The 56,419-nt window shown below is 71.6% G+C and carries 51 protein-coding genes and 1 pseudogene (1 of these 52 running past the window's edge); 22 read left to right on the top strand and 30 right to left on the bottom strand.

Annotation, left to right across the window (positions count from 1 at the left end):
* The 7 genes from AB0J02_RS00325 to AB0J02_RS00295 form a co-directional block, all read left to right on the top strand.
* Positions 1-76 carry the 3' portion of a hypothetical protein gene (locus tag AB0J02_RS00325; RefSeq protein WP_363191730.1) on the top strand. It extends 179 nt beyond the left edge of the window, so the window shows 76 of its 255 coding nt (coding positions 180-255); its start codon lies off the left edge, out of view; it ends in the stop codon at positions 74-76.
* Positions 77-249: 173 nt separating this feature from the next.
* Positions 250-702, top strand: coding sequence for a hypothetical protein (locus AB0J02_RS00320; protein ID WP_363191265.1), 453 nt, complete (start codon positions 250-252; stop codon positions 700-702).
* Between the two features lie 17 nt (positions 703-719).
* Complete coding sequence (locus AB0J02_RS00315; RefSeq protein ID WP_363191264.1) at positions 720-2,066, top strand: DUF2252 domain-containing protein; 1,347 nt, start codon at positions 720-722, stop codon at positions 2,064-2,066.
* Positions 2,067-2,114: 48 nt separating this feature from the next.
* The gene (locus AB0J02_RS00310) at positions 2,115-2,723 is read left to right on the top strand and encodes a chemotaxis protein CheB (RefSeq protein ID WP_363191263.1); all 609 of its coding nucleotides are present in this window, start codon (positions 2,115-2,117) and stop codon (positions 2,721-2,723) included.
* A gap of 13 nt (positions 2,724-2,736) precedes the next feature.
* Positions 2,737-4,608, top strand: a complete 1,872-nt coding sequence (locus AB0J02_RS00305) for a CheR family methyltransferase (protein ID WP_363191262.1) — start codon at positions 2,737-2,739, stop codon at positions 4,606-4,608.
* A gap of 23 nt (positions 4,609-4,631) precedes the next feature.
* Entirely contained in the window at positions 4,632-5,492 is an 861-nt protein-coding gene (locus AB0J02_RS00300; protein ID WP_363191261.1) for a GAF and ANTAR domain-containing protein, read from the top strand.
* Between the two features lie 13 nt (positions 5,493-5,505).
* Positions 5,506-6,231, top strand: coding sequence for a GAF and ANTAR domain-containing protein (locus AB0J02_RS00295; RefSeq protein ID WP_363191260.1), 726 nt, complete (start codon positions 5,506-5,508; stop codon positions 6,229-6,231).
* A 93-nt stretch (positions 6,232-6,324) separates the two neighbouring features.
* On the opposite strand, the gene glnA is transcribed toward AB0J02_RS00295, so the two are convergent.
* Positions 6,325-7,734: a type I glutamate--ammonia ligase gene (gene glnA, locus AB0J02_RS00290; RefSeq protein ID WP_363191259.1), complete on the bottom strand. Its 1,410-nt coding sequence runs from the start codon at positions 7,732-7,734 to the stop codon at positions 6,325-6,327.
* 189 nt (positions 7,735-7,923) lie between these two features.
* On the opposite strand from glnA, the gene AB0J02_RS00285 reads away from it, so the two are divergent.
* The gene (locus AB0J02_RS00285) at positions 7,924-8,391 is read left to right on the top strand and encodes an RDD family protein (RefSeq protein ID WP_363191258.1); all 468 of its coding nucleotides are present in this window, start codon (positions 7,924-7,926) and stop codon (positions 8,389-8,391) included.
* Between the two features lie 191 nt (positions 8,392-8,582).
* On the opposite strand, the gene AB0J02_RS00280 is transcribed toward AB0J02_RS00285, so the two are convergent.
* From AB0J02_RS00280 to AB0J02_RS00260, 5 genes are all read right to left on the bottom strand, one after another.
* Positions 8,583-9,284 (bottom strand): DUF4191 domain-containing protein, encoded by a 702-nt coding sequence (locus AB0J02_RS00280; protein WP_363191257.1) that lies wholly within the window; start codon positions 9,282-9,284, stop codon positions 8,583-8,585.
* A 59-nt stretch (positions 9,285-9,343) separates the two neighbouring features.
* Complete coding sequence (locus AB0J02_RS00275; RefSeq protein WP_324766486.1) at positions 9,344-9,541, bottom strand: hypothetical protein; 198 nt, start codon at positions 9,539-9,541, stop codon at positions 9,344-9,346.
* A 234-nt stretch (positions 9,542-9,775) separates the two neighbouring features.
* Positions 9,776-10,732 (bottom strand): lipoyl synthase, encoded by a 957-nt coding sequence (lipA, locus tag AB0J02_RS00270; RefSeq protein ID WP_363191256.1) that lies wholly within the window; start codon positions 10,730-10,732, stop codon positions 9,776-9,778.
* A gap of 111 nt (positions 10,733-10,843) precedes the next feature.
* Positions 10,844-11,641: a lipoyl(octanoyl) transferase LipB gene (gene lipB / locus AB0J02_RS00265; protein WP_363191255.1), complete on the bottom strand. Its 798-nt coding sequence runs from the start codon at positions 11,639-11,641 to the stop codon at positions 10,844-10,846.
* A 75-nt stretch (positions 11,642-11,716) separates the two neighbouring features.
* Positions 11,717-12,061 carry a 5-carboxymethyl-2-hydroxymuconate delta isomerase gene (locus tag AB0J02_RS00260; protein ID WP_363191254.1) on the bottom strand — a complete coding sequence of 115 codons (345 nt, stop codon included), beginning with the start codon at positions 12,059-12,061 and terminating at the stop codon, positions 11,717-11,719.
* Positions 12,062-12,317: 256 nt separating this feature from the next.
* On the opposite strand from AB0J02_RS00260, the gene AB0J02_RS00255 reads away from it, so the two are divergent.
* A complete protein-coding gene (locus AB0J02_RS00255; protein WP_363191253.1) occupies positions 12,318-13,754 on the top strand; it encodes a regulator in 1,437 nt (478 codons plus the stop codon).
* An 85-nt stretch (positions 13,755-13,839) separates the two neighbouring features.
* Here the strand turns inward: AB0J02_RS00255 and AB0J02_RS00250 are convergent, their stop codons facing one another.
* Positions 13,840-15,162 (bottom strand): NAD(P)/FAD-dependent oxidoreductase, encoded by a 1,323-nt coding sequence (locus AB0J02_RS00250; RefSeq protein ID WP_363191252.1) that lies wholly within the window; start codon positions 15,160-15,162, stop codon positions 13,840-13,842.
* Between the two features lie 607 nt (positions 15,163-15,769).
* Positions 15,770-16,960: a MarP family serine protease gene (locus AB0J02_RS00245; RefSeq protein WP_363191729.1), complete on the bottom strand. Its 1,191-nt coding sequence runs from the start codon at positions 16,958-16,960 to the stop codon at positions 15,770-15,772.
* Positions 16,961-17,061: 101 nt separating this feature from the next.
* On the opposite strand from AB0J02_RS00245, the gene AB0J02_RS00240 reads away from it, so the two are divergent.
* A complete protein-coding gene (locus AB0J02_RS00240) occupies positions 17,062-17,856 on the top strand; it encodes a peptidoglycan recognition protein (protein WP_363191251.1) in 795 nt (264 codons plus the stop codon).
* 9 nt (positions 17,857-17,865) lie between these two features.
* On the opposite strand, the gene AB0J02_RS00235 is transcribed toward AB0J02_RS00240, so the two are convergent.
* Genes AB0J02_RS00235 through AB0J02_RS00225 form a run of 3 tightly spaced genes read right to left on the bottom strand, consistent with a single transcriptional unit; the run spans position 17,866 to position 20,920 of the window.
* Positions 17,866-19,212, bottom strand: coding sequence for a hypothetical protein (locus AB0J02_RS00235; protein WP_363191250.1), 1,347 nt, complete (start codon positions 19,210-19,212; stop codon positions 17,866-17,868).
* 18 nt (positions 19,213-19,230) lie between these two features.
* On the bottom strand, positions 19,231-20,343 hold the full coding sequence (locus tag AB0J02_RS00230) for a PP2C family protein-serine/threonine phosphatase (RefSeq protein WP_363191249.1): 1,113 nt from the start codon (positions 20,341-20,343) through the stop codon (positions 19,231-19,233).
* Positions 20,344-20,386: 43 nt separating this feature from the next.
* Positions 20,387-20,920 carry a GNAT family N-acetyltransferase gene (locus AB0J02_RS00225; RefSeq protein ID WP_363191248.1) on the bottom strand — a complete coding sequence of 178 codons (534 nt, stop codon included), beginning with the start codon at positions 20,918-20,920 and terminating at the stop codon, positions 20,387-20,389.
* Between the two features lie 32 nt (positions 20,921-20,952).
* Between AB0J02_RS00225 and AB0J02_RS00220 the strand changes: the two genes are divergently transcribed.
* Complete coding sequence (locus AB0J02_RS00220; protein ID WP_363191247.1) at positions 20,953-21,840, top strand: TIGR01777 family oxidoreductase; 888 nt, start codon at positions 20,953-20,955, stop codon at positions 21,838-21,840.
* A 24-nt stretch (positions 21,841-21,864) separates the two neighbouring features.
* Here the strand turns inward: AB0J02_RS00220 and AB0J02_RS00215 are convergent, their stop codons facing one another.
* The 5 genes from AB0J02_RS00215 to AB0J02_RS00195 all read right to left on the bottom strand — a co-directional run bounded on the left by AB0J02_RS00215 (position 21,865) and on the right by AB0J02_RS00195 (position 27,999).
* The gene (locus tag AB0J02_RS00215; RefSeq protein ID WP_363191728.1) at positions 21,865-22,380 is read right to left on the bottom strand and encodes a DUF4240 domain-containing protein; all 516 of its coding nucleotides are present in this window, start codon (positions 22,378-22,380) and stop codon (positions 21,865-21,867) included.
* Positions 22,381-22,501: 121 nt separating this feature from the next.
* Complete coding sequence (locus AB0J02_RS00210; RefSeq protein WP_363191246.1) at positions 22,502-23,497, bottom strand: WYL domain-containing protein; 996 nt, start codon at positions 23,495-23,497, stop codon at positions 22,502-22,504.
* Between the two features lie 34 nt (positions 23,498-23,531).
* Positions 23,532-24,326 carry a VOC family protein gene (locus tag AB0J02_RS00205; RefSeq protein ID WP_363191245.1) on the bottom strand — a complete coding sequence of 265 codons (795 nt, stop codon included), beginning with the start codon at positions 24,324-24,326 and terminating at the stop codon, positions 23,532-23,534.
* Positions 24,327-24,422: 96 nt separating this feature from the next.
* Entirely contained in the window at positions 24,423-27,128 is a 2,706-nt protein-coding gene (gene aceE / locus AB0J02_RS00200) for a pyruvate dehydrogenase (acetyl-transferring), homodimeric type (RefSeq protein ID WP_363191244.1), read from the bottom strand.
* A 211-nt stretch (positions 27,129-27,339) separates the two neighbouring features.
* Positions 27,340-27,999 carry a GntR family transcriptional regulator gene (locus AB0J02_RS00195; RefSeq protein ID WP_363191243.1) on the bottom strand — a complete coding sequence of 220 codons (660 nt, stop codon included), beginning with the start codon at positions 27,997-27,999 and terminating at the stop codon, positions 27,340-27,342.
* A 455-nt stretch (positions 28,000-28,454) separates the two neighbouring features.
* Here AB0J02_RS00195 and AB0J02_RS00190 point away from each other — a divergent pair.
* Positions 28,455-28,733 (top strand): annotated as a pseudogene (locus AB0J02_RS00190) (contact-dependent growth inhibition system immunity protein); the annotation flags it as partial.
* 103 nt (positions 28,734-28,836) lie between these two features.
* Here AB0J02_RS00190 and sucB read toward each other — a convergent pair.
* The 4 genes from sucB to AB0J02_RS00170 form a co-directional block, all read right to left on the bottom strand.
* Positions 28,837-30,627: a 2-oxoglutarate dehydrogenase, E2 component, dihydrolipoamide succinyltransferase gene (gene sucB / locus AB0J02_RS00185; RefSeq protein WP_363191242.1), complete on the bottom strand. Its 1,791-nt coding sequence runs from the start codon at positions 30,625-30,627 to the stop codon at positions 28,837-28,839.
* A 111-nt stretch (positions 30,628-30,738) separates the two neighbouring features.
* The gene (gene lpdA, locus AB0J02_RS00180) at positions 30,739-32,127 is read right to left on the bottom strand and encodes a dihydrolipoyl dehydrogenase (RefSeq protein ID WP_363191241.1); all 1,389 of its coding nucleotides are present in this window, start codon (positions 32,125-32,127) and stop codon (positions 30,739-30,741) included.
* A 276-nt stretch (positions 32,128-32,403) separates the two neighbouring features.
* The gene (locus AB0J02_RS00175; RefSeq protein WP_363191240.1) at positions 32,404-33,933 is read right to left on the bottom strand and encodes a leucyl aminopeptidase; all 1,530 of its coding nucleotides are present in this window, start codon (positions 33,931-33,933) and stop codon (positions 32,404-32,406) included.
* Between the two features lie 141 nt (positions 33,934-34,074).
* Entirely contained in the window at positions 34,075-34,803 is a 729-nt protein-coding gene (locus AB0J02_RS00170) for an adenosylcobinamide-GDP ribazoletransferase (RefSeq protein ID WP_363191727.1), read from the bottom strand.
* Positions 34,804-34,909: 106 nt separating this feature from the next.
* On the opposite strand from AB0J02_RS00170, the gene AB0J02_RS00165 reads away from it, so the two are divergent.
* Positions 34,910-35,662, top strand: a complete 753-nt coding sequence (locus tag AB0J02_RS00165) for a hypothetical protein (RefSeq protein ID WP_363191239.1) — start codon at positions 34,910-34,912, stop codon at positions 35,660-35,662.
* On the opposite strand, the gene AB0J02_RS00160 is transcribed toward AB0J02_RS00165, so the two are convergent.
* The 3 genes from AB0J02_RS00160 to cobT form a co-directional block, all read right to left on the bottom strand.
* The gene (locus AB0J02_RS00160; protein ID WP_363191238.1) at positions 35,614-36,303 is read right to left on the bottom strand and encodes a hypothetical protein; all 690 of its coding nucleotides are present in this window, start codon (positions 36,301-36,303) and stop codon (positions 35,614-35,616) included. The genes AB0J02_RS00165 and AB0J02_RS00160 overlap by 49 nt on opposite strands.
* A complete protein-coding gene (locus AB0J02_RS00155) occupies positions 36,303-38,045 on the bottom strand; it encodes a phosphatidylglycerol lysyltransferase domain-containing protein (protein ID WP_363191237.1) in 1,743 nt (580 codons plus the stop codon). Before AB0J02_RS00155 ends, AB0J02_RS00160 begins: the two co-directional genes overlap by 1 nt.
* Positions 38,046-38,126: 81 nt before the next feature.
* Positions 38,127-39,257: a nicotinate-nucleotide--dimethylbenzimidazole phosphoribosyltransferase gene (gene cobT, locus AB0J02_RS00150; RefSeq protein WP_363191236.1), complete on the bottom strand. Its 1,131-nt coding sequence runs from the start codon at positions 39,255-39,257 to the stop codon at positions 38,127-38,129.
* A 284-nt stretch (positions 39,258-39,541) separates the two neighbouring features.
* Here cobT and AB0J02_RS00145 point away from each other — a divergent pair, with 284 nt between their 5' ends.
* Positions 39,542-40,612, top strand: coding sequence for a class I SAM-dependent methyltransferase (locus tag AB0J02_RS00145; RefSeq protein ID WP_363191235.1), 1,071 nt, complete (start codon positions 39,542-39,544; stop codon positions 40,610-40,612).
* A 19-nt stretch (positions 40,613-40,631) separates the two neighbouring features.
* On the opposite strand, the gene AB0J02_RS00140 is transcribed toward AB0J02_RS00145, so the two are convergent.
* Positions 40,632-41,837, bottom strand: a complete 1,206-nt coding sequence (locus AB0J02_RS00140) for a bifunctional adenosylcobinamide kinase/adenosylcobinamide-phosphate guanylyltransferase (RefSeq protein WP_363191234.1) — start codon at positions 41,835-41,837, stop codon at positions 40,632-40,634.
* A gap of 89 nt (positions 41,838-41,926) precedes the next feature.
* Here AB0J02_RS00140 and AB0J02_RS00135 point away from each other — a divergent pair, with 89 nt between their 5' ends.
* Positions 41,927-42,151, top strand: coding sequence for a hypothetical protein (locus tag AB0J02_RS00135; RefSeq protein ID WP_363191233.1), 225 nt, complete (start codon positions 41,927-41,929; stop codon positions 42,149-42,151).
* A 51-nt stretch (positions 42,152-42,202) separates the two neighbouring features.
* Here AB0J02_RS00135 and AB0J02_RS00130 read toward each other — a convergent pair whose 3' ends face one another.
* The 3 genes from AB0J02_RS00130 to AB0J02_RS00120 all read right to left on the bottom strand — a co-directional run bounded on the left by AB0J02_RS00130 (position 42,203) and on the right by AB0J02_RS00120 (position 44,740).
* Positions 42,203-43,261 (bottom strand): trypsin-like peptidase domain-containing protein, encoded by a 1,059-nt coding sequence (locus AB0J02_RS00130; protein WP_363191232.1) that lies wholly within the window; start codon positions 43,259-43,261, stop codon positions 42,203-42,205.
* Between the two features lie 58 nt (positions 43,262-43,319).
* On the bottom strand, positions 43,320-44,027 hold the full coding sequence (locus AB0J02_RS00125; protein WP_363191231.1) for a methyltransferase domain-containing protein: 708 nt from the start codon (positions 44,025-44,027) through the stop codon (positions 43,320-43,322).
* An 83-nt stretch (positions 44,028-44,110) separates the two neighbouring features.
* Entirely contained in the window at positions 44,111-44,740 is a 630-nt protein-coding gene (locus tag AB0J02_RS00120) for a DUF3043 domain-containing protein (protein ID WP_363191230.1), read from the bottom strand.
* A gap of 255 nt (positions 44,741-44,995) precedes the next feature.
* On the opposite strand from AB0J02_RS00120, the gene AB0J02_RS00115 reads away from it, so the two are divergent.
* From AB0J02_RS00115 to AB0J02_RS00095, 5 genes are all read left to right on the top strand, one after another.
* Positions 44,996-45,793, top strand: coding sequence for a PspA/IM30 family protein (locus tag AB0J02_RS00115; protein WP_363191229.1), 798 nt, complete (start codon positions 44,996-44,998; stop codon positions 45,791-45,793).
* 19 nt (positions 45,794-45,812) lie between these two features.
* Positions 45,813-46,091 (top strand): hypothetical protein, encoded by a 279-nt coding sequence (locus AB0J02_RS00110; RefSeq protein ID WP_363191228.1) that lies wholly within the window; start codon positions 45,813-45,815, stop codon positions 46,089-46,091.
* Positions 46,092-46,129: 38 nt separating this feature from the next.
* Positions 46,130-47,359 (top strand): sensor histidine kinase, encoded by a 1,230-nt coding sequence (locus AB0J02_RS00105; protein WP_363191227.1) that lies wholly within the window; start codon positions 46,130-46,132, stop codon positions 47,357-47,359.
* A complete protein-coding gene (locus tag AB0J02_RS00100) occupies positions 47,356-48,054 on the top strand; it encodes a response regulator transcription factor (RefSeq protein WP_363191226.1) in 699 nt (232 codons plus the stop codon). Before AB0J02_RS00105 ends, AB0J02_RS00100 begins: the two co-directional genes overlap by 4 nt.
* 163 nt (positions 48,055-48,217) lie before the next feature.
* Positions 48,218-51,355: an efflux RND transporter permease subunit gene (locus AB0J02_RS00095; protein WP_363191225.1), complete on the top strand. Its 3,138-nt coding sequence runs from the start codon at positions 48,218-48,220 to the stop codon at positions 51,353-51,355.
* An 82-nt stretch (positions 51,356-51,437) separates the two neighbouring features.
* Here the strand turns inward: AB0J02_RS00095 and nadA are convergent, their stop codons facing one another.
* A complete protein-coding gene (gene nadA, locus AB0J02_RS00090) occupies positions 51,438-52,634 on the bottom strand; it encodes a quinolinate synthase NadA (protein ID WP_363191224.1) in 1,197 nt (398 codons plus the stop codon).
* 258 nt (positions 52,635-52,892) lie between these two features.
* On the opposite strand from nadA, the gene AB0J02_RS00085 reads away from it, so the two are divergent.
* Positions 52,893-53,249 carry an iron-sulfur cluster assembly accessory protein gene (locus AB0J02_RS00085; protein ID WP_363191223.1) on the top strand — a complete coding sequence of 119 codons (357 nt, stop codon included), beginning with the start codon at positions 52,893-52,895 and terminating at the stop codon, positions 53,247-53,249.
* A 65-nt stretch (positions 53,250-53,314) separates the two neighbouring features.
* On the opposite strand, the gene AB0J02_RS00080 is transcribed toward AB0J02_RS00085, so the two are convergent.
* Both AB0J02_RS00080 and AB0J02_RS00075 read right to left on the bottom strand, forming a co-directional pair.
* Positions 53,315-54,799, bottom strand: a complete 1,485-nt coding sequence (locus AB0J02_RS00080) for a hypothetical protein (protein ID WP_363191222.1) — start codon at positions 54,797-54,799, stop codon at positions 53,315-53,317.
* Positions 54,800-54,912: 113 nt separating this feature from the next.
* Entirely contained in the window at positions 54,913-55,122 is a 210-nt protein-coding gene (locus tag AB0J02_RS00075; protein WP_363191221.1) for a hypothetical protein, read from the bottom strand.
* 180 nt (positions 55,123-55,302) lie between these two features.
* On the opposite strand from AB0J02_RS00075, the gene AB0J02_RS00070 reads away from it, so the two are divergent.
* Positions 55,303-56,277 (top strand): carbohydrate kinase family protein, encoded by a 975-nt coding sequence (locus AB0J02_RS00070; protein ID WP_363191220.1) that lies wholly within the window; start codon positions 55,303-55,305, stop codon positions 56,275-56,277.
* Positions 56,278-56,419: the final 142 nt, after the last annotated feature.

The following is a 56,419-nucleotide window of genomic DNA, read 5'->3' as shown; positions in this document are numbered from 1 at the left end:
CGAGCTCATCGGCATCCATCCGCCGTCGGACACGACGTGTCACATGGTGCGGGCGCTGATGCGGTACTGCCGCTGACCTGTTCCGTGTCACCCGGCGGCCGGAGGTTCCGGCCGCCGGGTTCGGCGTGGTCACGGCCTCCCGCGCACTGCCGGAAATTCACCTGTTTGCCGTACTTGGCATGCGGGCCCCCGAGGGGGCACCGTTGACTGGGTCGACCGGCAGCGGCGGGTCGAGCGGAGGTGTTCGGAATGGCGAACGTGCGAGGCATGCGAGGCACCGGCGCGATCCTGCTGGCGGCTGTCCTGGCCGCCGGCGCGGCAGGCTGCTCCGACAGCGGCGACAGCCCCTCCGACGCCGCGTCCAAAGCCGGGAGCGTGCTGTCGTCCGCGACGGCCGAGGCACAGAAGAAGGTCGACGAGTTCAAGGACGGCGCCGACGCCAAGGGCGATGTGAAACTCGGCGGCGTGACGAAGGACGACGGACGGGCCACCGTGCCGGTCAAGGTCACGAACAGGACCTCGTCCGCGAAGACGTACCTCGTCCTGGTCTCCTTCAAGGACGGCGGCGGCAACCTCCTCGACACGGTCGCCCTCAACGTGAAGGACGTCGGGGCAGGCACGTCGAAGACGGAGACCGCCCGCAGCCACCGCTCCCTCGACGGCCGCGTCACCGCCGACATCCTCCGCGCGCTGCGTCACTGAACGAAGGGGCGCCCGCCATGAGCAGCCCCGCCGAACGCGCCGCCCAGGGCAGACGCGCCCGCAAGTACGCCCCCCGCTCCTCGCACGCGCCCTGGATCCCGGCCGCCGACCGACCCGACCCGGTCGTGGTCCTGGAACGCCAGGGCGCCGACCGCCTCCACGATCTGCTCCCCATCCGGTACGGGCGCATGGCCGCGAGCCCGTTCGCGTTCCTGCGCGGCGCCGCCGCCGTGATGGCGGGCGACCTCGCGGCGCTCCCCCACACCGGCCTGACCGTCCAGCTCTGCGGCGACGCCCACCTGTCGAACTTCGGCCTCTTCGCCTCGCCCGAGCGCTCCCTCCTCTTCGACCTCGACGACTTCGACGAGACGTACCCGGGCCCCTTCGAATGGGACGTCAAACGCCTCGCCGCCTCGACCGCCGTCGCCGCCCGCGACAACGGCCACTCCGACAAACAGGCCCACCGCGCGGTCCTCGCCTCCGTCGCCGCCTACCGCGACAACATGCGCCGCCTGGCAGGCCTCGGCGAACTGGCCGTCTGGTACGAACACATCGACGCCCACGCGCTGCTCCCGCTGATCCGCTCCGCCCGCCGGCGCCGCCGCGCCGAGCACACCCTCGCCCAGGCCACCCGCCGCACCAGCCTGCACGCCCTCGCCAAGCTCACGGAGACCACGCCCGACGGCCGCCGCCGCATCATCCACGACCCGCCGCTCCTGGAACCGGCGGGCGTCAGCGACGCAGCCGCCCTGCGCAAGATGTTCGGCGACTACCGCTCCACGCTCGCCGAGGAGCGCCGCCGCCTCCTCGACCGCTACCGGTTCGTCGACGCCGCCCGCAAAGTCGTCGGCGTCGGCAGCGTCGGCACCCGCTGCTTCGTCGTCCTGCTCGCCGGCCGGGACCCCGACGACCCGCTCTTCCTCCAGATCAAGGAGGCGACCCGCTCCGTGATCGAGGAACACATCCCGTACCACGGGCCCTACCTCCACCCCGGCCACCGCATCGTCTCCGGACAGCGCCTCCTGCAGGCCGCCGGCGACATCTTCCTCGGCTGGATGACCGGCCCCCAGGGGCGCGCCTTCTACTGGCGTCAACTGCGCGACATGAAGGGCTCGGCGGACATCGCCGTCATGCCCCCCGACGAACTCCTCGCCTATGCCCGGCTCTGCGGCACCGCCCTCTCCCGCGCCCACGCCCGCTCCGGCGACCGCATCGCCATCGCCGCCTACCTGGGCGGCGCGGACACCTTCGACCGGGCGACCGCCGCGTTCGCGCTCCGCTACGCCGATCAGACCATCAGGGACCATGCCGTACTGCGCCGCGCGATCTCGGACGGCGTCCTCACGGCCACTCCGGGAGCGTGAGGCCCGGCCCTCCTGTGCGGAGCACCCCGGAGGGATACGCTCGGCGGCGTGCCGACACCGACACCGCCGTCCGCAGTGACCCCGGAAAACTTCGCCGTCGTAGCCGTCGCCGCGTCCGCCGGCGGCATCCACGGCCTGGTCACCCTCCTCGAGGGGCTCGACTCCGAACTGCCCGTGCCCCTCCTCGTCGTCCAGCACCTGGACCCCCGCCACCGCACCGTCCTCGCCGAGATCCTGAACCGCCGTACCGGCCTCGCCGTCAAACTCGCCGAACAGGACGAGACGGCATTCGCCGGCACGGTCTACATCGCGCCACCCGACCGGCACCTCCTCGTCCGCCCCGACGGCACGCTCTCGCTCTCCCGCAGTGAACTCGTCCACTTCCTGCGCCCCTCCGCCGACCTGCTCTTCGAGTCCGTCGCCGGGGCGTACGGCCCACGGGCGATCGCCGTGGTCCTGACCGGCACCGGGAACGACGGCGCGATGGGCGTCGATGCCGTGAAGTCGCGGGGCGGTACCGTGATCGCGCAGGACCCGCGGACCGCGGAGTTCCGAGGCATGCCGGAGGCCGCCGTGGGTACGGGAGCAGTGGACTTTGTGCTACCTCTGGAGGAGATTCCCGCGGTGATCCGCGGACTTGTCGAGATCAAGAAGTAGTGAGTAGGCAGCGATGAGCGAGGCGCCCCGAGAGCAGGAGACGGATGAGGAGCTGGAGGCCCTTCTCGGCTTCTTGAGGGACGCCCGCGGCTTCGACTTCACCGGATACAAGCGCTCCTCGCTGGGCCGCCGCATCCGCAAGCGGATGGCCGACGTCGGCATCGACGCGTACTCCGACTACCGCGACCAGCTCGAGACGAACGCCGACGAGTTCAGCGCCCTCTTCAACACCATCCTCATCAACGTCACCTCCGTCTTCCGCGACGCCGACGCCTGGACGTACCTGGAGCGCGAGGTGGTCCCCGAACTCCTCGCGCGGCTCGGCCCGGAGGACGAGATCCGGGTGTGGAGCGCGGGCTGCTCCAGCGGCGAGGAGGCGTACTCGCTGGCCATCATGTTCGCGGAGGCCCTCGGCCTCGAAGAGGCCCTGACCCGCGTCAAGATCTACGGCACCGACGTCGACGAGGAGGCACTGCGCGACGCCCGCTCGGGCCTGTACCCGGCCAGGAGCCTGGAGCCGCTCGCCCCCGAGCTGCGCGACAGGTACTTCGAGCAGAACGGCTCGCAGTACAGCTTCCGGTCCGATCTGCGCCGCCGCGTCATCTTCGGCCGTCACGACATCACCCGTGACGCCCCCATCTCCCGCCTGGACCTGCTGGTCTGCCGCAACGCGCTGATGTACTTCAACGTCGAGGCGCAGACCCAGATCATCGACCGGTTCCACTTCGCGTTGCGCGAGAGCGGCTTCCTGTTCCTCGGCAAGGCCGAGATGCTGCTCAACGACGCGGATCGGTTCGACGTCGTCAGCATGCGCCAGCGCATCTTCCGCCGCCGCCCGGGGTCCTCCGTGACCGCGCAGTACCAGCCGACCTTGCCCAAGCTGCGCGCCGGATTCGGCGGAGAGATGCAGACCGTGGCCAGGAACCGGCAGTTGCGCGACCTGATTCTCGATGCCGCGCCCGGCGCCGCCCTCGCGGTGGACACCGAGGGCGTCGTCGTCCTCATCAACAACCACGCCCGCGCCGAGTTCGGCCTGACCGCCAACGACATCGGCCGTCCCTTCCAGGACCTGGAGATCTCCTACCGTCCGGTCGAACTGCGCTCCCTGATCGACCAGGCCGCCCACGAGCGCCGCCCCCTGCGGGTCAACGGGGCCGAGCGCAGGGTCGGCGAGGACCTCCAGTACTTCGACATCCTGGTCCAGCCGCTGGTCGGCGGGGGCGGGATGCCGTCCGTCACCCACATCACGTTCACCGACGTCACCGTCGCCACCCAGCTCAAGGCCGAGGTCAAGCGCGTACGCGAAGATCTCGAGACGGCCTACGAGGAACTCCAGTCGACCAACGAAGAGTTGGAGACGACGAACGAGGAACTCCAGTCCTCCATCGAAGAGTTGGAGACGACGAACGAGGAACTCCAGTCCACGAACGAAGAGTTGGAGACCACGAACGAGGAACTCCAGTCCGGGAACGAGGAACTGGAGACCATGAACGAGGAGATGCGCATCCGCAGCGAGGAGCTGGACGAGGCCCGTGCCTTCCTGGAGGGCGTCCTCACCTCCATCGCGGCCGCCGTCGTCGTCCTCGACAAGGACCTCAACGTCAAGAGCTGGAACCGGGGCGCCGCCGAGCTGTGGGGCCTGCGCCAGGACGAGGTGCTCGACGAACCCTTCTTCCACCTCGACTTCGGCCTGCCCACCCGCGGGTTGCGCGCCGTCGTGGAGGAGTGCCTCCGGTCCCGCAAGCGCGGCGCGCCCGTGGGGATCGACGCGGTCAACCGGCTGGGCCGCGGCATCGCCTGCACCGTGCAGTGCAGCCCTTTCGACGGCCATCGCGGCGGCGTCGTCCTGTTGATGGAAGAAGGCGGAAGCGGCGGCACGGCCTGACCCGGCGGGCGTATTCTCGGCGTATGGAGCCCACGGCCGGTTCGCCGACGCAGGCCGCGCTTGCCAGGCAGCGCGCGGTCAGGGCCCGGGAGCGCGCCGACCGCGCGTCCGAGCTCGCGCAGCGCTACGAGTCGCTGGCCGAAGAATCCGCGGAGCGATCCTTCGACGGCCTGTACCAGCGCCTCGCCCACATCCACCGCTCCACCGCCGGCCGCCACCGGGTCGCCGCGGAACTCCTCGACGCGCACGCCCGCCGGGCTCACGAGTGGGTCCGTGAGGGCGGACCACCGCCCCTGTTCATGACGGGTGTCGGCGAGGCGTGCGGCACGAACAGCGTCGCCGTCGTCCTCGTCGACGGCGAGCGCAACCAGCTCGCGACCGCATCCTCCGACCAGCCCTCGTGCAACGCCCAGGACCTGGAGTTCGTACTCGGCGAAGGCCCGGTGGACGACGCGGTGCGCGACCGCGGCCCGGTCGAGGTGGCGGGGGCCGCCCTGAGCTCGCGCTGGCCCGGCTACGGCCCGGCCGTCAGAGCACTCGGTATCGGCCAGGTGGTGGCCGTCCCGCTCCAGGTCCCCGGTGAGTGCATCGGCGCCCTCGCGGTCTTCGACCCGCATCCCGACACCGCGTCCACGAGGCTATTCGCCGAGGTCGCGGACGCGTTGACCCGCAGTGTGTTACTCGGTCAGGACGCGGTACCCGGCTTGTTCGGCGGCATCGACTACCGGGCCGTCGTGCACCAGGCCGCGGGCATGGCAGCCGTCCAGCTGCAGTGTCAGGTCGCGGATGCGCTGGAAATGGTCAAAGCCCGCGCGTTCGCCGAGGGACGCCGCATCGGGGACGTGGCCCGCGATATCGTCCACGGACAATTGAAACTCGGCTGAGAGGTCTTCTACCGTGACGCTGCAGGAGCAGGAACTCGCCGCGGTCTTCGCTCACTTGACGGAGGAAGCCGCACGGGATCCGCTCGACACGCAGGCACTGCTCGCCACCTTGGTGGAGGGCGGCAGAAGGCTGTTCGACGCCCTCGGCGCGATCGCGTACTACGCGCCCGGCGGCGGTTCGGCCGTCCAGACCGCCGGCACCGACGACGCCCTGCGCGTCCTCGCGGGAGAGGCCGTCGACTGGCAGGAGGGCCCCGGTTACGACGTCCGTACGACGGGCTGCGCCCTCATCGACGTGGACGTGACCATACAGCCCACGCGCGCCCGCTGGCCGCGCTGGACCGCGCGCGTCAGGGCCCTGGGCCACGGCCGGGTCACCGCGCTGCCGCTGCCCGCCAAGGACGGACCGGCCGGCGCCCTCGTACTCTTCGGCCCGCACAGCGGGCGCCTCGACGAGAAGGCCCTCTCGCTGGCCCGCTCCTTCGCCGACGCCGCGGCGAACACGCTCTCGCTCCAGCGCGAGGTGACCGAAAGCCGCGTCCTGGCCGGCCAGTTGGAGCACGCGCTGTCCAGCCGCGTCGTCGTCGAACAGGCCAAGGGCATCCTGGCCGCCCGGCACGACGTCACCCTCGACCAGGCCTTCGACCGCCTGCGCCGCTACGCACGCTCGCACCAGCGCAAGGTCCAGGAAGTGGCCCGCGAGATCATCGGCGGCCGCGACTTCCCCATGGACCCGTAACCGGCCGGGGACCCCAGCACCCGAAAAGACCGTCGGCCGTGCTCCTCCCAAAGAGGGAGGAGCACGGCCGACGGTTTATGCCTGACGCGTTTTCTAGATGTCGAAGTACAGCTCGAACTCGTGCGGGTGCGGCCGCAGCTGGATCGGGGCGATCTCGTTCGTGCGCTTGTAGTCGATCCACGTCTCGATCAGGTCGGACGTGAAGACGCCGCCGGCCTGCAGGTACTCGTTGTCCGCCTCGAGGGCGTCGAGGACCGCGGGGAGCGAGGTCGGGACCTGCTGGACGTTCGCGTGCTCCTCGGGAGCCAGCTCGTAGAGGTCCTTGTCGATCGGCTCGGCCGGCTCGATCTTGTTCTTCACGCCGTCGAGGCCCGCCATGAGCAGCGCCGAGAAGGCGAGGTACGGGTTCGAGGACGGGTCCGGCGCGCGGAACTCGACGCGCTTGGCCTTCGGGTTCGAGCCCGTGATCGGGATACGCATGGCCGCGGAGCGGTTGCGCTGCGAGTACACCATGTTGACCGGGGCCTCGAAGCCGGGGACCAGGCGGTGGTAGGAGTTCACCGTCGGGTTGGTGAAGGCGAGCAGCGACGGGGCGTGCTTGAGGATGCCGCCGATGTAGTAGCGCGCCATGTCCGAGAGGCCCGCGTAGCCCTGCTCGTCGTAGAACAGCGGGTCGCCGCCGGCCCACAGCGACTGGTGGACGTGCATGCCCGAGCCGTTGTCACCGAAGATCGGCTTCGGCATGAAGGTCGCGGTCTTGTTGTTGCGCCAGGCGACGTTCTTCACGATGTACTTGAAGAGCATCAGGTCGTCGGCCGCGGCGAGCAGCGTGTTGAACTTGTAGTTGATCTCCGCCTGGCCGGCCGTGCCGACCTCGTGGTGCTGGCGCTCGACCTGCAGGCCGTTCTTGTCCAGCTCCAGGGAGATCTCGGCGCGCAGGTCGGCGAAGTGGTCGACCGGCGGGGCCGGGAAGTAGCCGCCCTTGTAGCGGACCTTGTAGCCGCGGTTGTTCTCGACGGCGCCGGTGTTCCAGGCGCCCGCCTCGGAGTCGATCTCGTACAGCGAGCGGTTGGCGGAGGTCTCGAAGCGGACCGAGTCGAACACGTAGAACTCGGCCTCGGGGCCGAAGTACGCGGTGTCGGCGATGCCGGTCGACGCGAGGTAGGCCTCGGCCTTCTTCGCCACGTTGCGCGGGTCACGGGAGTACTGCTCGCCCGTGATCGGGTCGTGGATGAAGAAGTTGATGTTGACCGTCTTGTCGCGGCGGAAGGGGTCGACGCGCGCGGTGGACAGGTCGGCGCGGAGCGCCATGTCGGACTCGTGGATGGCCTGGAAGCCGCGGATCGAGGAACCGTCGAAGGCCAGCTCCTCGGTCGGGTCGAACGCCGCAGCCGGCACCGTGAAGTGCTGCATCACACCCGGCAGGTCGCAGAAGCGGACGTCTACGAACTTGACGTCCTCGTCCGCGATGAACTTCTTGGCGTCATCGGCGTTCTGGAACATCCAACTCCTCCTACTCCCACCCGGGGAGGGGCGGGGTTTGCAGCTCGGTCGTGGGGCCAGTGCGGTGGCACACGCTGGACCTGACCATAGGCAGACGTGGTTTCTCAAGCATGACCCATTTGTTTCGCCGAAGTTAACCGGACCAGGGGGCGAGACGGTGTGAGGCGCGGGGCGCAGTACCGTGGAGGCGTGGACAACAGGGAAGCAATGGGATCGTGGCTGTCCGGGCCCCGCGAGGCCATGGAACAGTCGGGCGCGGACTTCGGATACCGCGGAGAACAGCTCGGTCTGCCGGAGCACGGCCCCGGTTCCATCGCCCGCCCCGGCCGGCGCGTCGGAGCCCTCGTCGTCGACTGGGCGCTCTGCATGCTGATCGCATACGGCCTGGTCACGCACGGTTACAACCAGGCTACGGGTAACTGGGCGCTGCTCGTCTTTCTCGTCCTGGGCGTTCTCACGGTCGGCACCATCGGCTGCACGCCGGGCAAGCGGCTTTTCGGGCTCCGGGTCGTCTCCGAGGCCGGCGGCCGCCTGGGTCTCGGCCGGGTCGTCGTCCGCACGGTGCTGTTGTGCGTGGCCATTCCCGCGCTGATCTGGGACCGGGATGGTCGTGGCCTGCACGATCGTCTGGCGAAGTCCGTAGAGGTCCGTATCTGAGCGTTGTCGGCCTTGGCCCGGTGGCCACGCCCCAAGAGTGCGCACGAAGTGCGCCTCGCGGGGGCACGGGGAACTGCGCGACCAGCCCCGGCAACCCGCACCCGCCAACGCACCCGCACACGGCAGACGAAAGGGCGCCCCCGGACCGGAGTCCCGGGGCGCCCTTCAACTACGTAGGCACAGCGGCAGCGTCAGCGCGTCTTGCCGCCACCCCTCGGCATCCGCATGCCCTTCGGCATCGGACCCTTCGGCAGTGGCATGTTCGCCATCAGGTCGCCCATCGCCCGCAACCGGTCGTTGGTCGAGGTCACCTGGGGGCCGGTGAGCACCCGGGGCAGCTTCAGCATGGTGGTGCGGAGCTTCTTCAGCGGGACCTGGCCCTCGCCGTTGCCCACGAGCAGGTCGTGGACCGGGACGTCCGCCACGATGCGGGCCATCTTCCGCTTCTCGGCCGCGAGCAGCGTCTTGACCCGGTTCGGGTTGCCCTCCGCCACCAGCACGATGCCCGCCTTGCCGACGGCACGGTGTACGACGTCCTGGCTGCGGTTCATCGCGACCGCGGGGGTCGTCGTCCACCCGCGCCCGATGTTGTCGAGCACCGCGGCCGCCGCGCCGGGCTGACCCTCCATCTGCCCGAAGGCCGCTCGCTCGGCACGGCGCCCGAAGATGATCGCCATCGCGAGGAAGGCGAGCAGGAGGCCGAGAATTCCGAGATAGATGGGGTGACCGATCAAGAAACCGATCGCGAGGAAGACACCGAAGGTGACGATTCCCACAGCCGCGAGTACAAGACCGATCTTCGAATCGGCCTTGCGGGTCATCTTGTAGGTCAGAGCGATCTGCTTGAGTCGCCCGGGGTTTGCAGCGTCCGCTGCAGGTTCCTTCCTCGCCATGTTCGAAGTCTACGTGGCCGGGAGCCGCCGATGAACAGCAGCACCGGCCCCGGGGCGGGTCAGCCCCTGGAGCTGACCGCTTCGAGGACGCGCTGGGCCTCCACCCGGTCCTTGGCGCGGCGGCGGTCCTCGAGGACGGAGGTCCAGGCATTACGGCGTGCGGTGCGCTGGCCACTGCTCATCAGCAGCGACTCGACGGCGCGCAGAGCGTCGGTGAATGTCGGGATCGCGGTGGCGCGAACAGGCGCGGCCTGCATGGGTGAGGTCCCCCCTCGAAGTCGGATCACGGTGTTGGTGAAAGGTGTACGAGGCGTGAGTACAGCGTCACTGATTGGTGTTACCAGTGCGTGACCGGACGGTCAAACGGCGATGAAGCCTTGACGCTCGCGGCCCAAACGCTGACGCGGCCCTGACGGTCGCCCTCAACTGCGGGGACGGTCAGGGCCGCGCCTTCTCGGCCTATACCGGCCGGTAATCGCTTGTGCGTGACTTCACACGCGGGCGGCCGACCGGCGCAGCTCGGTGGCCATCTGGAACAGGCGTCCGGCGCGGTACGAGGAGCGGACCAGCGGACCCGACATGACGCCGGAGAAACCGATCTGCTCGGCCTCCTCCTTCAGCTCCACGAACTCGTGCGGCTTGACCCAGCGCTCGACGGGGTGGTGCCGCACGGAGGGCCGCAGGTACTGCGTGATGGTGATCAACTCGCAGCCCGCGTCGTGCAGTTGGCGCAGCGCCTCGCTGACCTCGGCGCGCTCCTCGCCCATCCCGAGGATCAGGTTCGACTTCGTCACGAGACCGAACTCGCGGGCCTCGGTGATGACCTTGAGCGAGCGGTCGTAGCGGAAACCGGGGCGGATGCGCTTGAAGATCCGCGGCACCGTCTCGACGTTGTGCGCGAAGACCTCGGGGCGCGAGGAGAAGACCTCGGCCAGCTGCTCCGGCACCGCGTTGAAGTCGGGGGCGAGGAGCTCGACCTTGGTGCGGCCGTCGGCGCGGTCCGCGGTCTGCGCGTGGATCTGGCGGACCGTCTCCGCGTACAGCCAGGCACCGCCGTCCTCCAGGTCGTCGCGGGCGACGCCGGTGATCGTGGCGTAGTTCAGGTCCATCGTGACGACGGACTCGCCGACGCGGCGCGGCTCGTCGCGGTCGAGGGCCTCGGGCTTGCCGGTGTCGATCTGGCAGAAGTCGCAGCGCCGCGTGCACTGGTCGCCGCCGATGAGGAACGTGGCCTCGCGGTCCTCCCAGCACTCGTAGATGTTGGGACAGCCCGCTTCCTGGCAGACGGTGTGCAGGCCCTCGGACTTCACGAGGTTCTGCATCTTCGTGTACTCGGGGCCCATTTTCGCCCGGGTCTTGATCCACTCGGGCTTGCGCTCGATGGGGGTCTGAGCGTTACGGACCTCCAGGCGCAGCATCTTGCGTCCGTCGGGTGCGACTGCGGACACGACCGGCTCCCTAAAGCTTTGATTCCTCGGCGTACATCAGGGTACGCCCGTGATGTTCATGCCCTTACGGATGGCCAACCTCTGGCCTTCGGGGTGCATTCCCCAGGGGTGCTACGCCGGGGCCTTCTCGACGAGGCGCGGGCGGAGCTCCGCGTTGCCGAGGACGTCCCGCAGGTGCTTCTCGGCGACCGGCAGCACCTCCTCGATCGTGACCTCGCGGCCCAGCTCGTACGAGAGCGAGGTGACGCCCGCGTCGCGGATGCCGCACGGAATGATCTTGTCGAAGTTCGAGGTGTCCGGGTTCACGTTCAGCGCGAAGCCGTGCATCGTGACGCCCTTGGCGACGCGGATGCCCATGGCGCAGATCTTGCGGTCCTCACGACGCTGGCCCGCGTTCGAGGGGGCGTACTCCGGGCCGTTGAGCCGGGGGTCGAACTCCGGGTCGCCCGCGCGCGGATCGAAGTCGAGGGTGAGGCCGCCGAGCTTGGGTCGCTGCTCGACCGGGTCGCCGAGGACCCAGACGCCGGCCCGGCCCTCGACGCGCGAGGTCTCGATGCCGAACTCCGCGCAGAGCGCGATCATCGCGTCCTCCAGGCGGCGCAGGTGTGCGACCACGTCCACCGGGCGGGGCAGCTTCTGGATCGGGTAGCCGACGAGCTGGCCCGGGCCGTGCCAGGTGATCTTGCCGCCGCGGTCCACGTCGATCACGGGGGTGCCGTCCAGCGGGCGCTCCTCGGGCGCGGTGCGCCGCCCCGCGGTGTAGACCGCCGGGTGCTCCAGGAGCAGACAGGTGTCGGGCACCTCGTCCGCGAAACGGGCGGCGTGCACACGGCGCTGCTCGTCCCAGGCGACCTGGTACTCGACCATGTCCGCACCGAACCCCATGCGGACGAACCGGAACTCACTCACGGCAAGTGCCTCCCTTACAAGCTTCACCGTGCATATATCGCGCCCTGAACAACTGTACGGCGCCCGGTCCCGTGCTCAGTGGGTGGGGAACAGGCGGTAGGACTCGTCGAGATCCCTGACCTCGACCGAGCACGTGACGGAGCCCGGGGCCGCTGACGTGTGTTTGTCCAGCAGGGCCAGCACGTCCTCGGAGAGCGCGGTCTTCACGGAGCGGGGGCGGCCGGGGAGCAGCCCGACCTCCACGTGCAGGAAGAGCGCCGCGGCTCCGTCCACGTACGTGGCGGAGGGCCGGGCGAAGGTCTTGCCGACGCCGACGGAGCGCACGTGCCCGACGACGAGGGGATGGAGTTCCGCCACGAGGGCGGGGACGTCGACCGTGCCGACGAGGCCGTCGGAGTAGTCGATGACGATATGAGGCACGGGACAAACCTTCCGGGTACGTCCCCGGGTACTTCCGGGTGTAGCGCACATGCATCGTATGACCGAACGGAGGGAGCCTCCGGACCGCCCTGTCGCATCCCCGCTCCGGCCCCGTTTTGTCCACTCCTCACGGAGTTCGTCACACGATCGGATGAAGGCGTCGCGATGGCCCCGTGGAGGGTGGATATCGCCGCTACATTCGCGCCGTTCCATGAGGGCTGCACCCCGGCCCGGAAGGCAGGAGAGCGCACAGCTGATGACGGAACGACCTCCGCAGCGCACACCGAACCGCCAGCTCGCCGCGCTCATCGCGGAGGCCGGTTTCTCCAACGCCGGCCTCGCGCGCCGCGTGGACCAGCTCGGCCTCGAGCACGGCCTGGACCTGCGGTACGACAAGACGTCGGTGACCAGATGGCTGCGCGGCCAGCAGCCGCGCGGCACGACCCCCGCCCTGATCGCCGAGGTGTTCACCCGCCGCCTCGGCCGCAGACTCTCCGCGCAGGACCTCGGGCTCGACGCCTGCGCGCCGGTCTACGCGGGCCTGGAGTTCGCCGGCTCGCCCGAGGAGGCCGTCGACATCGTCAGCGGCCTGTGGCGCAAGGACTCCGGCAGCCACGCCGAGCTGCGCAAGATCGCGTTCACCCCGGCCGGGCTCGTCGTGCCCAGCCGCGACTGGCTGATCGGCAGAGCCGACGACCGGGTCGCCCGCGGCGAGGCGGCGCACCGGGTCCCGGCGCAGGGCAGAGTCGCCGTGCCCCGCCAGCGCACCCAGACCGAGCGCGGGCCCGGGCACCGGGTGACCGGCGGCGACATCGCGGCGCTGCGCTCGGTCGGCGAACTGTTCCGGGCGCTCGACCACGCCTACGGCGGCGGCCACGCCCGGCAGGCGCTGGTGCGGTACCTGGAACACGAGGCCGAGTCCATGCTGCGCGGCACGTACGGCGAGCAGACCGGGCGGCGGCTCTTCGGGGCCGTCGCCGATCTGACCCGGCTGGCCGGCTGGACCTCGTACGACATCGCGGCGCACGGCCTCGCCCAGCGGTACTTCGTACAGGCGCTGCGGCTCACGCAGGCCGCGGGGGACCGGATGTACGGCTCGTACGTCCTGGTCACCATGAGCCGGCAGGCCGTCTACCTCGGCCACGGCCGGGAGGCGGTGCAGCTGGCGCGGGTCGCGCAGCAGGGGGTCGGGGCCGCGGCGCCGGCCGTGCTGCAGGCGCTGCTGCACGCCGTGGAGGCGCGCGGGCACGGAGTGCTGGGCGAGGTGCGGGCCTGTACGTCGTCGCTGGTCCGGGCCGAGCGGGCCCTCGAAGCGGCGCGGGCCGGGGACGACGTGCCGCACTGGGCGCGGCTCTTCGACGAGGCGCAGCTGGCGGACGAGTTCGGGCACTGCCACCGGGATCTGCAGCAGTACCGGGCCGCGGCGCAGCACGCGGAGCGGTCGTTGCAGCTGCGGGCGCCGGGGTTCGCGCGCAGCCGGCTGTTCTGCCGGGTCGTGCTGGCCTCCGCGCGCCTGGGCCTCGGCGAGCTGGACTCGGCCTGCGCGCTCGGCGCGGAGGCGGCGACCGCCGCGGCGGACATGCGGTCGGTGCGGGCACACGAGTACGTGCGGGAGTTCGAGCGGCGGCTGGAGCCGTACCGTGACGCGGGTCCCGTGCGCGGGTACCGGGAGAAGGTCGCCGCGCTGGGCTGAGGGCGTTGGTGCGCCCGCCCCCGGAATGTGCCACGGAGGCGGGCGCGGCTCTGGTGATCGCGGTTCCGGCGATCGTGGCGTGCCCTCAGGCCGCCTCGTCCGCACACGCCCGCTGTACGGGCTCCGGAACCGGGATCGAGGCCCGGGCCGCCCTCAGGTCCGTCAGGGCGGCACGCGCGGCGCGGCGGCCCGAGTGGAGGGCGCCCTGCACGGTGCTGGTGTCCCGGTGGTCCCCGCAGACGTACAGGCCGTCGAGGAGCCGGACCGGGCGGCGGGCGTCGTGCGGCGCGGGCATCGCGGGCACGGCGTGTGGGTCGTGGTGGACGGAGAGGGTCTCCCAGCCGCTCGTCGACGTGCCGTAGAGGGCGGCGAGATGGACCCGCAGCTCGTGCTCGGACGGCGGCGCCCCGAGCACCGTCGAGGAGACGAGCGCGCGGCCGGCCGGGGCGCGGGTCGGGTCGACCCGGCTGATGACGGAGGTGTGGGCGACGGGTCCGAGCCGGTCGGCGTCGAGCAGCAGCGCGGGCTCCGCGAGGGGCGCCTCGGGCACGGCGTGGTGCACGACGGTCACCGGGTGGAAGGCGGGCACGCGCAGGCCGGGCAGCAGATCGCCGGCGGTTCTCGCGTCGGTCGCCAACACCACGGCGCGGCACGGCAGTTCACCGTGGTCGGCGGTGGTCACCGAGTTCGCGGAGACGGCGGTGACCCGGACGCCGGTGTGCACGATGCCGGGCGGCAGGGTGGCCGCGAGCAGCTCGGGAAGCGCGTCCGCACCGCCCTCCGGCACGGCGAGCCGGCCCGCCGCGTACGCGTGCAGCGCGAGGTCGGCGCACCGGCTGGACGTGGTCAGGTCCGGGTCGCACAACAGGGCCGACAGCAGCGGGCGTACGAAACCGTGCAGGGTTCTGGCGGGCAGGCGGCGGGCGGTCAGCGCGCGCCCGATGGGGAGTTCGGGGCGGGCGAGGAGGCGGGCGGGCTCGGTGGCGGCGAACCGGGCGAGTGCCGTGCCGAGCCGCGCGTGGTCCAGCGGGCCGCCGAGCGGGGGCCGGACGCCGCGCGTCGGCCGCGGGGCGCTCGCCAGGGCGCGTGCCGCTCTGAGTGCGCCTCTCGTGCGCCGGAGGTCTGCCGGTGCGCCCGCCCGGAAGCGACGTCCCTCGCTGTGCACCAATACGCCCGGCGAGAAGAGGCGCAGCACCAGACCGTCCAGGCCGGGCGTCCGGCGGAGTTCGGGGTAGGAGGTGGAGAGCGGCTGTCCGGTCCGGTCGAGGCGGAACCCGTCGACCTTCTCGGTGGACATCCGGCCCCCGACGGCACCGGCGGCCTCCAGGACCAGCACCCGCACACCCGCCCTGGTCAGGTGCTGGGCGGCCGACAGTCCCGCGACGCCGGCGCCTACGACGACGACCATCCCTGATTCCCCTTCTGCGGGCTCCAGCACGTGTGCCTCCGGCGGTTGGGCGGCTGATGGGTGAGGACTTCATGCCCCCAACTCGCCCACGGAATACGTGAGTTCGGGTCGAGGGTAGGTGTGGCTTCCGTGAACGGGGCCCGCGCGCCAGGGCTGCATCGGCGCACGCGGGCGCCACGGGATGCGCCCCCCGGCCCGCCCGTACGTCCTTGAAGCGGGAAGACAGGCCTTGGGGTCTGTCTTCGAACTCCCCCTGCCCGGTGACGCCCGGCACGCCCTCTCGCCGCACCGGGCGCGAAGCCGAGTACGCCCCGTAGGAGGCCCTGCGCCCGGCCCGCCGAGAGCACGCACCGAACGCCGCCGGGCCGCCCTCCGGGCGACGAGGGAGTTTGCAGACAGGCCTTACAACCTCGTGCACGATACGAGCGGTCGCCGCATCCGCACAGGTCAACGGCTCGGTCGTCGCGGCGGCACAAGCAGCTGACCTGCAGCGATTCTTATCGTGCACGAGGTCGTTAGGGCTCGCAGGGGAACAACATGCGGACGGTCAGCGCGCTGGCCTGACGTTTCAAGACTCAAAACCCACAAGTTAATTCTCTGCGAGCCCTTAGGACGAGACCAGTGCCCCCGTGTCGACCGGCGCCGTGGCGGTCGCCGCCCGCCGTGCGTCGCCCGCGACCTCGTCGGCCGTCAGCACGTACCCCGTCCCCGCGTCCGTCGTGGACCGGGCGAACACCACCCCGTACACCCGCCCGTCCGTCGTCAGGAGGGGACCGCCCGAGTTGCCGGGCAGCACCGTGGAGCGGATCGAGTAGATCTCGCGCGTGACGTTCCCCGAGCCGTAGATGTTCTGCCCGCCCGCCCGGATGGTGTCGGCGACCGTGGCCGCCTGGAGGTCGAGGCCGCCGTCCTGCGGGTAGCCCGCCACGACCGCCGCGTCACCGCGCGAGGCGCTGTCGTCGAGGGACAGCGCCGGGGCCCTGAGCTCCGGCACGTACAGCACCGCCACGTCCTTGTCCGGGTCGAACAGGACGACCTTCGCGGCGTACGAGCGGCCGACCCCGCCGATCCGGACCGACGGGTCGTCGATGCCCGCCACCACGTGTGCGTTGGTCATGACGTGCTCGGACGCGTACACGAAACCGCTGCCCTCACGGCCCTGGGTGCCCGCGGCTCCCTCCACCTTGACCGTGCCGCGCTGCGCGGCACGGGTGGCGGCCGCCGTCACGTTGTCCCCGGAGGGCTTCGCGACCTCGGCCGACGGCTCGTTCGCGAACGGGTCGAAGACCTGTGGGAAGCCCGCCGAGGTGAGCGCCCCGGTGGCCCGCGAGAACCAGGCCGGGGTCGCCGACGGCATCGTGTCCTGGACGGCGCCGAGCACGGTCGAGCTCCGGATCGCCTGGTTCAGGCCCGCCGAGGACGACGCCGCGAGGACGCTGCCCGCCACCCACGCCACGACCAGCACGGCCACCGCGCTCGCGGCCGCGCCGCCGACCCCGTCCGCCACCCGCAGCGGACCCGGCGCCCGGTCCATCCCGCCGCGCACCCGCGCCGCGAGCCGCCCGGCCAGCGTCTGCCCGACGATCGCGGGCAGCAGCACCGTGAGCACGGCGACCACCGTGGCCGTCGACGTACCCCTCGTGACCGCGTCCATCGCGAACGGCAGCAGCCAGACACCGACGACCGCACCGCCGACGAACCCGGCCAGCGAGACGCAGCCCGTCAGCAGCCCGCGCCGGTAGCCGGACGCGGCGTAGGCGAGCGCGAGCGCGATCAGCAGGACGTCAAGTATGTGCAGGTCCATATCGGTAACAAACGACCCGGGGGCCCGTGCTGGTTCCGCCAACCGGCCGACATGTGGTCGACCGCACAGGGCGTGATGGCCGGAGAGTGGGAGGCGTGCGTCTCCTGAGGTCGGTGTTGCGCTGTGTGCCCGGGGCCCTGGCCCTCGGGCTCCTCGTGTTGTGCGCCGTCCTGATCGACCGCCCCGGACCGCCGGACCCCGGCCGCGCGGCCCGGGCCGCCGCCCTGCCGGCCGAGGCCGTCCCGGTGCGCCGCGCCGACGTCGGGGGAGTGCACGCGGCCCCGGTCCCGCGCATCGTGCCGCGCACCCGCTGGCTGGCGGGCTCGGCCACCTACCACCGGGACCCCGTCCGGTACGCGGACCACGTCGACGCCGTCTTCATCCACCACACCGACACGCCGAACGGCTACGACTGCGCCGTCTCCCCGCGCATCATCCGCGACCTCTACGCGGGCCAGGCCGGCACCAAGGAGTGGGACGACATCGGCTACAACTTCCTCGTCGACCGCTGCGGCACCGTCTACGAGGGCCGGGCCGGCGGCGTCGAGCGGCCCGTCGTCGGCGCCCACACCCAGGGCTTCAACCGGGACACCGCGGGGATCGCCGCGATCGGCACGTACACCCAGGGCATGCCCGTGCCGACGGCGATGACCGACTCGATCGCCGCCGTCGCCGCGTGGAAGCTCGGCCTGTCCGGCGTCGACCCGCGCTCCACCGTGCGACTGGTGTCCAGCAACAGCCGCAGCCGGTTCGAGGCGGGCACCGCCGCCGACTTCCTCGCCATCTCCGGCCACCGCGACGGCTACGAGACCTCCTGCCCCGGCCAGGCCCTGATGAGCGAACTCCCCGCGATCCGCGAACACGCCGCCCGCCTGCAGGGCCGTTCCTGACCTCCCGCGTCAGGACCCCTTGGCGGGCCGCAGTGAACCGCCCCCGTTCAACCGGTACGTCTTCCCGCCGAGCCCCGGGCTGGACGCCCGGTCGTACGTCACCGAGTACCCGTTCCCGTCGATCACGTCGGAGACCCGCGCCCCCGAGCCCAGTTCGAGGCCCTTGACCCACGAATTCCCGGACACCGACCACGTCGTCCGGGCGCCGAACGTCATCGACGCCCCCGCGACCGCCCCGTCCAGCTTCGTCGAACCGCTCAGGTCCAGCGCGGCCGAGCCGTCGGAGACGACCACGTCACCGTTCAGCTTCTCGTCGTCCGCCGCGAAGGTGGCGGTGCCCCTGTCGCTGACCCGCAACAGCACGCCGTCCTTCGTCTTGAGCTCCGCGCCGCCGGTCACCTTGATGTCCGCGACCGCCTGCTCGACCGAGAAGAGGTCGCCCTCCGCCGCCTGGATCGACCCGTCCGACATGGAGAACGACGTCTCGCCGCCGCCCCGCAGCACCACGCCGCCCGCGGCCGCGGTGGCCCGCACGTTCCTCAGGGACAGCGACCCGCCGGACTCCACGGTGAACGCCTCCGAGTTCGCCAGGTCGAACAGCGTCCCCGTGACCGAGACGTCGCCGCTCGTCTGCACCCCGGGCGAACCGCAGCCCGCCGAGGTCATGGTGCCGCCGGACACCGTCACCTTCGCCCCGCCCGGACCGGTCGCGACCGGCGCGGCCTGCGCGCCGGCCGTGTCGATCTCCGTGTACGTCAGGTCGAGTTCGCCTCCGTACGACGCCATCACGCCCCGCGCGGACGCGCCCTTGGTTTTGACGCGGTTCGCGCTGAGCGTCGCCCGCGCGCCCTTCCCCGACGCGAACACGGCCGTCGCACCCTTCCCCTTGGTGGTGAACCGGCCGCCGGACAGCGCCAGCCGGCCCCCGTCACGCGCCAGCGCCGCCGCGTTCAGACCATGGCCGGCCGACCCGTCCACGGACGACGTGTCACCCCGCTTGCTGAGGGGCGAGTCGCGCGTCGACAGCTTCCCGGAACCGGACACGAGCACCGCCGACTCGTCGTCCTTCTTCGCCGTGAAGCGCTTCTTGCGCGGCGAAGCCTCGTCACCGCTCTCCAGCGTGTACGCCCCGCTCGCGGCCGGCGCCGCGTCCGCGCCCTTGTCGGGGGCGGGCAGATCCGTCCGGCACCGCGCGCCGCTCGCGGTCGCGGCCGGGGACGCCACCGGGGGCGTGGCCGTGCCGTCGTCGTCCGAACAGGCGGACAGCGACGACAGCGTCAGAGGCAGCAGCAGCACGGAAGCGGCGGTCGCGGTACGGCGACGCCCCGGGCGGTACGGGAGTCCCAGGTATTTCATGGCCCCTACGTTCACACCTCACGCTTCGCGCGGCACGCCCGGGGCGTCCGGTGCGAAGACGAGCAGCGTCAGATCGTCCCGTACCGTCCCCGCGAACCGCACCACGTCCCGCCACACCGCGTCGGTCAGCGCCGCGGGATCCTCGCAGGCGTACCCCGGCAGACGGGCCGTCAGCGGATAGAAGCGGCCCGCGGCGTCCCGCGCCTCCGTCACCCCGTCGGTCAACGCCAGCAGCCGGTCCCCGGCGCGCAGCTCCAGGGTCAGCCGCTCGGGCGGTTCGAGCCCCGCGAGGCCCAGGCCCAGCGGCGCCCCCGACGGCACGGGCAGCTCCGTCACCTGCCCGGCGCGCAGCAGCAGCGGATACGGATGACCGCAGCTGACGACCCGGACCACGGGGGAGTCGTCCGGGAACTCCAGGAGCACCGCCGTCGCGAAGAGTTCCGCGTGCTCGTCCTGCGCCGAGTCCACCACGAGCCGCCGGTCGAGGCGGGCCGCGACGCCCTCCAGGTCCGGCTGGTCGAGCACCGCCTCCCGGAACGCGCCGAGCAGCCCGGCCACCGTGCCCACCGCCGGCAGACCGTGCCCCTGTACGTCACCGACGACCGCCCGCACCCCGCCCGGCCAGCGCCGCACGTCGAAGAAGTCCCCGCCGACCAGCGTCCCGCGCTGCGCCGCCCGGTACAGACCCGCGCAGCGCACCGGCCCGACCCGCTCCGGCAGCGGCGGCAGCACCGCGAACTGGGCGGCCTCCGCGACCGTGCGCACGGTGACCAGCTGCTCGTCGCGGCGGCTGCGCACCCACGCGATCAGCACGCTCAGCACCGACACGAACGCCACGGTCAGCACGTCACTGTTGCCCGGACGGCCGAACCCCGCCGAGGGAACATCCAGGATCAGGACGACGACGCCGCCCAGCAGCGCCGTGGCCGCGGGCCCGTACGACAGAGCGGCGAGCGGCGGGATGGCGGCGAGCAGAAAGCCCAGTTCGAGATCCTGCTCGGTGACGGCCTGGAACAGGCCGAGGCCGAGGAGCAGCACGATCGGCAGCCACCGCACCCAGCGCGGCGGCGGCGCCCCGCGCAGCCAGGCACGCTCCTCCCCGTCACGTCGGCGCGCCACGGGCCAGGTCATTCCGGCGGGGCTCCCTTCGCGACGGGCCTACGGTTCAACCCTGCTACGAGTCGCGGGCCGCCGCACTCCGCCGCGCGCCGGGGTGGAGCTCCTGCCCCATCAGCACGTCGTCCACGTACGCCCCGTCCAGCAGGAACTCCCCGGGCAGCACGCCCTCGATGACGAAGCCCTCGGCCTCGTACAGCTTGCGGGCCGGGGTGTTGTGTCCGAGGACCCGCAGCGTGATCCGCCGGGAGCCCTGCTGCCTGGCCTGTTCGACCGCGGCCCGCAAGAGGGTCCGGCCGAGGCCGCGCCCGCGCGCGGAGTCGGCGACGGCGAGGCCCTGTACCTGGCTGACGTGCGCGTTCGCGGCCAGCGAGGTGGGGCGACCGAGCCGGATGTAGCCCACGACGCGGCCGTCGAGCTCGGCGACGAGATGGTCGCGCGGGCCGAACCGCTCGGTGAAGAAGGGCGGGTAGGGCGGCTGCTCCGGCGGCTTGACCGCGTGCAGATAGGACCAGGTGTCCCGGTCCAGGCGGCTCAGGGCGTCGTCGTCGTCCTGCACGGCGAAACGTATGAGGGGCTGCGGCAGCGACATGCGGGTCACTGTACGACCGGCAGGATGGAGGTATGACACGTATCGCGGTGGCGGGCGCCTCCGGACTCATCGGCTCGGCCCTCGTCCGTTCCCTGACCGCCGACGGGCACGACGTGCTCCGGCTGGTGCGCCGGGCCCCACGCACGGCGGACGAGGTCCGCTGGGACCCGAAGAAGAGCGAGGTCGACACGGGCCGGCTCCAAGGCTGCGGGGCCATCGTCAACCTCGCGGGCGCCGGAGTCGGCGACCACCGGTGGACGGCGGCCTACAAGCGGGAGATCCACGACAGCCGCGTCCTGGGCACCACGGCCCTCGCCGAGGCGGCCGCCGCCCTCGACACCCCGCCCCGCGTCTTCCTCAACGGCAGCGCGGTCGGCTACTACGGCGACACGGGCAGCCGCGCGGTCGACGAGTCGGCCCCCGCGGGCGACGGCTTCCTGCCGTCCTTGTGCGTGGAGTGGGAGGCGGCCACGGCCCCCGCGCACCAGGCCGGGATCCGCACGGTCATGGCCCGCACCGGCCTGGTCGTCTCCCGGGACGGAGGGGCCTGGGCCAAGCTGTTCCCGCTGTTCAGGGCGGGGCTCGGCGGACGTATGGGCGACGGCCGCCAGTACTGGTCGTACATCGCGCTGCACGACCAGGTCGCCGCACTCCGCCACATCCTGGACACCGAGGCCCTGTCCGGCCCGGTCAACCTGACGGCGCCGCACCCGGCCACGAACCGGGAGGTCACGTCAGCTATGGGCCGGGTCCTGCACCGCCCCACCCTCTTCACCGCCCCGGCGCCCGCGCTCAAGCTGGCGCTGGGGGAGATGGCGGGGGATGTGCTCGGCTCGACCCGGGCCGTGCCGAGCCGCCTCCTGGAGACGGGCTTCGAGTTCGCCTTCCCGGGCCTCGAACAGGCCATCGCGGCCGCGTGATCCGGGACGCGATCCGAGAGGTTCTCAGCCGAACCGCTCGGTGAGCAGGGGGTACAACCGGGCCAGGGCCGCCGCGTCCTCGAAATCCACCGGCGTCCCCTCCGGCTCCGTCGGGGCCGGAGGGATGCCCAGGTCGGTGGCGACCGCGCCGGTCAGCTCCTCGTACGCCTCGTCCGCCGCGTACCCGAGCTCCTCGCCGTCCCCGTCCACCTCCTCGTCGAAGTCGGGGAGGGACTCCGCCAGCGAGTCCGGATCGTGCAGCGCGCCCTCGAAGATCTCCCGGCCCTGGCCGATCAGCCAGCACCGGAAGTAGTCGAACGCGTCATCGCTCGCCCCGCCGAGGAGCACCCACGCGGCACCCCACAGGTCCCACCGGTAGGCCCGGTTGTAGCGGGACTCGAAGTGCCGGGCGAAGTCGAGCACCGATTCGGGATCGGCGCGCAGCAGTCTGTCGACGAGCAGCTCGGCGTGGTCCTCGGGGTCGCCCTCGGCGGCCTCGCGGGTGCTGTCCACGATCTCCCAGAACTCGGTCTCGTCCATCACGGGACAAGCATCGGCCCTGGACCCAGGGGGCGCACGCCGAGCACCCCAGGTGCTTCACTTCGTTACGCGTGCACATGCCCAGGGCACCCCACGAACGACACGCGCCCGCGCCCCATGCTCACCCGTACCAGCCCCCCATCCGCCGCGCCGCCAGCGCGAACCGCTCCCGCAGCGCCACCGGAGCCACCACCTCCGCCTCCGGCCCCAGCGCCATGAGCTGGGTGTACGCGACATCCTCCGACTCGACCGGCATTGTCACCGTCACCCGCCCGTCGGCGTCCGCCGCCCCCGCCGACTCCATGGCCTCCCGCGCGGACGCCGGACCGGTGGCGTACGGCAGCTGTCGTACGCCCTCGGCCGTCAGCCGTACGACCACCTCGGCGCGCAGGATCGCCCGCGCGAACTGCGCCGCCCGCTCCTCCCAGAACGCGGGCAGGTCGAACCCCTCGTCCCGGACGAACCGCTCGTCCCCGTCCGACGCCACGGACGTGAACCGGTCGATGCGGTACACCCGGGGCCCCTGCCCGCCCCCGTCCCCGCCGCGCACGGCCGCCGCCAGATACCAGACGCCCGCCTTGAGCACGAGCCCGTACGGCTCCAACTCCCGCTCCACGGGGGATTCCTGGCGGTCCCGGCGCCGGTATCCGACCCGGAGCACCCGGTCGTCCCACACCGCCTCCGCGATCGCGGGCAGCAGCTCGGGCGTCCGCGGCTCCTGGAACCAGCCCGGCGCGTCCAGATGGAACCGCTGCGCCGCCGTCCGGGACGCGTCCCGCAGGGACGGCAGCAGCGCCGCCGACACCTTCAGGCGGGCCGCCGACGCCGCGTCGTCCAGGCCCATCTCGCGCAGCGCCCCCGGCACCCCGGACAGGAACAGCGCCTCCGCCTCGCCGCGGGCCAGGCCCGTCAGCCGCGTCCGGTAGCCGCCGATCAGCCGGTACCCGCCGGCCCGCCCCCGGTCCGCGTAGACCGGCACGCCCGCCTCCGACAGCGCCTGCGCGTCCCGCGTCACCGTCCGCTCGGACACCTCCAGCTCGCGCGCCAGCTCGGCCGCGGTCATCGACGGCCGGGACTGGAGAAGCAGCACCATCTTGATCAGGCGGGCAGCACGCATGCCGCCATCATGGCCCGCCCCGCCGACAACGCCCTCAGAACCCTCCGGCGGGCTCCGTGAAGTGCATGACCGAGAACGCCGCGCCCTGCGGGTCGGCGAGGATCGCGAAGCGGCCGGTGGGGAGCGTCGTCGGCGCCACCAGGACCCGCCCGCCCAGCTCCTGGCAGCGCGCGGCGGTGGCGTCCGGGGCGTCCACGGCGACGTAGAGGTTCCAGTGCGAGGGCACCTCGGGCGGGAACTCCCCGGTCGACATGTCGACCATGCCGCCGAACGCCTCGTCGGCGACCGTCCACTCCGTGTACCGCGCGCCCTCCCCGAAGGACCGCTGCCGCGTGCCCCAGCCGAGCACCGACTGATAGAAGTCCACCGCACGCGGCCCGTCGCGGGTGAGCAGCTCGAACCAGCAGAAGCTGCTCGGCACGTTCACCGCCTCGAAGCCCGCGTGCGCGAGCGGCTCCCACAGGCCGAACTCGGCGCCCGCCGCATCCTGGCAGACCGCCAGCCTGCCCTGCTCCAGGACGGGCATCGGACCGGCCACGACCCGGCCGCCGTTGCCGCCCACGCGCGCGGTGACCGCGTCGATCCCGCTGGACTGGAAGTACGGCAGCCAGGCCGCGGGCTGCCGCTGATCCGCCACCGGGCCGATCCCGGCGACCAGGTGCCCGTCCTCGGCGTCCAGCGCGAACATGCTGTACCCGTCGGCACACGGCGCCTCCACCGGCCGCGAACGCCAGCCGAACAGCGCCTCGTAGAACAGCCGGGCCGCGTCCGCGTCCGGGGTGGACAGATCGGCCCAGCAGGGCGCGGAGGGGGTCTTGGAGATCTGCACGCGAATGCCTCCCGGGACGCCCCCCTCGGCGGACCCGTCCATTCACGCACGCGTGCCCCGCCCCGGCAATCGGGACGGGGCACGCACACCGGATGACTACAGGCCGTAGCGCTCGCGCGCCTCCTTCACGGCCGTCGCCTTGACCTCGCCGCGACGGGCGAGCTGGGCGAGCGCCGCGACGACGATCGACTGCGCGTCGACGCCGAAGTGACGGCGGGCGTCCTCACGGGTGTCGGAGAGGCCGAAGCCGTCGGCGCCCAGCGAGGTGTAGTCCTGCTCGACCCACTGCGCGATCTGGTCGGGAACCTGGCGCATGTAGTCGGAGACGGCCAGGATCGGGCCCTGCGCGCCTTCGAGCGCTTGGCGCAGATACGGCACCCGCTCCTCGCCGCGCAGGAGGGCGGCGTCCGCCTCCAGCGCGTCGCGGCGCAGCTCGGTCCACGAGGTGGCGGACCACACGTCGGCGGCCACGCCCCACTCCTCGGCGAGCAGCTGCTGCGCCTTGAGGGTCCAGTGGATGGCCGTACCGGAACCGATGAGGTTGATGCGCGGGGCGTTCGCGGCCGCCACGTCCACCCCTGCGGTCTCCGCAGTGTTGAAGCGGTACAGGCCCTTGACGATGGCCTCGTCGAGACCCTCCACGCCCGGCTTGGCCGGCTGCGGCATCGGCTCGTTGTAGACCGTCAGGTAGTAGAAGACGTCCTGGTCCTCGCCCGGCTTGGCCTCGCCGTACATACGGCGCAGGCCTTCCTTCATGATGACCGCGATCTCGTACGCGAAGGCCGGGTCGTACGACAGGGCCGCCGGGTTGGTCGCCGCGATCATCGGCGAGTGGCCGTCCGCGTGCTGCAGGCCCTCACCCGTCAGCGTCGTCCGACCGGCAGTGGCGCCGACGACGAAGCCGCGGCCCATCTGGTCGGCGAGCTGCCAGAACTGGTCGCCGGTGCGCTGCCAGCCGAACATCGAGTAGAAGATGTACAGCGGGATCATCTGCTCGCCGTGCGTCGAGTACGACGTGGCGGCGGCGATGAAGTCGGCGAGCGAGCCCGCCTCGTTGATCCCCTCGTTGAGGATCTGGCCGGACTGGGATTCCTTGTAGTACATGAGCTGGTCACGGTCGACCGGGTCGTACGTCTGCCCCTTGGGCGAGTACAGGCCGAGCGACGGGAACAGCGACTCCATGCCGAAGGTGCGCGCCTCGTCGGGGATGATCGGCACCCAGCGCTTGCCGGACGTCTTGTCCCGTACGAGGTCCTTCAGGAGCCGTACGAGCGCCATGGTCGACGCGACGGACTGGTTGCCGGAGCCCTTGTCGAACGAGGCGAACGCCTTGTCGGCGGGCGCGGGCAGCGGCGCGAGCGGCTGCGTACGGCGGGCCGGGGCCGGACCACCGAGGGCGGCACGGCGCTCGGCGAGGTAGCGCAGCTCGGGCGAGCCCTCGGCGGGACGCGCGTACGGAACGACACCGTCCTCGAAGCGGCTGTCCGGGATCGGCAGGTCAAGGAGGTCACGCATGCCCTTGAACTCGTCGATCGTCAGCTTCTTCATCTGGTGGTTGGCGTTCTTCGACTCGAAGCCCTTGCCGAGCGTGAAGCCCTTCACCGTCTGCGTGAGGATGACCGTCGGCGCGCCCTTGTGCTCTACGGCCGCCCGGTACGCCGCGTACACCTTGCGGGGCTCGTGACCGCCGCGCGAGACGTGGAAGCACTCGGAGATCTTGTCGTCGGACAGCACCTTCGCGAGCTCGATCAGCGCCGGGCTCGTACCGAAGAAGTTCTCGCGGATGTAGGCGACGTCGCGCGTCTGGTACGTCTGGAACTGGGCGTCCGGCACCTCACGGAGCCGCTCCTGGAGCGCGCCGGTGGTGTCGAGCTGGAACAGCTCGTCCCACGCGTTGCCCCACATCGACTTGATGACGTTCCAGCCGGAGCCGCGGAACTGCGCCTCGAGTTCCTGCACGACGCGGAAGTTCGGGCGGACCGGGCCGTCCAGGCGCTGCAGGTTGCAGTTGATGACGAAGGTCAGGTTGTCCAGACCCTCGCGGGCCGCGAGGGTGAGCGCCGAGGTCGACTCGGGCTCGTCCATCTCGCCGTCGCCGAGGAAGGCCCAGACGTGGGAGTTGGACGTGTCCTTGATGTTCCGCGCGGTCAGGTAGCGGTTGAACCGCGCCTGGTAGATCGCGGAGAGCGGGCCGAGGCCCATCGACACGGTCGGGAACTCCCACAGCCACGGCAGACGGCGCGGGTGCGGGTACGACGGCAGACCGTTGCCCCCCGCCTCGCGGCGGAAGTTGTCCAGCTGCGCCTCGGAGAGGCGGCCGTCGAGGAAGGCACGGGCGTAGATGCCGGGGGAGGCGTGGCCCTGGATGTACAGCTGGTCGCCGGAGCCGTCGCCCTCCTTCCCGCGGAAGAAGTGGTTGAAGCCGGTCTCGTACAGCCAGGCGGCCGAGGCGAAGGTGGCGATGTGGCCGCCGACGCCGTGCTTCGAGCCACGGGTCACCATCGCGGCCGCGTTCCAGCGGTTGTACGCGGTGATCTTGGCTTCCATCTCCTCGTCACCGGGGAAGTCCGGCTCGGCGGAGGTGGGGATCGAGTTGATGTACTCGGTCGACAGGAGCTTGGGCAGCGGCAGGCCGCCGGCCTCGCCGCGCTCCAGCGTGCGTCGCATCAGCTGCGCGGCACGGTGCGGCCCGGCCGCCTGGGTAACGGCGTCCAGGGAGGCCTGCCATTCGGCGGTCTCCTCGGGGTCGCGGTCCGGGAGCTGGTCGAGCTCGCTCGGCTGGATGCGCATGGGGTCGGTCATAGTCGCCGCACGCCTTCCTGAGTCGAAGGGGGTGGGGTAAAGGTGCCCTTGGTCTTTGGCAGGACAGGGCGGGGGTCCCGGTGGAGACCCGACAGCGACCATAACTCCGTGATCGATGATCGATCAAAGGGTTGAAGTGCAAAACCTCTTCAGATCAAGAAAGTCGGCACAGGGTGCCCGGTAATAGGGCACCTCAGGGCACCCAGTGCCCTCAATGTGCGCCCGGGGTGAGACGCAGCTCACGCTCGCCGGGACGCGGCGCGCATCCCAGAACATGCGCCTTGACCAGCTCCGCGATCGAGGGATCACGCCGCCGGAACGCCGCGACCAGCTCCTCGTGCTCCTCCGCGTACGACTGCTGCACCGTCCCCAGCCAGCGGATCGACAGCGCGGTGAACACCTCGATGCCGAGCCCCTCCCAGGTGTGCAGCAGCACCGAGTTGTCGGCCGCCCGCACCAGCTCCCGGTGGAACCCGACCGTGTGGCGCACCTGCGCGGTCCCGTCGGCCTCCTGGTCCGCCCGGTACAGCGCCGCGACGTGCGGCTCCAGGGCCGAGCAGTCCTCCGCCAGCCGCGCGGCGGCCAGCTCCGCGGCGATGGCCTCCAGCCCCGCCCGCACCGGGTAGCTCTCCTCCAGGTCCGCCGCCGAGAGGTTGCGCACCCGCACGCCCTTGTTGGGCGCCGACTCGATCAGCCGCAGCGACTCCAGCTCGCGCAGCGCCTCCCGCACCGGCGTCTGGCTGACCTCCAGCTCGGTGGCGATCCGCCGCTCCACGATCCGCTCGCCCGGCTTCCAGCGGCCACTGACGATCCCCTCCACGATGTGCTCGCGGATCTGCTCGCGCAGCGAGTGGACGACGGGCGTGGTCATGAAGGCTCCTCGACAGGTGCGAACCCGGGGGGTCGGTGGGCCCCTCAGACAATACGGCCGTGACCCGCGACGGAAGGGGCACGGCCGCCCTCTCCGCAGGTGATGCCTGTTACAGAGACGTGCCCGCTCGGACGGAGAAGCATTCTGCCCGGTCGTCGCGGGCGGCCGGACGGAACGTCAACGCCGTGGCGCACCAGGAGAGTTGAAACTCCCACCGATCGCCGCAAAACCACTCGTTCGAACCCGGTTTCTACAAGATTGGGCTGACGCGAGACAAGAGAAAGCGCCGGTGACTGATGGACGGATGGGCCGACGGGCGAGGAGCGGGAGTGGTGGAGCTCGACGAGTGGTCGTGGGCCGAAGCGATCGGGATGTACCCGCGCAGGTACATCATCGCCAAGGCGACGAGCGGGGAGCACGAGGACTGGGCGCTCGACGTGGGCCCCTGATGCACTGCCCGCTTCCCCGAGCCGGGGCAGTTCCTCGGCGGCTGGTTCTCGCAGGACATGCCCGACGAGTTCGAGGGGCACGACGCCGCGATGGACGACTACGCCGCGTCCACCGACCGGCAGCTCGTCGCACGCGTGGTGGGGGAGGTACGCGAACTGCTGGCCCTGCGCCTCGACGAGAGCGAGTACGCCGTCGGCGCCGCCGAACTGGGCATGGAAGTCGAGCCCCCGGACGCGTACGGCGTGAGCGGCTGGCTCGCGTCGGTGGCGGCACGCCTCGGCTAGGGCCCTTCTGACGGATCTCCGCGGCGCCACGACGGAGCCCCCGCCCGGAGAAGGACTCCGGGCGGGGGCTCCGTCGTAGTGCTGTGGTGCCGGCGGGCCGTGCTTACAGACCCAGCTCGACCTCGAACTCGCCGGCTTCGAGGATCTGCTTGACCGTGGTCAGGTAGCGGGCGGCGTCCGCGCCGTCCACCAGACGGTGGTCGTAGGAGAGCGTCACGTACGTCATGTCCCGGATGGCGATGGTCTCGCCCAGGTCCGGGTGGTTGATGACGACGGGGCGCTTCACCGTGGCGCCGATGCCCAAGATGGCGACCTGGTTCGGCGGGACGATGACCGTGTCGAAGAGCGCGCCGCGCGATCCCGTGTTGGAGATCGTGAAGGTGGCGCCCGACAGGTCGTCCGGGGCGATCTTGTTCGTGCGGACCTTGCCGGCCAGCTCCGCGGTCTTCTTGGAGATGCCCGCGATGTTGAGGTCACCCGCGCCCTTGATGACCGGGGTCATCAGGCCCTTCTCCGAGTCGACGGCGATGCCGACGTTCTCGGAGTCGAAGTAGGTGATCGTGCCCTCGTCGTAGTTCAGGCGGGCGTTGATGACCGGGTGGGCCTTCAGCGCCTGGACGGCGGCCTTGACGAAGAACGGCATCGGGGAGAGCTTGACGCCCTCGCGGGCGGCGAAGCCGTCCTTGGCCTTGGCACGGAGCTTCATCAGCTTCGTGATGTCGACCTCGATGACCGAGGACAGCTGCGCCTGCTCGCGCAGCGCCTTGGTCATGTTGTCCGCGATGGCCTTGCGGATGCGCGGCAGCTTGACCGTCTGGCCGCGGAGGGGAGAGACCTCCAGGGCCGGGGTCTTCGGCGCGGCGGAGGCAGCCGGGGCGGCGGCGGCCGGAGCCTGCGCCTTGGCGGCCTCGGCGGCGGCCGTGACGTCCTGCTTGCGGATACGGCCGCCGACGCCGGAGCCCTTGACGGTGGACAGGTCCACGTTGTTCTCGGCGGCGAGCTTGCGCACCAGCGGGGTCACGTAGGCGCCGTCGTCCGCCGGGGCGGCGGCGGGAGCCTTCGGGGCCTCGGCCTCGGCCTTGGCCGGCGCGGGGGCCGGGGCCGGGGCGGTGGGCTGAGCCGGGGCCGGAGCAGCCGGCTGAGCCGGGGCCGGGGCCGGAGCCGCGGGCGCGGCCGGGGCAGCCGGAGCGGCGGCCGGGGCGGCCTGCTGCGGAGCCGGGGCCTCGGCGGCCGGGGCGGCGGGCTGCGCGGGCGCGGCGGCCGGAGCGGCACCGGGCGCGCCGATGACGGCGAGCTTGGCGCCGACCTCGGCGGTCTCGTCCTCGGCGACGGTGATCTCCAGGAGAACGCCGGCGACGGGGGAGGGGATCTCGGTGTCGACCTTGTCGGTGGAGACCTCGAGCAGGGGCTCGTCCTCCGCGACCTCCTCGCCGACCTCCTTCAGCCAACGGGTGACGGTGCCCTCGGTGACGGACTCGCCCAGGGCGGGCAGCGTCACGTCGGTGCCGGAGGCGGAGCCGCCGGACTGCGCGGGGGCGGCGGGCGCCTCCTGGGCGGGGGCGGGCTGCTCGGCGGCGGGCTGCTCCTGCGCCGGGGCGGGGGCCTCGGCGGGGGCGGCCTGCTCCTGCGGGGCCTCCTGCGCGGCGGGCGCGCCCGAGCCGTCGTCGATGACGGCCAGCTCGGCGCCGACCTCGACGGTCTCGTCCTCGGCGACCTTGATGGAGGCCAGGACACCGGCGGCGGGCGAGGGGATCTCGGTGTCGACCTTGTCGGTCGAGACCTCGAGCAGCGGCTCGTCGACCTCGACGCGCTCGCCCTCCGCCTTCAGCCAGCGGGTGACAGTGCCCTCGGTGACGCTCTCACCGAGCGCCGGAAGGGATACGGAAACCGACATGGTTTCTGTTGCTCCTTACGAATACGCAACTACGGGTGCCGCAGTGCGGAAGTCTGTGGTCGGTCGGTCGTCGCGCCCAGTTGCGACGCAGTGGCGCGGTTTCGACGCTGCTCAGTCGTGCGAGTGCAGCGGCTTGCCCGCGAGGGCCAGGTGGGCCTCGCCCATGGCCTCGTTCTGCGTCGGGTGGGCGTGGATGAGCTGGGCGACCTCGGCGGGCAGCGCTTCCCAGTTGTAGATCAGCTGGGCTTCGCCGACCTGCTCGCCCATACGGTCGCCGACCATGTGGACGCCGACCACGGCACCGTCCTTGACCTGGACGAGCTTGATCTCGCCCGCGGTCTTCAGGATCTTGGACTTGCCGTTGCCCGCAAGGTTGTACTTCAGAGCGACGACCTTGTCCGCACCGTAGATCTCCTTGGCCTTGGCCTCGGTGATGCCCACGGAGGCGACCTCGGGGTGGCAGTACGTCACCTTCGGCACGCCGTCGTAGTCGATCGGAACGGTCTTCAGACCGGCCAGACGCTCCGCCACCAGGATGCCCTCGGCGAAGCCGACGTGCGCGAGCTGGAGCGTCGGGACCAGGTCACCGACGGCCGAGATGGTCTCCACGTTGGTCTGCATGTACTCGTCGACCAGGACGTAGCCGCGGTCCGTCGCGACGCCCTGCTCCTCGTAGCCGAGGCCCTGGGAGACCGGGCCGCGGCCGATGGCGACCAGCAGCACCTCGGCCTCGAAGGTCTTGCCGTCGGCGAGGGTCACGCGGACGCCGTCCTGCGTGTACTCGGCCTTGTCGAAGAAGGTGCCGAGGTTGAACTTGATGCCGCGCTTGCGGAACGCGCGCTCAAGAAGCTTGGAGCTGTTCTCGTCCTCGACGGGCACGAGGTGCTTGAGGCCCTCGACGATGGTGACGTCGGTGCCGAAGGACTTCCACGCCGAGGCGAACTCGACGCCGATGACGCCGCCGCCCAGCACGATCGCGGACTGCGGGACGCGGTCCAGCTTCAGCGCGTGGTCCGAGGAGATGATGCGGTTGCCGTCGATCTCCAGGCCCGGCAGCGACTTCGGCACGGAGCCGGTCGCGAGGAGGACGTGACGGCCCTGGACACGCTGGCCGTTGACGTCGACGGACGTCGGGGAGGAGAGCTTGCCCTCACCCTCGATGTACGTCACCTTGCGGGAGGCGATCAGCCCCTGCAGGCCCTTGTACAGGCCCGAGATGACGTCGTCCTTGTACTTGTGGACGGCCTCGATGTCGATGCCCTCGAAGGTCGCCTTGACGCCGAACTGCTCGCTCTCGCGGGCCTGGTCGGCGATCTCGCCCGCGTGCAGCAGGGCCTTCGTCGGGATGCAGCCGTTGTGCAGGCAGGTGCCGCCGACCTTGCCCTTCTCGATCAGGGCGACGTCGAGTCCCAGCTGCGAGGCACGCAGAGCCGCGGCGTAACCGCCGCTGCCACCGCCGAGGATCACTAGGTCGAAAACGGTGCTGGCGTCGTTCGCCACGTCACGTCCTCCATGCATGTGCGCCGTACGCCGGTCTCCTGCGACCGGGCGGCGGCTGGTGTTCGGCCGCTCGTTCTTCGGCCCTGTGGTGGGGGCCCTGTCCTGCCGCCCCCCATCCTCGCACTTGTCGAAGGCATGCGGGACGTCGGGCCGGGCTGTGAGACCGCGGTTACACCGGAATCAGGTGTGGCAGATGCGACAGAACCTGGTAATTCAGTCGAAAGCGAACGGCCCCGGGTTCGTGTACCGGGGCCGTCCGTCACTTTCGCGAGCGGGTCAGCCGAGGTCGCCCGCGGCCGTGTGCTCCGCGAGGCGGACCAGCGTACGGACCGCGGAACCGGTGCCGCCCTTGGGCGTGTAACCGAACGGACCGCCCTCGTTGAAGGCCGGACCCGCGATGTCGAGGTGGGCCCACGTGATGCCCTCGCCGACGAACTCCTGGAGGAACAGACCGGCGACCAGGCCGCCGCCCATCCGCTCGCCCATGTTGGCGATGTCGGCGGTCGGCGAGTCCATGCCCTTGCGCAGATCGGCGGGGAGCGGCATCGGCCAGGCCGGCTCGCCGACCTCTTCCGCGATCTCGTGGATCGACGTGCGGAAGGCGTCGTCGTTGGCCATGATCCCGTACGTGCGGTTGCCGAGCGCCAGCACCATCGCGCCGGTCAGCGTCGCCACGTCGATGATCGCGTCCGGGTTCTCCTCCGAGGCCTTCGCGAGGGCGTCGGCCAGGACCAGACGGCCCTCGGCGTCCGTGTTGAGCACCTCGACCGTCTTGCCGGAGTACATGCGCAGCACGTCACCGGGGCGGGTGGCGGAGCCGGACGGCATGTTCTCGGCGAGGGCCAGCCAGCCGGTGACGTTCACCTCGAGGCCGAGCCGCGCGGCGGTGACGACGGCGGCGAACACGGCGGCGGCACCGGCCATGTCGCACTTCATCGTCTCGTTGTGACCGGCGGGCTTCAGCGAGATGCCGCCCGAGTCGTACGTGATGCCCTTGCCGACGAAGGCGAGGTGCTTCTTGGCCTTGGAGCTCGTGTACGAGAGCTTCACCAGGCGCGGGGCCGACGAGGAACCGGCGCCGACGCCGAGGATGCCGCCGTAGCCGCCCTTGGTGAGGGCCTTCTCGTCGAGGATCTGCACCTTGATGCCGTGTTCCTTGGCCGCGGCCTGGGCGACGGCGGCGAAGGCCTCGGGGTTGAGGTCGTTCGGCGGGGTGTTGATCAGGTCGCGGGCGCGGTTGAGCTCCTCGGCCAGGGCGAGGGCGCGCTCGATCTCCGCCTTGTACGCCTTGTCGCGCGGCTTGCCGCCGAGCAGGGCGATCTCGCCGAGGGGCGCCTTGCCGTTCTTCGGGTCCTTGGCGGACTCCTTGTAGGCGTCGAAGGAGTACGCGCCGAGCAGCGCGCCCTCGCCGATCACACCGGCGTCCTCGGCGTCCTCGATGGGCAGCGCGAACGCGGCCTTCTTCGCACCGGCGAGCGCACGGGCGGCGACGCCCGCGGCGCGGCGCAGCGCCTCGCCGTCGAAGGTCGCACCGTCGGCGGCCTTCTCGGGCAGGGCACCGAGACCGACCGCCAGCACGACCGGGGCCTTGAAGCCGGAGGGTGCGGGGAGCTTGGTCACCTCGCCCTCACCGCCGCCGGCACCGAGGGTCTCCAGGACGGAGGCGAGCTTGCCGTCGAACGCCTTGTCCACGGCCTCCGCGCCGGGCGCGACGACCAGGCCCTTCTCGCCCTTGGCGACACCGACGACGATGGCGTCGGCGCGCAGGCCGGTGGCCGCGGCGGTGCTGAGAGTCAGAGCAGTCACTGTGGTGAGGTCCCTCTTTCATGTTTCAGGGTTTGGGTGAGCCCATTGCGAGCCTACGCCCGTGGTTTGTCGAGCGCCCCGTTGAGGTGTGCTGTCACGGGGCTCCGTCCCGGACCCCGCTCCCCAAGCGCCGGAGGGGCTCTATAGAGCCAGTACCACCAGTGCCGCCGTGGCCGCCGTCTCCGCCAGCGCTCCGAAGACGTCTCCCGTGACCCCGCCGAACCGTGCGCGGCAGTGCCGCAGGAGCAACTCGGCCGCGCCGCAGCCCAGTACGACGGCGAGCGCGGCCTGCAAGGAGAACGCCGCCGCCACCGCCACGACCACCGCGCCCACGATCAGCGCCGTCCCGCGCGGCACGGTCTCCGCGACGGCGGCGCCGAGGCCCTCCGGGCGGGCGGCGGGCATTCCGGTGCGGGACGCGAAGGTCAGGGCGAGGCGGGCCGTCACCGCAGAGACGACGGCGGCGACGGCACCCCGGGCCCAGGAGTCCGCGTACGACTGGGCCAGTACCGCGACCTGCGCGAGCAGCGCCAGGACCAGCGTGACGACCCCGAACGGGCCGATGTCCGACTGCTTCATGATCCGCAGCGCGTCCTCGGCGGGCTTGCCGCTGCCCAGCCCGTCCGCCACGTCCGCGAGCCCGTCGAGGTGCAGGCCCCGGGTGAGCGCGGCCGGCACGGCGACGGAGGCGACCGCCGCGAGGAGCGCGCCCGCCCCGAGGAAGGTGAGCGCCCCGCCGAGCGCGGCCGCGGCGACTCCGACGACCAGGCCGGCGAGCGGGGCGCACAGCAGGCCGGCACGGGCGGCGTCCCGGTCCCACCGGGTGACGGTGACGGGCAGGACGGTGAGGGTGCCGAAGGCGAAACGCATGCCGTCGGCCAGGGAGGCGCGGGAGCTTGTTGCGGACACCGGGGGAGGTTACCCGGGGTGGACGTCTGGACGGGCGGGGCCCGGGTCCCGCCCGCAGGATGGGCGTATGGGCGACTGGTGGCACCGGAACATCGCGGAGCCGGGCAAGCTGCCCCTGCTCCTCGCCCTGGTGTCCTTCCTGGTCACGTTCCTCGTCACGCGCAGCGTCACGCGGCTGATCCGCGCGGGCCGCGGCCCCTTCCGCGACATCAGTCCGGGCGGGGTGCACATCCACCACGTCGTGCCGGGCATCGTGCTCACGGTCGTCGGCGGGTTCGGGGCGGTCGGCAGTGGGCGGCACGGGATCACGGCCTGCGTGTGCGCCGTCCTCTTCGGGGCCGGCGCGGGCCTGGTGCTCGACGAGTTCGCGCTGATCGTGCACCTGGACGACGTGTACTGGACCGAGCAGGGCCGGCGCAGCGTCGAGGTCGTGGTGTTCGCTGCGGCGCTCGGCATGCTCGTCATCGGCGGCTTCTCGCCGCTCGGCGTCGACGACATGACGGCCCGGGAGCAGCACGACCGGGCCACGCTCATCTCGACGCTCCTCGTCAACTTCTCGTTCGTGCTCGTCGCGCTGCTCAAGGGGAAGCCGCGGATCGCGGTCATCGGCGTGCTGGTGCCGTTCGTGGCGCTGTTCGGGGCGGTCCGGCTCGCCCGGCCGGGCTCGTACTGGGCGCGCCGGTTCTACCGGCGGCGGCACCGGGCGCGGGCCAGGGCGGGGCTGCGGGCGTACCGGCACGCGCGCCGCTGGAACCGCGTCAGTCGCGGCTTTCAGGACTTCGTCGCGGGGGCGCCGAACCGCCCGGGGCCGCCCCGGTGACGTAGCGCCGTCACCGCGCACAGGGCGAGGGCCGCGGCGATCGCGGCCAGGTGCTCCTTGCCCGCGAGGTTCGGTTCGACGACGCACTCGACGACCATCAGGGCGATGACGAGCGCGCCCGTGCACCACGCCCGGTGGCGCCAGCACACGTATACCGCGAGCCCGACGACCGCGGCCGACGGGCCGGTGTCCACGACCCGCGCGTCGGACGCCGGCAGGCCCAGCGGGCTGTCCGGGCCGAGGGCGATGCCGAGCCGCGCGTACAGCGTCCCGGCGAGCGTGACCACGTAGGCGATGACGAGGGTGCGCCACCGGCCCAGGCACAGCTCGGCGATGCCGAACACCAGCAGGATCTGCGCGAGCGCGCCCCACACGGGCAGGTCGAGCGCCGGGACGAAGAGGGAGAGGGGCGTGCGCAGCAGTGCGAGCCACAGCGGATCCTCGGCGCGGACGGAGCCGATGTCCTGCACGAACCGATAGCCCCAGGACTGGTTCTGCACGTACTGGAGCACCGCCGTCAGGCACACCGCGGCCAGCGTCATCGGGATCGCCCGCCACCTGCGCTCGCGCAGCCGCTCGCGCACGACGCCGTGCAGCGGCCCCCATTCCTCGCGCGCCCAGGCGCGTACGGCGCCGCCCATCAGCGGGGTTTCAGACGTCCGCGGCGCAGCCACTTCGGCAGGCCGGGTACGTCGAGGAAGCCCTCGGCGCGGGCCGACGCGATGCCGATGCGCGGCAGATCGGCGCTCTTCTCGAAGAGCAGGAAGCGGGGCTCCCAGATGGGCCGGTACTTGGCGTTGGCCCGGTACAGCGATTCGATCTGCCACCACCGGGAGAAGAAGCTGAGCAGCGAGCGCCACAGGCGCAGCACCGGGCCCGCGCCGAGTCGCGAGCCGCGTTCGAAGACGGAGCGGAACATCGCGAAGTTGAGTGAGACCTGCGTGATCCCGATCTCCGGGGCGCGCTGCAGGAGTTCGATGACCATGAACTCCATCAGCCCGTTCTCGGCGTCCCGGTCACGGCGCATCAGGTCGAGGGAGAGGCCTCGCGGACCCCAGGGCACGAAGGAGAGCACCGCTCTCAACTCGCCCTCCCCGTCCGCGCATTCGAGCATCACGCACTGGCCGTCGGCCGGGTCGCCGAGCCGGCCGAGCGCCATCGAGAAACCGCGCTCGGTGGCCCCGTCGCGCCAGTCGTCGGCCCGCTGCAGAAGGTACGTCATCTCGCCCTCGGGGATGTCCTCGTGGCGGCGGACGCGGACCGTGTACCCCGCGCGCTTGACGCGGTTGCAGGCCTGGCGCACCGTACGCATGGCCCGCCCCTCCATGGTGAACTCGCCCGTCTCCACGATGGCCTCGTCGCCGAGTTCGAGGGCGTCGAGTCCGTGCCGCGCGTAGATCGTGCCCGCTTCCTCGCTCGCCCCCATCACCGCGGGGATCCAGCCGTGCACCCGCGCCTCGGCGAGCCAGGGCTCGATGGCGCCGCCCCACGCCTCCGGGTCGCCGATCGGGTCGCCGGAGGCCAGCGAGACCCCGCCGATCACCCGGTACGTCACCGCGGCCTTGCCCGTCGGGGACCACACGGCGCTCTTCTCCCGGCGCAGCGCGAAGTAGCCGAGCGAGTCGCGTTCGCCGCCCTTGTCGAGCAGGGCGCGCAGCTTCGACTCGTCGTCGGGGGAGAGGGAGTCGACGGCCCGGCGGGAGCGGAACGCGACGTAGACGACGGCGATCAGCAGGGCCGTGGAGAGGATGTTGATGACGACGTTGACCCAGTTCGGGGTCGTGATGCCGGGGTAGCGGGAGTCGTCCGTGGCGACCGAGATGAGGCGCAGGGTGCCGTAGCGCCAGCGGTCCAGGAAGGTCGAACGGTGCTCGTCGTGGGCGTGGTTGGTGACCGTGACCAGGAACGTCGCGAAGAGCGAGGTGACAAGGAGACCGCCGACCGCGACCGCCGCCGCCAGCTTCGGGTTCGAGCGGTCGCCCTTGGCGTAGAACTCCCGGCGTCCGACGAGCAGGGCCGCCACGAACACGGCGGTCAGCACGAGCGAGATCCAGTTCTGCGCGTACTGCCGGACCTCCGGGAAGCACATCACGAAGGCGAAGAGCAGCAGGAACAGGCCGCTCAGGACGAGGTTGAGGATCCAGGCCGCGCGCTTGCGGCGGCGCATCGTGATCGCCAGGAACCAGGTGATGGCGGCCGAGGAGAAGCCCGCGGCGAGCAGGTACGGAGTGAAGTAGTTCTCCGCGTTGTGGCGGCGCAGGTCCTGGCCGAAGGAGACCCACACGGCGCTCAGCAGGTTGATGAACGTGACGATCCGGAGATACCAGACGGTAAAGCCCGCGGCGCGCCGTGAGGTCGGTGTGCTTGTCTGCGTATCGCCCATGATGGGGAGCATATGGGCGTTTTGGGGCGATAGTGGGGCGGCGCCGCCGGGCGAGGCGGCACCGACCCGGGCCGGCGGCCTCTACCCCGCCGCGCCCTCGCCGGCCTCGTCGCTCTCTTCGTCGGCGATCGTGTCGCTGTCGCCGCCGGCCCCGTCGTCCTTCGGCTGCTCCGCCTCCGGGAGCTCCGCCGCCAGGGACGCGGCCGCCTGCACCATCGGCAGCGCGAGCAGCCCGCCCGTGCCGCCGCCCACCCGCACGCCCTGGTCGAGCAGCGGCTCCATGGCCATCCGGTCCAGCGCCTTGGCCTGCGCGGGCTCGCCGCTGACGTGCGAGGCCAGCCACCAGTCCGGCGCGCGGAACGCGACCCGCTGGCCGACCAGCGCGCAGGCCGCCGACACGACGCCGTCCAGGACCACCGGCGTACGGCGCACGGCGGACTGGAGCAGGAACCCGGTCGCGGCCGCGAGATCCGCGCCGCCCACCGTGGCGAGGAGCTGCAGCTGATCGCCCAGGACCGGCCGGGCCCGGCGCAGCGCGTCCCGCACGGCCGCGCACTTGCGCATCCACGCCAGGTCGTCGATGGGGTCGCCGCCGCGGCCGGTGACCACGGAGGCGTCCGTCCCGCACAGCGCGGCGATGAGCGTGGCCGCCGCCGTGGTGCCGCCCACGCTGAGGTCGCCGAGCACCACCAGATCCGTACCCGAGTCGGCCTCCTCGTCGGCGATCGCCATACCCGCGCGGAACGCCGCCTCCGCCTCCTCCGGCGTCAGCGCGTCCTCGATGTCGATGCGCCCCGAGCCGCGCCGCACCCGGTGGTCCGCGACGTCTCCGGGCACCTCGTCCGGCTCGCAGTCGAGCGCCATGTCGACGACCCGTACGCCGACGCCGAGCCGGCGCGCGAGCACCGCGCCGGCGCTCGCGCCCTCGACGGCCTCGCGGACCAGGGTGACCGCGGAGCCCGCGGCCCGCTTCGACACGCCGAGTCCGGCGACGCCGTGGTCGCCGGCGAAGAGGATCACGCGCGGCCGCGCGACCGGCCGCACGGGCACGGACCCCTGGGCGGCGGAGAGCCACTCGCCCAGTTCGTCGAGGCGGCCGAGGGCGCCCGGCGGCACGGCGAACCGGGCCCTGCGCTCCTCGGCGTCGCGGCGGGTCCCGCCGTCGGGGCGCTCGATCAGGTCGGTGAAGTCGTCGAGATTCAGCGAGCTCATTCGCCGAACAGTACCGGCCGCGACCGCGGCCGACCTCTGACGTCCCATCAGGCACGGAGGCCCCGCCCGGCCCCTGATCCGACGACCGGTTACGCCAAGCGATGCACCCGCCGCACAACGTGATCACCGGATCCCGGGAGAACCTTTGTCTCCGTGTTTGTATCTTTTTGTTCCGATTGTCATACAACGGTGATTGCGGCGGTCCCAGCGGGAAGTTGTCGAGGTCCGGTGCTGCCCGCGCCCAGCACCGAACCTCCCACGCGGTACCAGGAGTTGACGAAGCGATGTCCCCGACAGCCCAGGCCGTGGCCGACCGGCGCCCCGCCTACCTCACCGAACTCGCCCGCGGCACCGAGCGCTTCCACGAACCGCGCCGCGGCGACTGCCCCTGGTGCGGCTCCACGAAGCTGCGCACCCGGCTGCGCACCACCGACCTGCTCCAGCACAAGCCCGGCACCTTCACCATCGACCAGTGCCGGTCCTGCGCCCACTCGTTCCAGAACCCGCGGCTCACCCCCGAGGGCCTCGACTTCTACTACCGCGACTTCTACGACGGTCTCTGCGCCGACCAGGCCGAGAAGATCTTCGGCCCGCAGAGCTCCACCAAGCGCTACCGGCGGGCCGCCCACGCCCTGGGCGCGTTCATCGAACCGGAGAGCTGGCTCGACGTCGGCACCGGCCGGGCCCACTTCCCCGCGGTGGCCAAAGAGGTGCTGCCCTATACGGCGTTCGACGGCCTCGACATCGGCGTCGGCGTCGAAGAGGGCCGCAGACGGGGCCGCGTCGAGGAGGCCCACCGCGGCTCGCTGCCGGACCTGGCCACCGAACTGGCCGGCCGCTACGACGCGATGAGCATGTTCCACCACCTGGAGCACTCCCTCGACCCCCGCGAGGAACTCAAGGCGGCCCACCGCGTCCTGCGCCCCGGCGGCCACCTGATGATCGAGGTCCCCGACCCCGAGAGCCGGTACGCGAAGCTGCTCGGCAAGTGGTGGGTCTCGTACTTCCAGCCGCAGCACCTGCACCTCATCCCGCTGGCCAACCTGCGCACCGAACTGACGGCGCTCGGCTACACGGTCGTCGCCGTCGACCGCCGCGAACCGCACCTCCCGCTCGACCTGTCGGCCGCCTGCGCCCTGCTCCTCGGCCACTGCCTGCCCGACGGCGACGACCCGTGGCGCACCAGGGCCCCCGGCCGCCTCCGGCGCAGGCTGCGCCGGATCCTGATGTACCTCGCGGCCCCCGCCTTCGTCGCCTGCTATACGGCCGACCAGATGCTGGCCCCGCTGCTCAGCCGCACCCGTTTCTCCAACGCGTACCGGGTCATCGCGCGCCGCAACCCGGACGCCTCCTGAACTCCCCGCGGGGCAGCCGTCAGCCGCGCAGCGCGAGCGCCTGACCGGCGACGACGAGCAGCACCTGCTCGCACTCGCCCGCGAACGCGGCATTCAGCCGGCCGAGTTCGTCCCGGTAGCGGCGCCCCGACGCGGTCGCGGGCACGATCCCCGAGCCGACCTCGTTCGAGACGGCGACGAGGACGCGCCGGGTGCGCCGGACGCCGTCGACGAGCTCGGCCACCTTCGCGCGCAGCGCCTTCTCGCCGCCGCCGGCCCACTCGGCGTCGTCCCACGCCCCCACCTCGTCCATCGCGTACGTCAGCCACAACGACAGGCAGTCGACGAGCAGCGGAGCCGGGTCCGCATCGTCGGCCAGCAGCGGCAGCAGGTCACAGGTCTCGGCGGTCCGCCACGACCCCGGCCGCCGCTCCCGGTGCACGGTGACCCGCTGCGCCCACTCCGAGTCCCCGCCGCGCGTCCCGCCGGTCGCCACGTACAGCACATCGGGGAACGCCTCCAGGCGCCGCTCCGCCTCCACCGACTTCCCGGACCGCGCCCCGCCGAGCACCAGCGTCCTGCGCGGCACATCGGGCACGTCCTCGTACGCCCCCACGGTCAGGGTGGTCCCGTCCGGCACGGCCCGCGCGCCCGCCGCCGCGAGCCGCCGGGCCAGCTCGGGGCCCGGTGGCACATCGTGGTCCAGGTGCACGGCGACGACGTCGGTGGTAGGCCCGACCGCGCCCACGGACCGCAGCCGCGCCAGCGCGTCCGGCCGCCCCACGACGTCCAGGACCACCATCTCGTACGGCGTCCGCACCTCTCCGAGCCCCGCGGCCGCGGCACCCGGCGGCAGATACAGCAGCCGCCCGCCCTCGGGCCCCGCCACCTCGTACCCGGTGCCCGGCGCGTCCAGGGCGAGCGCCCGCACCCGGTGCCCGGTGAGCAGGGCCAGCTCCCGCCCGTCCGGCACCCGCCCCGGCCGCGGCAGCCCGGCCGGCACCTCGACCGCGGGCCCGTCGTGCGGATGCGAGAGCAGCACCTGCCGTACGCCGCCGAGGCTGCGCCCCGCGCGGGCCGCGGCGAACGCGGCACCCGGCGTCAGGTCGAGCAGCAGCACCCCGTCGACCAACAGGGCCGTCGCGGCGCGGGCGGCCGGGCCGAGAGCGGTCGCGCAGGCCGCGCAGGGGCAGTCGGGGCGGGGCAGCCCTTCGGGGGCGCCGGTGCCGAGCAGAGTCAGTTCCACGGGAAGATCCTCCCGCGCCACCGCGAGAGCCGCGCGCCCGGCTACGCTTCCAGGGACATCGGACATCCGGTACCGGGAGGCTGACTGACATGGCGGCATGGACGTGGCGGTTCGAGAAGTCCGACGGGACAGAGGTGTCTCCGGCGGTGCAGCCGGAGGAGTTCACGACGCAGGGCGACGCCGAGTCCTGGATCGGCGAGTACTGGAAGGCGCTGGTGGAAGGCGGGGCGGACCAGGTCACCCTGTCCGAGGACAGCACGGTCATCTACGGCCCGATGAGCCTGCACGCGGAGGACGCGGCCGCGCAGAGCTGACGGACGAACGCGAGGGTGAGGGGGCATCCGTCCCCCTCACCCCCGCCGGCCTCAGATCTTGCCGAGCGTCACGTCCGCCTGCTTCCGGGTCCCGTCCCGGGTGTACGTCACCGACACCTTGTCGCCCGGCTTCTTCGCGGCCAGCGCCTCGGACAGCGACTGCATCGTCGACACGTCGGTGGAGCCGAACCGGGTGATGATGTCCCCGGCCTCGATCCCCGCCTTCCCCGCGCCGCCGCCGTCCGTCACGGACACCACGGCGACCCCGGCGGACCGGTAGCCGTCGTCGAGCACCGTGCGGCCGGTGATGCCGAGCGCGGCCCGCCCCGAGTCCGTCACCTTGCCGTCCTTGATCACCTGGTCGGCGACGGTCGTGGCCATGGACGCGGGGATCGCGAAGCCGATGCCGGGTGCCGCGCTGTTCCCCATTCCGGGGTCGGTCGCCGCGAGTGTCGGGATGCCGATGACCTCGCCGTCCAGGTTGACCAGCGCGCCCCCGCTGTTGCCCGGGTTGATCGCGGCGGACGTCTGCACCATGTTGGCGATCGTGGCCCCGGTGCCGCCGCCGGACCGGCCCTCGCTCACGGTCCTGCCGGTCGCCGAGACGATGCCCTGGGTGACGCTGGAGGAGAGCCCCAGCGGCGACCCCATCGCCAGCGTGATCTGCCCGACCTCCACCTTCGAGGAGTCCCCGAACTTCGCGGCCTTCAGCCCGTCCGGCACCTTGTCCAGCTTGATGACGGCGAGGTCCTGCTCCGGATACGCGTAGACGAGCTTCGCCGTGAGTTCGTCCGTGCTGTTGGACGTGGTCACCTTGAACGTCTTCTCGTCGCCGACCACGTGCGCGTTGGTCACGATGCGGCCCTGGTCGTCGTACACGATGCCGGAGCCGAGATCCGACGAGGCCTGGATCTGGACGACCGAGGGCAGGACGTCCTTGATGACCTTCTGGTAGTCGTCCTGAAGGCTGTCGGCCGCCGCGGGCGCGGCCTGCGTAGTGGTGTCGGGCGAACCGGACGAACCGGAACCCGAGCAGCCGGCGACACCCAGCGCGGCGGCGGTCAGGAAGGCAAGGGGAGCACGGCGAGCACGCGTGGAAGAGACATTCATGCCCGGATTGTCACGTTCACGCAGGATGGTCGCCCGCCCTGCGCCGCCGAACAGGTCGTCAGCCGCGAACCCCGCACAAGTGCATCAGCGCCGCCACCCGCCGGTACGGCTCCGTGCGGCCGGCCCGTTCCTCCGCGGCGAGCAGCGTCTGCAGCTCTCCGCGTTCCGGGGGCTCCGCCGCGTCGCCTGCCTGGTCCGTGAAGACCCGCACCCCGTACCAGGCGTGCAGCGGCGCGCCGATGCCGGCGAGCGTCGCCGTCAGGGTGTCGAGGCGGTCGGCGCGTACGTCGAGCCCGAGGCGGTTGTGGTACTTCGTCGAGTCGAAGGCGCCCAGCGCGGTGACCCAGTCACCGGCGAGCCCGGGCCGCATGGCGAGCGCGTCCGCGTTCCGCACGAGCAGCGAGAGCAGGCCGCCGGGGGCCAGCATCCGGGCCAGGCCCGCGAGCAGCGCGTCCGGGTCCTCGACGTACATCAGGACGCCGTGGCACAGCACGACGTCGAAGCTGCCGGGCAGGAAGTGCACCCCGGTGTCCCGGCCGTCGCCCTCGACGACCCGCACCCGCTCACGCACTCCCTCGGGCTCCGCGGCCAGCGCCTGCCGGGCCGCGGCGACCATGCCCGGGTCCTGCTCGACGCCGGTCACCTTGTGGCCGGCCCGGGCCAGCCGCAGCGCCTGCGTGCCCTGGCCCATCCCCACGTCGAGCACCCGCAGCCGCTGCCCGACGGGGAACCGCCCGGCTATCTGCTCGTCGAGCTGCCGGGCCACCAGCTCCTGGCGTACGACGTTGCGAACGCCGTCCAGCTTCGCCAGCCAGGATCTCGGCGCGTCCCCGGCGAAGGCCTCGGTGCTCAGGGCCGCTCCCCGCGCTTGACCTGCGGCTTGGGCAGACGGAGGCGCTTCATCTGGAGCGTGCGCATCAAGGCGTACGCGACAGCGCCCTTGCGGCGCTCGTTCGGGAACTTCTCCGCGAGCAGCTTCTTCAGACGGAAGCCGGTGATGGCCGAGTCGACGACGATCGCGACGATCACGAACAGCCACAGCAGCAGCGCGATGTTCTGCAGCGAACCGACGCGGATCATGCTCAGGACGAGGATGATCACCGCCGTCGGCAGGAAGTACTCGGCGATGCAGAACCGCGAGTCGACGAAGTCCCGCGCGAACTTGCGCACGGGTCCCTTGTCGCGGGCCGGCAGATAACGCTCGTCACCGTTGGCCAGCGCGGTGCGCTGGCGCTCCATCGCGGTGCGGCGCTCGTCGCGCTGGCGGGAGCGGGCCTCCTTCGGCGACATCTTGGTGTTGGCCACGCTGCGGCGCTGCGACTGGGCCGCGCTGCGCTTGGGCGTGGGGCGGCCCTTGGGCGCCTGCGGGTCACGGGTCTGCGTGGAGGAGGAGGTCACCGGGGCCTTGGCGGCGGGGGCCTTGTCATCCTTGGATCGGCTACGGAACACAAAAGCCAAGGGTACGCGGTGGTCGTGCATGGACCACAGGGCCGTGGGGAACGATCCGGCAACACCGCGCGTCCATAGGGGCACATCCCCGCTCATTCATAGAGGTACATAGGGGCACACCTACTCCTTACGCCGGAGCGGAGCGGGACGCAGTCGTCCTTGGGGATGAGCGCATCCGCACCTGAACAGTGCGGTAATAGATGCAGGACCCGTACTGTGGATTCTGTCGCAGTGCTGGAGCTGGAACGGCCGGTCGGATCTGTCAGAAGGGGGCGCGCGAAGCCCATGAGCGGTGTCATGAAGCGTATGGGGATGATCTTCCGCGCGAAGGCGAACAAGGCCCTTGACCGGGCCGAGGACCCGCGCGAGACCCTTGATTACTCGTATCAGAAGCAGCTGGAGCTGCTGCAGAAGGTGCGCCGCGGCGTCGCCGACGTGGCGACGAGCCGCAAGCGCCTGGAACTGCAGCTGAACCAGTTGCAGGGTCAGTCCTCGAAGCTGGAGGACCAGGGCCGCAAGGCGCTCGCGCTCGGCCGTGAGGACCTGGCCCGTGAGGCGCTCTCGCGCCGCGCGGCGCTCCAGCAGCAGGTCACGGACCTGGAGACGCAGCACCAGACGTTGCAGGGCGAGGAGGAGAAGCTCACCCTCGCGGCGCAGCGGCTGCAGGCCAAGGTGGACGCCTTCCGTACGAAGAAGGAGACCATCAAGGCGACCTACACCGCGGCGCAGGCGCAGACCCGGATCGGCGAGGCCTTCTCCGGCATCTCCGAGGAGATGGGCGACGTCGGCATGGCGATCCAGCGGGCCGAGGACAAGACGGCCCAGCTGCAGGCGCGGGCCGGCGCCATCGACGAGCTGCTCGCGTCCGGCGCCCTCGACGACTCCTCCGGGCTCGCCAAGGACGACATCCAGAGCGAGCTCGACCGCCTCTCCGGTGGTACGGATGTAGAGCTGGAGCTGCAGCGCATGAAGGCCGAGCTGGCCGGAGGCTCCTCGTCGTCGCAGCAGGCGATCGAGGGCGGCGCCGGGCAGGGACAGCAGACGCAGCAGCCGCAGGACACTCCGCGCTTCGACAAGCAGTAGCAGCCCACAGGAGGGCGTCATGATCGTACGGATCATGGGGGAGGGCCAGGTGAAGTTGGCCGACAGCCACTTCACCGAGCTCAACAAGCTGGACGACGAACTGCTCGGCGAGATGGAGAGCGGCGACGAGGCGGGCTTCCGCCGCACGCTGTCCGCCCTCCTCGACGCCGTCCGCCGCCTCGGCGAGCCGCTCCCCGACGACGCCCTGGAGCCCTCGGAGCTGATCCTGCCCGCACCGGACGCGACGCTGGAAGAGGTCCGCTCCATGCTCAGCGACGACGGCCTCATCCCGGGCTGATCAGCGCCGCGGTGAAGGGGGCGGCTACGGTGAGCCCGGTGACCCCCCTCGTACGGTGGGCCAGGACGCACCCCCTGGCCCTGGACGCCATCGTCGCCCTCGGTGTCCTCATGGCCATGGTCGCGGGCTCGTTCGTCGACCCGCACGGCCCCGACGGCGCGTACATCTGGGGCGCCCACGCCCCGGACGGCCTCAGCCTCCTCCTGATGGTGCTCGGCGCCGCCGCGCTGGTCTTCCGGCGGATCGCCCCCATGTACGTACTGGGCGCGACCTCGGCCGTCTCCCTCGTCGAACTCGTCACCGGCGAACCCCGCGCCCCCGTCGTGATGTCCGCCGTCATCGCCCTCTTCACGGTCGCCGCCCGCACCGACCGGCCCACCACCTGGCGCGTGGGCCTCGCCACCATGGCCGTGCTCACCGGCGTCGCCATGTTCGTCGGCCCGTTGCCCTGGTACGCCCAGGAGAACCTCGGCATCTTCGCGTGGACCGGCATGGCCGCCGCCGCCGGGGACGCGGTCCGCTCCCGGCGCGCTTTCGTCGACGCCATCAGGGAGCGCGCGGACCGGGCCGAGCGCACCCGGGAGGAAGAGGCCAGGCGGCGCGTCGCCGAGGAGCGGCTGCGCATCGCCCGGGATCTGCACGACGTCGTCGCCCACCACATCGCGCTCGTCAACGTGCAGGCAGGGGTCGCCGCGCACGTCATGGACAAGCGTCCCGACCAGGCGAAGGAAGCGCTCTCGCACGTGCGTGAAGCCAGCCGCTCCGCGCTCAACGAACTCCGCGCCACCGTCGGCCTGTTGCGGCAGACCGGCGACCCGGAGGCGCCGACCGAACCGGCCCCCGGGCTCGACCGGCTCGACGACCTCGTCGGCACGTTCCGGCACGCGGGCCTGCCCGTCGAGGTGGCCCGCACCGAGTCGGCCCCGGCACTGCCCGCCGCCGTCGACCTGGCCGCCTTCCGCGTCGTGCAGGAGGCGCTCACGAACGTGCAGAAGCACGCGGGTCCCGAGGCGAAGGCCGAGGTCAGCGTCGTACGGGTGGGACGCGACGTCGAGGTCTCGATCCTCGACAACGGACCCGGCGCCACCTCCACGCCCTCCGACCGGCTGGACGAGAACGGCGGCCACGGCCTGCTCGGCATGCGCGAGCGGGTCACCGCGCTCGGCGGCACCCTCACCGCGGGACCGCGCTACGGCGGCGGTTTCCGCGTCCATGCGATCCTTCCGGTCGACGCCCGCACCACCACATCAGGGGATGCCACGCCATGACCACCGGCACCATCAGGGTCCTTCTCGCCGACGACCAGGCCCTGCTGCGCAGCGCCTTCCGCGTGCTCGTGGACTCCGAGTCCGACATGCAGGTGGTGGGGGAGGCGTCCGACGGCGCCGAGGCGGTCCGCCTCGCCCGCTCCGAGCGGCCCGACGTCGTCCTCATGGACATCCGGATGCCCGGCACCGACGGCCTCGCCGCGACCCGGGAGATCAGCGCCGACCCCGAACTCGCCCACGTACGCGTCGTGATGCTCACGACGTTCGAGGTCGACGAGTACGTGGTGCAGTCGCTGCGGGCCGGTGCCTCCGGCTTCCTCGGCAAGGGCGCCGAACCCGAGGAACTCCTCGGCGCCGTGCGGATCGCGGCCGCGGGGGACGCCCTCCTCTCGCCCGTCGCGACCAAGGGGCTGATCGCCAAGTTCCTCGCGCAGGGCGACGGTTCGGACGACGCGGAGCGCGTCGGCGGCGGCCACGCGGAGCGGCTCGCCGCGCTCACCGGACGCGAGCGCGAGGTCCTGGTCCAGGTCGCCGGCGGCCTCTCGAACGACGAGATCGCCGAGCGCCTCGAGGTCAGCCCGCTCACCGTCAAGACCCACGTGAACCGCGCCATGGCCAAGCTCGGCGCGCGCGACCGCGCCCAACTCGTCGTAATCTCCTACGAATCGGGCCTGGTCCGTCCAAGGGTGGAGTGATCCCGGCACCGGACGTACTACGGCCGCAGTAGGCGCCGTATAAGAACGGGACCTGGGAGCGACGAATCCTGCGGTCCCCGTGGCCGAGGGTGTAAGCGGGCCTCTGCGCATGTCCGCGTCATGGGCCGTCACCCACCGCTCACGCCCTGGAGAACCCCAGCCCATGTCCTGGCTGTCGAAATTCAGCCTCGCGCAACGTGCCCTGATCGGGCTGGTCTCGATCATCGCGATCGCCTTCGGTGCCATCGCGATACCCCAGCTCAAGCAGCAGCTGCTGCCCACCATCGAACTGCCCATGGTCTCCGTCCTGGCCCCGTACCAGGGCGCGTCCCCCGATGTGGTGGAGAAGCAGGTCGTCGAGCCGCTGGAGAACTCCATCGACGCCGTCGACGGGATCTCGGGCATCACCTCCACGGCCTCCGAGGGCAACGCGGTGGTGATGGCCCAGTTCGACTACGGCAACGGCAGCGACTCCAAGCAGCTCGTCGCCGACGTCCAGCAGGCCGTCAACCGGGCCCGCGCCCAACTGCCCGACGACGTCGACCCGCAGGTCGTCGCGGGCTCCACCGACGACATCCCGACCGTCGTGCTCGCCGTGACGTCCGACAAGGACCAGCAGGCGCTCGCCGACCAGCTCGACAAGACCGTCGTGCCGTCCCTCAAGGACATCGACGGCGTCGGCCAGGTCAGCGTCGACGGCGTCCGCGACCTCCAGGTCGACGTCACGCCCGACGACAGGAAGATGGCCGCGGCCGGGGTCGGCGTCCAGACGCTGAGCCAGTCTTTGCAGGCCGGCGGCGCCACACTGCCCGCGGGCTCCTTCGCGGAGGACGGCAAGAACCGTACGGTCCAGGTCGGCGGCGGCTTCACCTCCCTGAAGCAGATCGAGGACCTGATGGTCACCGGTCAGGGCGTCAAGAAGCCCGTGCGCCTCGGCGCGATCGCCGAGGTGAAGCAGCGGGCGGCCACGGCCGACTCCATCACCCGCACCGACGGCCGTCCCAGCCTCGCCGTCATGGTCACCATGGACCACGACGGCTCCGCGGTCTCCATCTCCGACGCGGTCAAGGACAAGCTGCCCGACCTGCGCCAGGACCTCGGCTCCGGCGCGAAGCTGACGGTCGTCAGCGACCAGGGCCCGGCCGTCTCGAAGTCCATCTTGGGGCTGACCACGGAGGGCGCGCTCGGCCTGCTCTTCGCCGTCATCGTGATCCTGGTCTTCCTGGCGTCGCTGCGCTCGACCCTCGTCACCGCGGTCTCCATCCCGCTGTCGGTGGTCCTCGCGCTGATCGTCCTGTGGATCGGCGACCTGTCCCTCAACATGCTCACGCTCGGCGCGCTGACCATCGCGATCGGCCGCGTCGTGGACGACTCGATCGTCGTCCTGGAGAACATCAAGCGCCATCTCGGCTACGGCGAGGAACGCCACGAGGCCATCCTCAAGGCGGTCCGCGAGGTCGCCGGGGCGGTCACCTCCTCCACCCTGACCACGGTGGCGGTCTTCCTCCCGATCGGCCTGGTCGGCGGCATGGTGGGCGAGCTGTTCGGCTCGTTCTCGATCACGGTGACGGCGGCGCTCCTCGCCTCCCTCCTCGTGTCGCTCACCGTCGTCCCGGTCCTCTCCTTCTGGTTCCTGCGCGCCCCCAAGGCGATCCGGGACGTCGACCCGGAGGAGGCCCGCCGCAAGGCCGAGGAGAAGGAGGCCCGCTCCTGGCTGCAGCGGATCTACGTCCCCGTGCTGCGCTTCGCGACGCGCCGCCGCCTCACGAGCCTGGCCATCGCGGTGGTCGTCCTCGTCGGCACGTTCGGCATGGCGCCGCTGCTCAAGACCAACTTCTTCGACCAGGGCGAGCAGGAAGTCCTCTCCATCAAGCAGGAGTTGAAGCCCGGCACCAGTCTGGCCGCGACCGACGCCTCCGCGCAGAAGGTCGAGAAGGTGCTCCAGGGCATCGACGAGATCAAGGACTACCAGGTCACCATCGGCTCGTCCGGCTTCATGGCGGCCTTCGGCGGCGGCACCGACACCAACCAGGCCTCGTACCAGGTGACGCTGAAGGACAAGGCGTCCTACGAGGACACCCAGGACCGCATCGAGCGCGAGCTCGGCAAGCTGTCCGGTGCCGGTACGACGACGATCTCGGCCGGTGACGGCTTCGGCAGCCAGGACCTCAGCGTGGTCGTGAAGGCCGCCGACGGCACCGTCCTCGACAAGGCCGCCGAGCAGGTCCAGAAGGCGGTCGCCTCGCTCGACGACGTCACGGACGCCACCAGCGACCTGTCGCAGTCGGTGCCGCGGATCTCGGTGAGGGCCAACGCCAGGGCGGCGGCAGCCGGATTCAACGACACGACGCTCGGCGCCGCCGTCGCCCAGGCGGTGCGCGGCACCACCAGCGGCAAGGCGATCCTCGACGACACCGAGCGCGACGTCGTCGTGACGCCGGCCGAGCCGGCCACGACGATGGCCGGGCTGAAGAAGCTGCCGATGGGCCCGGGCGGGGTGACGCTCGGCGACATCGCCACGGTGCGGCTGGTCGACGGTCCGGTCTCGATGACCCGGATCGACGGCGCCCGCGCGGCCACCATCACGGCCAAGCCGACCGGTGACAACACGGGCGCGGTCAGCACCGACCTCCAGTCGAAGATCGACAAGCTGGATCTGCCGGAAGGCGCCACCGCCACGATCGGCGGAGTCACCTCCGACCAGGACAGCGCGTTCAAGAACCTTGGCCTGGCGATGCTCGCGGCGATCGCGATCGTCTTCATGCTCCTGGTGGCGACGTTCCGCTCGCTGGCGCAGCCGCTGATCCTGCTGGTGTCCATCCCGTTCGCGGCGACCGGTGCGATCGGCCTGCTCGTCGTGACGGGCACCGCGATGGGCGTCCCCGCGATGATCGGCATGCTGATGCTCATCGGCATCGTGGTGACGAACGCGATCGTGCTGATCGACCTGATCAACCAGTACCGCGCGCAAGGGCTCGGCGTGGTCGAGGCCGTCGTCGAGGGCGGTCGCCACCGCCTCCGCCCGATCCTCATGACGGCCCTGGCCACGATCTTCGCCCTGCTCCCGATGGCGCTCGGCGTCACCGGCGAGGGCGGCTTCATCGCGCAGCCGCTCGCGGTGGTCGTGATCGGCGGCCTGATCACGTCGACGCTGCTCACGCTGCTTCTGGTGCCCACGCTCTACGCGATGCTGGAACTCCGCAAGGAGAGGCGGGCGAAGAAGCGTGCCGCCAAGCGGGAGCGCAAGGGTGGGGTCCCGGCCCAGTCCGACTCCCCGGAGTCGGAGCCGGCGGGGGTCTGACGGGTCCGACACCCCTCGCACGACGGGAGCCCGGTACGGACGCCGATCAGCGTCCGTACCGGGCTCCCGGCGTTTCGAGGCCCTACGGCAGGGCGAGCATCCGCTCGAGCGCCAGCTTCGCGAACTGTTCCGTCTCCCGGTCGACCTCGATGCGGTTCACCAGCTTGCCGTCCGCCAGTGACTCCAGCGTCCAGACCAGGTGCGGCAGGTCGATCCGGTTCATGGTCGAGCAGAAGCAGACCGTCTTGTCGAGGAAGACGATCTCCTTGCCCTCCGGCGCGAACCGGTTGGCGAGGCGCCGTACGAGGTTCAGCTCGGTGCCGATGGCCCACTTGGACCCGGCGGGCGCGGCCTCCAGCGCCTTGATGATGTACTCGGTCGACCCGACCTGGTCCGCCGCGGCGACGACCTCGTGCTTGCACTCCGGGTGCACGAGCACGTTCACGCCCGGAATGCGCTCGCGCACGTCGTTCACCGACTCCAGCGAGAACCGCCCGTGCACCGAGCAGTGCCCGCGCCACAGGATCATCTTGGCGGCGCGCAGCTCGTCGACGGTCAGGCCACCGCCCGGCTTGTGCGGGTTGTAGAGGACGCAGTCGTCGAGCGACAGGCCCAGATCGCGCACCGCGGTGTTGCGGCCCAGGTGCTGGTCGGGCAGGAAGAGCACCTTGTCGCCCTGCTCGAACGCCCAGTTCAGGGCCCGCTCGGCATTGGACGACGTACAGATCGTGCCGCCGTGCTTGCCCGTGAACGCCTTGATGTCCGCGGACGAGTTCATGTACGAGACGGGGACCACGGACTCGGCGATCCCGGCCTCGGTCAGCACGTCCCAGCACTCGGCGACCTGTTCGGCGGTGGCCATGTCGGCCATCGAGCAGCCCGCGGCCAGGTCCGGCAGCACGACCTTCTGCTCGTCCCCGGTGAGGATGTCGGCGGACTCGGCCATGAAGTGCACACCGCAGAAGACGATGTACTCGGCCCCGGGCCGCGCGGCGGCGTCCCGCGCCAGCTTGAAGGAGTCGCCGGTGACGTCGGCGAACTGGATGACCTCGTCGCGCTGGTAGTGGTGCCCGAGCACGAACACCTTGTCGCCGAGCTTCTCCTTGGCCGCGCGGGCCCGCTCCACCAGGTCCGGGTCGGAAGGGGAGGGGAGGTCACCGGGGCAGTCCACGCCGCGCTCACTCGCGGTGTCGGCTTCCCGGCCCAGCAGCAACAGCGCCAGCGGCGTGGGTGAAACGTCCAGGTCAACGGGGGCCTGGGGGGTCTGGGCCGTGGTCACGTCACGCACCCTTTCTTGTCTGCAGAACGACTTTTCGTCGAAATGACGTTATCTATCATAGCCGCTTCACGTCAGTTTGACGATGGCGATGTCGTCGATGTGACGCAATCCGCCCCGCCCGCCCCGTGCCCCGTTCGCCCGTGGTGTGCGAGCATGAAAGAGAAGCGCGAAAACGCCCCGCCGATCCGGAATGGATCCGGGCCTTTGCCGGTTGCAATGGTCGGCAAGCAGTCTCCGTACAACCCGGGAGAGATGTAGATGTCCGTATCGGACGAGACCACCACCGTCAGCGACGGCATCATCCTGAGCGACGACGCCGCGGCCAAGGTCAAGGCTCTGCTGGAGCAGGAAGGGCGCGAGGACCTGGCTCTGCGGGTGGCCGTTCAGCCCGGCGGCTGCTCCGGCCTGCGCTACCAGCTCTTCTTCGACGAGCGCTCGCTCGACGGTGACGTCGTGAAGGACTTCGGCGGCGTCAAGGTCGTCACCGACCGCATGTCCGCCCCGTACCTGGGCGGCGCCTCCATCGACTTCGTCGACACCATCGAGAAGCAGGGCTTCACGATCGACAACCCGAACGCCACGGGCTCCTGCGCCTGCGGCGACTCGTTCAGCTAAGCGGTACGGCGAAGGGCGGCCACCCCTTTTGGGGTGGCCGCCCTTCGCCGTACCGGTGCCGGGTCTCAGTCGCGCGGCGCCGGAACGGCCCCGCCCGGCCCGTTCTTCTGCGCGGGCGGCACGGTGGAGCCGTCCGTCCCCACGACCTTCCGGTCACCCAGCGACGAGTCGAGCGTGACGGGCAGCGTGTAGAACTTCGCCATCTGGATGCACACCGTGCCCTTCTTCTCGGTGGACGCCACCCGCACGGTGACCCGCCCCCCGGACTCGTCAGCGGACGCCGCGTACTTCGCGCACACGCCCCCGGAGAAGTGCAGGGTCAGCGTCCGCCCGTCGGCGCCGTACCCCTCCACCCGCACATCGCGGTCGTCCGCCCCGGAGGCCGACGCCGATGCCGACGGGGACGCCGGACTCCCCGGCGCCACCAGGAACTTCGGCTCCACCGCCGGATGCGTCACGGTGAAATCCTGCCCGGCCCCGGCCGGCTTCACCTCGAACAGCCACGACGGCACCAACGCCTGCCGGCCCTCGACGAAGTGCGCGGCGAGCCCGAACGTGGCCCCGGTGACGGCGACCGTCGCGGACGCCGGCGGCCGGGGCGACGACGGCGTGCAGCCCGCGCCCTGCTCCGCGTCCGGCGAGCCCGACCCCAGCGGCTCCGCACTCGCGCACCCGCCGACCGACCCGCGATCACCCGCCGCCGTACTGTTCAGCCGCCCGATCGTCTCCTTCGCCCCGACCGTCGGATACGTATCGCCCTTGACCGGCGACTTCAACTGGCCGCTGCCGCCCACCACTTGACCGTCCGAGCCGATCTGGATCCCGGTCGACCAGCCGTATGTCGGCAGCCCGCCCACCGTCGGGTCCGCGTTCACCACCCGGGTGGCGCCCATGAGCTGGGCCGCGTCCAGCTTGGCGTCGTCCTGGCCGAGGGCCTTGAGGACCGGCGCCGCCGTCCTCTTCGCGACGGCCTCGCTCACCGCGTCCTTCTTACTGCCGCCGCCCGCCGGATCCGCGCACTTCGCCGCGCTGCCGCACTTGCCGTTGCCCGACGGCGCGTACCGGGCGTACGTCCACGTCCCCGGCGCCTTCCGGCTCACCTGCAGCGAGGGCCCCGAACCGTCCTTGGCCGGACCCAACCGCCAGGCGCCGTCCACCAGTTGCGGCGTACCGCCGACATCGAGGGCCTTGCCGAGCGTGGCCACCTCGGCGGCGGTCACCTGGCCCTCGGCCCGGTACACGGGAGCCTCGCCCGGACCGTCCGGCAGATCACCGGACGCCCGGTAACGGGTGCCGTTCGGGTCGGGCTCACCCGGCGCGATCCCGTTCGTCGTGCCCGGACTGCCGCCCTGCGCGTAGCCGTCCAGGGCGAGCGGCGGGGGAGCGCCGTCGCCGCCGGGCCCACCGGAGCGGTCCTCGCCGCCTCCCGACGCATTCGTCGCGAGGTACGCGCCGCCGCCACCGGCGAGCAGCACAGCCGCCGCGACCGAGGCGACGGCCAGCGTCCGCCGCCGGCGGTGCCGATCCTGTGTCTGCTCTTCGGTGCTCACCGCATCGCTCCTTCAACTGCCGCGTCGTATCCCGCATCCCCTCTATGAGGGACTGCAACAGGGGACAGCGATGGGACGTGGCGGGGGAGCGCGCGGTTCCCTTCCGGGCGCCGTCAGTCGCCGAAATCCGCCATGGCATCGATCAGGCGGGCGGAGGCGGCGGGCACGACGACGCCGTGGATACCGGACGAATCGGCCACGGGCACCGGCCGGTCCGTCTCCCAGGGAGCGCGCGGCAGCACCCAGTGCGGAACCATCCGGGCACAGTCGCCGCGCAGCGCGGCGAGTCCGTCCTGGATCATGAAGGACACGTCGTACGTCATGCCCGCACCGTAGGCACGACAGGTCGAACGAAAAAAGCCCTACTATCGGGTAGTTTCCGCACTTCAGGGCAGGGAGCCCGACCCGGTAGCGTGAACTGTCAACCCCTCCCGTCGCCCACCCCGCCTTTTCAACGAGCGCCCTGCGCCCCCTCCCTACTCCTCAGGAAGCGTGACCTCGCCGTGCGAATCGCAGTCACCGGATCCATCGCCACCGACCACCTGATGACCTTCCCCGGCCGCTTCGCCGACCAACTCGTCGCCGACCAGCTGCACACGGTCTCCCTCTCCTTCCTCGTCGACAACCTCGACGTACGCAGGGGTGGCGTCGGCGCCAACATCGCCTTCGGTATGGGACAGCTGGGCACGGGCCCCGTCCTGGTGGGCGCGGCCGGCTCCGACTTCGACGAGTACCGCGCCTGGCTGGACCGGCACGGCGTGGACACCGACTCGGTCCGCATCTCCGAGACCCTGCACACGGCCCGCTTCGTGTGCACCACGGACGCCGACCACAACCAGATCGGCTCCTTCTACACGGGCGCGATGAGCGAGGCCCGCCTCATCGAGCTGAAGACCGTCGCCGACCGCGTGGGCGGCCTCGACCTGGTGCTCATCGGCGCGGACGACCCGGAAGGGATGATGCGCCACACCGAGGAGTGCCGCTCCCGGGGCATCCCCTTCGCGGCCGACTTCTCGCAGCAGATCGCGCGCATGGACGGCACCGAGATCCGCCTCCTGCTCGACGGCGCCACGTACCTCTTCTCCAACGAGTACGAGAAGGGCCTCATCGAGTCGAAGACCGGCTGGACCGAGGCCGAGATCCTCGCCAAGGTCGGCCACCGCGTCACCACCCTCGGCGCGCGCGGCGTGCGCATCGAGCGGGTCGGCGAGGACCCCATCGAGGTCGGCTGCCCGGAGGAGGACGCCAAGGTCGACCCGACCGGCGTCGGCGACGCGTTCCGCGCGGGCTTCCTGTCCGGCCTCGTCTGGGGCGTCTCCCTGGAGCGCGCCGCCCAGGTCGGCTGCATGCTCGCCACCCTGGTCATCGAGACCCTCGGCACCCAGGAGTACGAGTTGAAGCGTGCGCCGTTCATGGACCGGTTCCGCAAGGAGTACGGCGACGAGGCCGCGACCGAGGTCGAGTCGTACCTCGGCTGAGACCCCGCCGGGGGCACAGGGCCGCACCGACACGCGGCCCCGCGTCCCTTACAAGGCCCTCCGTACGGCATCCGCCGCGGCCCCGTCGGCGAGAACCGTCACCATGCCGCCGACCCGCACCCGCCCCAGTTCGATGACCGGC

Origin of the sequence: Streptomyces sp. NPDC050264, from assembly GCF_040655895.1 — a bacterium.
Taxonomy (GTDB): domain Bacteria; phylum Actinomycetota; class Actinomycetes; order Streptomycetales; family Streptomycetaceae; genus Streptomyces.
This window is presented reverse-complemented; position numbering and strand designations above follow the sequence as displayed.

Coding starts and splice junctions, on each gene's coding strand:
- AB0J02_RS00115 (WP_363191229.1), top strand. CDS start 44,996: ATGAGCGGTGTCATGAAGCGTATGGGGATGATCTTCCGCGCGAAGGCG.
- AB0J02_RS00305 (WP_363191262.1), top strand. CDS start 2,737: ATGAGCGAGGCGCCCCGAGAGCAGGAGACGGATGAGGAGCTGGAGGCC.
- sucB (WP_363191242.1), bottom strand. CDS start 30,627: ATGTCGGTTTCCGTATCCCTTCCGGCGCTCGGTGAGAGCGTCACCGAG.
- AB0J02_RS00230 (WP_363191249.1), bottom strand. CDS start 20,343: ATGACCTGGCCCGTGGCGCGCCGACGTGACGGGGAGGAGCGTGCCTGG.
- AB0J02_RS00235 (WP_363191250.1), bottom strand. CDS start 19,212: ATGAAATACCTGGGACTCCCGTACCGCCCGGGGCGTCGCCGTACCGCG.
- AB0J02_RS00130 (WP_363191232.1), bottom strand. CDS start 43,261: ATGAATGTCTCTTCCACGCGTGCTCGCCGTGCTCCCCTTGCCTTCCTG.
- AB0J02_RS00275 (WP_324766486.1), bottom strand. CDS start 9,541: ATGCAGGCCGCGCCTGTTCGCGCCACCGCGATCCCGACATTCACCGAC.
- AB0J02_RS00120 (WP_363191230.1), bottom strand. CDS start 44,740: ATGCACGACCACCGCGTACCCTTGGCTTTTGTGTTCCGTAGCCGATCC.
- glnA (WP_363191259.1), bottom strand. CDS start 7,734: ATGTTCCAGAACGCCGATGACGCCAAGAAGTTCATCGCGGACGAGGAC.
- AB0J02_RS00195 (WP_363191243.1), bottom strand. CDS start 27,999: ATGACCACGCCCGTCGTCCACTCGCTGCGCGAGCAGATCCGCGAGCAC.
- AB0J02_RS00095 (WP_363191225.1), top strand. CDS start 48,218: ATGTCCTGGCTGTCGAAATTCAGCCTCGCGCAACGTGCCCTGATCGGG.
- AB0J02_RS00075 (WP_363191221.1), bottom strand. CDS start 55,122: ATGACGTACGACGTGTCCTTCATGATCCAGGACGGACTCGCCGCGCTG.
- AB0J02_RS00280 (WP_363191257.1), bottom strand. CDS start 9,284: ATGGCGAGGAAGGAACCTGCAGCGGACGCTGCAAACCCCGGGCGACTC.
- AB0J02_RS00100 (WP_363191226.1), top strand. CDS start 47,356: ATGACCACCGGCACCATCAGGGTCCTTCTCGCCGACGACCAGGCCCTG.
- AB0J02_RS00160 (WP_363191238.1), bottom strand. CDS start 36,303: ATGGGCGGCGCCGTACGCGCCTGGGCGCGCGAGGAATGGGGGCCGCTG.
- AB0J02_RS00085 (WP_363191223.1), top strand. CDS start 52,893: ATGTCCGTATCGGACGAGACCACCACCGTCAGCGACGGCATCATCCTG.
- AB0J02_RS00225 (WP_363191248.1), bottom strand. CDS start 20,920: ATGTCGCTGCCGCAGCCCCTCATACGTTTCGCCGTGCAGGACGACGAC.
- AB0J02_RS00220 (WP_363191247.1), top strand. CDS start 20,953: ATGACACGTATCGCGGTGGCGGGCGCCTCCGGACTCATCGGCTCGGCC.
- AB0J02_RS00155 (WP_363191237.1), bottom strand. CDS start 38,045: ATGGGCGATACGCAGACAAGCACACCGACCTCACGGCGCGCCGCGGGC.
- AB0J02_RS00165 (WP_363191239.1), top strand. CDS start 34,910: ATGGGCGACTGGTGGCACCGGAACATCGCGGAGCCGGGCAAGCTGCCC.
- AB0J02_RS00110 (WP_363191228.1), top strand. CDS start 45,813: ATGATCGTACGGATCATGGGGGAGGGCCAGGTGAAGTTGGCCGACAGC.
- AB0J02_RS00145 (WP_363191235.1), top strand. CDS start 39,542: ATGTCCCCGACAGCCCAGGCCGTGGCCGACCGGCGCCCCGCCTACCTC.
- AB0J02_RS00215 (WP_363191728.1), bottom strand. CDS start 22,380: ATGGACGAGACCGAGTTCTGGGAGATCGTGGACAGCACCCGCGAGGCC.
- AB0J02_RS00300 (WP_363191261.1), top strand. CDS start 4,632: ATGGAGCCCACGGCCGGTTCGCCGACGCAGGCCGCGCTTGCCAGGCAG.
- AB0J02_RS00250 (WP_363191252.1), bottom strand. CDS start 15,162: ATGGTCGTCGTCGTAGGCGCCGGCGTCGCGGGACTGTCGGCCGCCCAG.
- AB0J02_RS00135 (WP_363191233.1), top strand. CDS start 41,927: ATGGCGGCATGGACGTGGCGGTTCGAGAAGTCCGACGGGACAGAGGTG.
- AB0J02_RS00320 (WP_363191265.1), top strand. CDS start 250: ATGGCGAACGTGCGAGGCATGCGAGGCACCGGCGCGATCCTGCTGGCG.
- aceE (WP_363191244.1), bottom strand. CDS start 27,128: ATGACCGACCCCATGCGCATCCAGCCGAGCGAGCTCGACCAGCTCCCG.
- AB0J02_RS00255 (WP_363191253.1), top strand. CDS start 12,318: ATGACGGAACGACCTCCGCAGCGCACACCGAACCGCCAGCTCGCCGCG.
- AB0J02_RS00315 (WP_363191264.1), top strand. CDS start 720: ATGAGCAGCCCCGCCGAACGCGCCGCCCAGGGCAGACGCGCCCGCAAG.
- AB0J02_RS00170 (WP_363191727.1), bottom strand. CDS start 34,803: ATGCGTTTCGCCTTCGGCACCCTCACCGTCCTGCCCGTCACCGTCACC.
- AB0J02_RS00210 (WP_363191246.1), bottom strand. CDS start 23,497: ATGCGTGCTGCCCGCCTGATCAAGATGGTGCTGCTTCTCCAGTCCCGG.
- cobT (WP_363191236.1), bottom strand. CDS start 39,257: ATGAGCTCGCTGAATCTCGACGACTTCACCGACCTGATCGAGCGCCCC.